The 57671-nt window shown below is 56.4% G+C and carries 53 protein-coding genes (2 of these 53 cut by a window edge); 22 read left to right on the forward strand and 31 right to left on the reverse strand.

From position 1 onward, the window contains the following. The 3 genes from radC to JO972_RS07570 form a co-directional block, all read right to left on the reverse strand. Positions 1-366 carry the 5' portion of a RadC family protein gene (gene radC, locus JO972_RS07560; RefSeq protein WP_309489420.1) on the reverse strand. It extends 327 nt beyond the left edge of the window, so the window shows 366 of its 693 coding nt (coding positions 1-366); its start codon is at positions 364-366; its stop codon lies off the left edge, out of view. A 14-nt stretch (positions 367-380) separates the two neighbouring features. Then, entirely contained in the window at positions 381-860 is a 480-nt protein-coding gene (gene ispF, locus JO972_RS07565; RefSeq protein ID WP_309489421.1) for a 2-C-methyl-D-erythritol 2,4-cyclodiphosphate synthase, read from the reverse strand. Between the two features lie 112 nt (positions 861-972). Further along, on the reverse strand, positions 973-1839 hold the full coding sequence (locus JO972_RS07570; protein ID WP_309489422.1) for an FKBP-type peptidyl-prolyl cis-trans isomerase N-terminal domain-containing protein: 867 nt from the start codon (positions 1837-1839) through the stop codon (positions 973-975). A 130-nt stretch (positions 1840-1969) separates the two neighbouring features. Between JO972_RS07570 and creB the strand changes: the two genes are divergently transcribed. Continuing rightward, positions 1970-2683, forward strand: a complete 714-nt coding sequence (creB, locus tag JO972_RS07575) for a two-component system response regulator CreB (protein ID WP_309489423.1) — start codon at positions 1970-1972, stop codon at positions 2681-2683. An 11-nt stretch (positions 2684-2694) separates the two neighbouring features. Then, positions 2695-4143 carry a two-component system sensor histidine kinase CreC gene (gene creC, locus JO972_RS07580; RefSeq protein WP_309489424.1) on the forward strand — a complete coding sequence of 483 codons (1449 nt, stop codon included), beginning with the start codon at positions 2695-2697 and terminating at the stop codon, positions 4141-4143. On the opposite strand, the gene JO972_RS07585 is transcribed toward creC, so the two are convergent. Further along, positions 4144-5550, reverse strand: coding sequence for a phospholipase D-like domain-containing protein (locus tag JO972_RS07585; protein WP_309489425.1), 1407 nt, complete (start codon positions 5548-5550; stop codon positions 4144-4146). Between the two features lie 140 nt (positions 5551-5690). Here JO972_RS07585 and JO972_RS07590 point away from each other — a divergent pair, with 140 nt between their 5' ends. The 3 genes from JO972_RS07590 to JO972_RS07600 are packed head-to-tail and all read left to right on the forward strand — an operon-like array spanning position 5691 to position 9067. Further along, complete coding sequence (locus JO972_RS07590; RefSeq protein ID WP_309489426.1) at positions 5691-7709, forward strand: VIT and vWA domain-containing protein; 2019 nt, start codon at positions 5691-5693, stop codon at positions 7707-7709. Positions 7710-7737: 28 nt separating this feature from the next. Beyond that, positions 7738-8535, forward strand: coding sequence for an archaeosortase/exosortase family protein (locus JO972_RS07595; RefSeq protein WP_309489427.1), 798 nt, complete (start codon positions 7738-7740; stop codon positions 8533-8535). Position 8536: 1 nt separating this feature from the next. Further along, on the forward strand, positions 8537-9067 hold the full coding sequence (locus tag JO972_RS07600; RefSeq protein WP_309489428.1) for a hypothetical protein: 531 nt from the start codon (positions 8537-8539) through the stop codon (positions 9065-9067). On the opposite strand, the gene JO972_RS07605 is transcribed toward JO972_RS07600, so the two are convergent. The 10 genes from JO972_RS07605 to rplM form a co-directional block, all read right to left on the reverse strand. Continuing rightward, a complete protein-coding gene (locus JO972_RS07605) occupies positions 9064-9510 on the reverse strand; it encodes a DUF2017 family protein (protein WP_309489429.1) in 447 nt (148 codons plus the stop codon). The two genes, JO972_RS07600 and JO972_RS07605, sit on opposite strands and share 4 nt — an antisense overlap. Positions 9511-9515: 5 nt before the next feature. Continuing rightward, positions 9516-9797 carry an ATP-dependent Clp protease adapter ClpS gene (gene clpS, locus JO972_RS07610; protein WP_309489430.1) on the reverse strand — a complete coding sequence of 94 codons (282 nt, stop codon included), beginning with the start codon at positions 9795-9797 and terminating at the stop codon, positions 9516-9518. Positions 9798-9845: 48 nt separating this feature from the next. Next, positions 9846-11297, reverse strand: coding sequence for an NAD(P)H-hydrate dehydratase (locus JO972_RS07615; RefSeq protein WP_309489431.1), 1452 nt, complete (start codon positions 11295-11297; stop codon positions 9846-9848). A gap of 93 nt (positions 11298-11390) precedes the next feature. After that, positions 11391-12281 carry a hypothetical protein gene (locus tag JO972_RS07620; protein ID WP_309489432.1) on the reverse strand — a complete coding sequence of 297 codons (891 nt, stop codon included), beginning with the start codon at positions 12279-12281 and terminating at the stop codon, positions 11391-11393. Between the two features lie 44 nt (positions 12282-12325). Beyond that, positions 12326-14278, reverse strand: a complete 1953-nt coding sequence (acs, locus tag JO972_RS07625; protein ID WP_309489433.1) for an acetate--CoA ligase — start codon at positions 14276-14278, stop codon at positions 12326-12328. 446 nt (positions 14279-14724) lie between these two features. Beyond that, a complete protein-coding gene (locus JO972_RS07630) occupies positions 14725-16011 on the reverse strand; it encodes an SHD1 domain-containing protein (protein ID WP_309489434.1) in 1287 nt (428 codons plus the stop codon). Positions 16012-16192: 181 nt separating this feature from the next. Next, positions 16193-17110: a pseudouridine synthase gene (locus JO972_RS07635; protein ID WP_309489435.1), complete on the reverse strand. Its 918-nt coding sequence runs from the start codon at positions 17108-17110 to the stop codon at positions 16193-16195. A 135-nt stretch (positions 17111-17245) separates the two neighbouring features. After that, a complete protein-coding gene (locus JO972_RS07640) occupies positions 17246-17401 on the reverse strand; it encodes a small basic protein (RefSeq protein WP_309489436.1) in 156 nt (51 codons plus the stop codon). A 36-nt stretch (positions 17402-17437) separates the two neighbouring features. Beyond that, positions 17438-17833: a 30S ribosomal protein S9 gene (rpsI, locus tag JO972_RS07645; protein ID WP_309489437.1), complete on the reverse strand. Its 396-nt coding sequence runs from the start codon at positions 17831-17833 to the stop codon at positions 17438-17440. Positions 17834-17870: 37 nt separating this feature from the next. Continuing rightward, a complete protein-coding gene (rplM, locus tag JO972_RS07650) occupies positions 17871-18302 on the reverse strand; it encodes a 50S ribosomal protein L13 (protein WP_309489438.1) in 432 nt (143 codons plus the stop codon). Between the two features lie 221 nt (positions 18303-18523). Between rplM and JO972_RS07655 the strand changes: the two genes are divergently transcribed. From JO972_RS07655 to JO972_RS07665, 3 genes are all read left to right on the forward strand, one after another. Beyond that, positions 18524-19402 carry an ion transporter gene (locus tag JO972_RS07655; protein WP_309489439.1) on the forward strand — a complete coding sequence of 293 codons (879 nt, stop codon included), beginning with the start codon at positions 18524-18526 and terminating at the stop codon, positions 19400-19402. Between the two features lie 41 nt (positions 19403-19443). Next, complete coding sequence (locus JO972_RS07660) at positions 19444-20292, forward strand: 50S ribosomal protein L11 methyltransferase (RefSeq protein ID WP_309489440.1); 849 nt, start codon at positions 19444-19446, stop codon at positions 20290-20292. A 155-nt stretch (positions 20293-20447) separates the two neighbouring features. Beyond that, complete coding sequence (locus JO972_RS07665; RefSeq protein ID WP_309489441.1) at positions 20448-21614, forward strand: pyridoxal phosphate-dependent aminotransferase; 1167 nt, start codon at positions 20448-20450, stop codon at positions 21612-21614. A 232-nt stretch (positions 21615-21846) separates the two neighbouring features. On the opposite strand, the gene truA is transcribed toward JO972_RS07665, so the two are convergent. Then, the gene (gene truA / locus JO972_RS07670) at positions 21847-22644 is read right to left on the reverse strand and encodes a tRNA pseudouridine(38-40) synthase TruA (RefSeq protein ID WP_309489442.1); all 798 of its coding nucleotides are present in this window, start codon (positions 22642-22644) and stop codon (positions 21847-21849) included. Between the two features lie 160 nt (positions 22645-22804). On the opposite strand from truA, the gene JO972_RS07675 reads away from it, so the two are divergent. Then, positions 22805-23242: a hypothetical protein gene (locus JO972_RS07675; protein ID WP_309489443.1), complete on the forward strand. Its 438-nt coding sequence runs from the start codon at positions 22805-22807 to the stop codon at positions 23240-23242. Here the strand turns inward: JO972_RS07675 and tsaE are convergent. Together tsaE and JO972_RS07685 are read right to left on the reverse strand one after the other, a co-directional pair. After that, on the reverse strand, positions 23205-23660 hold the full coding sequence (gene tsaE, locus JO972_RS07680; RefSeq protein ID WP_309489444.1) for a tRNA (adenosine(37)-N6)-threonylcarbamoyltransferase complex ATPase subunit type 1 TsaE: 456 nt from the start codon (positions 23658-23660) through the stop codon (positions 23205-23207). The genes JO972_RS07675 and tsaE overlap by 38 nt on opposite strands. Positions 23661-23680: 20 nt before the next feature. Further along, on the reverse strand, positions 23681-24355 hold the full coding sequence (locus tag JO972_RS07685) for a TetR/AcrR family transcriptional regulator (protein ID WP_309489445.1): 675 nt from the start codon (positions 24353-24355) through the stop codon (positions 23681-23683). Positions 24356-24509: 154 nt separating this feature from the next. Here JO972_RS07685 and JO972_RS07690 point away from each other — a divergent pair, with 154 nt between their 5' ends. After that, the gene (locus JO972_RS07690) at positions 24510-25307 is read left to right on the forward strand and encodes an amidohydrolase family protein (RefSeq protein ID WP_309489446.1); all 798 of its coding nucleotides are present in this window, start codon (positions 24510-24512) and stop codon (positions 25305-25307) included. Positions 25308-25324: 17 nt separating this feature from the next. Here JO972_RS07690 and JO972_RS07695 read toward each other — a convergent pair whose 3' ends face one another. After that, a complete protein-coding gene (locus JO972_RS07695) occupies positions 25325-27247 on the reverse strand; it encodes a RecQ family ATP-dependent DNA helicase (protein ID WP_309489447.1) in 1923 nt (640 codons plus the stop codon). Further along, on the reverse strand, positions 27244-28125 hold the full coding sequence (gene pdxA, locus JO972_RS07700; protein WP_309489448.1) for a 4-hydroxythreonine-4-phosphate dehydrogenase PdxA: 882 nt from the start codon (positions 28123-28125) through the stop codon (positions 27244-27246). Before pdxA ends, JO972_RS07695 begins: the two co-directional genes overlap by 4 nt. Before the next feature lie 129 nt (positions 28126-28254). On the opposite strand from pdxA, the gene JO972_RS07705 reads away from it, so the two are divergent. Together JO972_RS07705 and JO972_RS07710 are read left to right on the forward strand one after the other, a co-directional pair. Further along, positions 28255-29214: an MBL fold metallo-hydrolase gene (locus tag JO972_RS07705; protein ID WP_309489449.1), complete on the forward strand. Its 960-nt coding sequence runs from the start codon at positions 28255-28257 to the stop codon at positions 29212-29214. A gap of 40 nt (positions 29215-29254) precedes the next feature. Beyond that, positions 29255-30556, forward strand: a complete 1302-nt coding sequence (locus JO972_RS07710; protein ID WP_309489450.1) for a C39 family peptidase — start codon at positions 29255-29257, stop codon at positions 30554-30556. Between the two features lie 9 nt (positions 30557-30565). On the opposite strand, the gene JO972_RS07715 is transcribed toward JO972_RS07710, so the two are convergent. The 3 genes from JO972_RS07715 to JO972_RS07725 form a co-directional block, all read right to left on the reverse strand. Further along, positions 30566-32329 carry an MbnP family protein gene (locus JO972_RS07715; RefSeq protein ID WP_309489451.1) on the reverse strand — a complete coding sequence of 588 codons (1764 nt, stop codon included), beginning with the start codon at positions 32327-32329 and terminating at the stop codon, positions 30566-30568. A 69-nt stretch (positions 32330-32398) separates the two neighbouring features. Next, a complete protein-coding gene (locus JO972_RS07720) occupies positions 32399-34051 on the reverse strand; it encodes a YHYH protein (RefSeq protein ID WP_309489452.1) in 1653 nt (550 codons plus the stop codon). 144 nt (positions 34052-34195) lie between these two features. Continuing rightward, a complete protein-coding gene (locus tag JO972_RS07725; RefSeq protein ID WP_309489453.1) occupies positions 34196-35488 on the reverse strand; it encodes a DUF2851 family protein in 1293 nt (430 codons plus the stop codon). Positions 35489-35710: 222 nt separating this feature from the next. Here JO972_RS07725 and JO972_RS07730 point away from each other — a divergent pair, with 222 nt between their 5' ends. Then, complete coding sequence (locus tag JO972_RS07730) at positions 35711-36769, forward strand: NHL repeat-containing protein (RefSeq protein ID WP_309489454.1); 1059 nt, start codon at positions 35711-35713, stop codon at positions 36767-36769. 96 nt (positions 36770-36865) lie between these two features. Continuing rightward, positions 36866-37519: an FHA domain-containing protein gene (locus tag JO972_RS07735; RefSeq protein WP_309489455.1), complete on the forward strand. Its 654-nt coding sequence runs from the start codon at positions 36866-36868 to the stop codon at positions 37517-37519. Between the two features lie 31 nt (positions 37520-37550). On the opposite strand, the gene JO972_RS07740 is transcribed toward JO972_RS07735, so the two are convergent. The 4 genes from JO972_RS07740 to JO972_RS07755 all read right to left on the reverse strand — a co-directional run bounded on the left by JO972_RS07740 (position 37551) and on the right by JO972_RS07755 (position 41537). Continuing rightward, entirely contained in the window at positions 37551-38282 is a 732-nt protein-coding gene (locus JO972_RS07740; RefSeq protein ID WP_309489456.1) for a lipoate--protein ligase family protein, read from the reverse strand. Next, the gene (locus tag JO972_RS07745; protein WP_309489457.1) at positions 38266-39459 is read right to left on the reverse strand and encodes a glycine C-acetyltransferase; all 1194 of its coding nucleotides are present in this window, start codon (positions 39457-39459) and stop codon (positions 38266-38268) included. The genes JO972_RS07740 and JO972_RS07745 overlap by 17 nt, the downstream gene beginning before the upstream one ends. 116 nt (positions 39460-39575) lie before the next feature. Beyond that, positions 39576-40712 (reverse strand): hypothetical protein, encoded by a 1137-nt coding sequence (locus JO972_RS07750; RefSeq protein WP_309489458.1) that lies wholly within the window; start codon positions 40710-40712, stop codon positions 39576-39578. A 45-nt stretch (positions 40713-40757) separates the two neighbouring features. After that, positions 40758-41537: a ParA family protein gene (locus JO972_RS07755; protein ID WP_309489459.1), complete on the reverse strand. Its 780-nt coding sequence runs from the start codon at positions 41535-41537 to the stop codon at positions 40758-40760. Between the two features lie 168 nt (positions 41538-41705). On the opposite strand from JO972_RS07755, the gene JO972_RS07760 reads away from it, so the two are divergent. The 4 genes from JO972_RS07760 to hisH all read left to right on the forward strand — a co-directional run bounded on the left by JO972_RS07760 (position 41706) and on the right by hisH (position 46522). Further along, on the forward strand, positions 41706-43919 hold the full coding sequence (locus tag JO972_RS07760; protein WP_309489460.1) for a DUF255 domain-containing protein: 2214 nt from the start codon (positions 41706-41708) through the stop codon (positions 43917-43919). A 72-nt stretch (positions 43920-43991) separates the two neighbouring features. Next, positions 43992-45164 (forward strand): PTPDL family protein, encoded by a 1173-nt coding sequence (locus JO972_RS07765; RefSeq protein ID WP_309489461.1) that lies wholly within the window; start codon positions 43992-43994, stop codon positions 45162-45164. Positions 45165-45249: 85 nt separating this feature from the next. Continuing rightward, the gene (hisB, locus tag JO972_RS07770; RefSeq protein ID WP_309489462.1) at positions 45250-45846 is read left to right on the forward strand and encodes an imidazoleglycerol-phosphate dehydratase HisB; all 597 of its coding nucleotides are present in this window, start codon (positions 45250-45252) and stop codon (positions 45844-45846) included. Positions 45847-45907: 61 nt separating this feature from the next. Then, entirely contained in the window at positions 45908-46522 is a 615-nt protein-coding gene (hisH, locus tag JO972_RS07775; RefSeq protein ID WP_309489463.1) for an imidazole glycerol phosphate synthase subunit HisH, read from the forward strand. Between the two features lie 71 nt (positions 46523-46593). Here hisH and JO972_RS07780 read toward each other — a convergent pair whose 3' ends face one another. Both JO972_RS07780 and JO972_RS07785 read right to left on the reverse strand, forming a co-directional pair. Continuing rightward, positions 46594-47832, reverse strand: a complete 1239-nt coding sequence (locus JO972_RS07780) for a tetratricopeptide repeat protein (protein ID WP_309489464.1) — start codon at positions 47830-47832, stop codon at positions 46594-46596. Continuing rightward, on the reverse strand, positions 47829-49205 hold the full coding sequence (locus JO972_RS07785) for an AAA family ATPase (RefSeq protein WP_309489465.1): 1377 nt from the start codon (positions 49203-49205) through the stop codon (positions 47829-47831). Before JO972_RS07785 ends, JO972_RS07780 begins: the two co-directional genes overlap by 4 nt. 286 nt (positions 49206-49491) lie before the next feature. On the opposite strand from JO972_RS07785, the gene JO972_RS07790 reads away from it, so the two are divergent. Next, positions 49492-51276, forward strand: a complete 1785-nt coding sequence (locus tag JO972_RS07790) for a DUF6288 domain-containing protein (RefSeq protein WP_309489466.1) — start codon at positions 49492-49494, stop codon at positions 51274-51276. A 121-nt stretch (positions 51277-51397) separates the two neighbouring features. Here JO972_RS07790 and ilvC read toward each other — a convergent pair whose 3' ends face one another. Both ilvC and JO972_RS07800 read right to left on the reverse strand, forming a co-directional pair. After that, the gene (gene ilvC / locus JO972_RS07795; RefSeq protein ID WP_309489467.1) at positions 51398-52867 is read right to left on the reverse strand and encodes a ketol-acid reductoisomerase; all 1470 of its coding nucleotides are present in this window, start codon (positions 52865-52867) and stop codon (positions 51398-51400) included. A gap of 110 nt (positions 52868-52977) precedes the next feature. Then, positions 52978-53214, reverse strand: coding sequence for an RNA recognition motif domain-containing protein (locus JO972_RS07800; protein WP_309489468.1), 237 nt, complete (start codon positions 53212-53214; stop codon positions 52978-52980). A gap of 255 nt (positions 53215-53469) precedes the next feature. Here JO972_RS07800 and JO972_RS07805 point away from each other — a divergent pair, with 255 nt between their 5' ends. After that, the gene (locus JO972_RS07805) at positions 53470-53817 is read left to right on the forward strand and encodes a hypothetical protein (protein ID WP_309489469.1); all 348 of its coding nucleotides are present in this window, start codon (positions 53470-53472) and stop codon (positions 53815-53817) included. An 884-nt stretch (positions 53818-54701) separates the two neighbouring features. Beyond that, positions 54702-56114: a S41 family peptidase gene (locus JO972_RS07810; RefSeq protein ID WP_309489470.1), complete on the forward strand. Its 1413-nt coding sequence runs from the start codon at positions 54702-54704 to the stop codon at positions 56112-56114. 1 nt (position 56115) lies between these two features. On the opposite strand, the gene JO972_RS07815 is transcribed toward JO972_RS07810, so the two are convergent. Further along, positions 56116-56769, reverse strand: a complete 654-nt coding sequence (locus JO972_RS07815; RefSeq protein WP_309489471.1) for a PDZ domain-containing protein — start codon at positions 56767-56769, stop codon at positions 56116-56118. A gap of 245 nt (positions 56770-57014) precedes the next feature. Between JO972_RS07815 and JO972_RS07820 the strand changes: the two genes are divergently transcribed. Next, a protein-coding gene (locus tag JO972_RS07820) for a sialate O-acetylesterase (protein WP_309489472.1) crosses the window boundary here: on the forward strand, positions 57015-57671 show its beginning. 1719 nt of this gene lie beyond the right edge of the window; 657 of the gene's 2376 nt are visible here — the first part of the coding sequence; it begins with the start codon at positions 57015-57017; the stop codon falls past the right edge of the window.

The raw sequence follows: 57671 nt of genomic DNA on the forward strand, positions 1-57671 counted from the left end.
TTTCCGCTCGTGCGCCAATCGGGGAGCTACCGCCTCGTAGATAGCATCCGCGCTGTTCATCGGTGCGCGGCGCATCTTTTCATTGGCCGAGCGGGCACCGAGTTCAAAAGCGGCCAGCAGTTGCGCCGCCTTGGCAGGCCCCAGTCCGTGTTCTTTCGACAGCTCCTTGACACTCAGGCCGCCGAGATCGGTCAGGCTGCCGTGTTTCTTCAGCAGCTGCCGTCCCAGCTCGATCGCGCTGGTGCCCTTGACTCCGACTCGGAGAAAGATCGCCAGCAGCTCGGCATCACTGATCGAAGCCGCCCCCAGCCTCGCCAAGCGTTCACGCGGGCGTTCATTTTCTGGCAGGTCGGGGATTTTGGCCATCGTTCAGTCCTTGGTTAGTCCGGCACGTAGATCATGGCGGAGGCAAGAGCGGCGATGCCTTCGTGGCGACCCACAAAACCCATGGTCTCGTTAGTGGTCGCCTTGATGCCAATCTGGCCGGTGGTCACCCCCAGGGCTGCAGCAATTTTTTCCTTCATCGCCTCGGCATGGGGCAGCACCTTGGGTGCCTCGGCAATCATCGAGGAATCGACGTTCTGGATCACCGCCCCGCGCTCATCGGCGAGCTCGCGGCACTTCTCCAAGATTTTCAGCGAGGAAATCCCCTCGATGCTGTCATCGGTGGGTGGGAAATAATGACCGATGTCCGGCAGCCCCATGGCGCCTAACAAGGAGTCGGCAATGGCGTGGCTGAGCACGTCGGCATCCGAGTGACCGGCGAGGCCGTGGCTGTGTTCAATTTCCACACCACCCAGAATGAGCGGTCGGTTTTCTGCGAATTGGTGGACGTCATATCCTATGCCTGTGCGATACATGATGAGTTGAAATGATTGAGGTGCTCGGCAGCCACGGTTTCGTGACCATAAAAAAAGCTGCCGGATTGTCTCCGACAGCTTTGATAAATTTCAGTGAACTTGCAATGCAAGATTACTCGGCAGACGCCTTGTTGCTCTCTTTCTTAGGTGGTGCGGGGACTTCCACAGGTGGAGTCACAGCACTGGCAGCCGGACCGCGAGGTGCTGCTGGAGCCGCTGGAGCTTCTTGGATTTCGACAAGCTCAAGTTCGAAGATCAGCGTGCTGTTAGCACCGATCTTGGGACCGGCAGCGCGTGCACCGTAAGCGAGCTCGGAAGGAATAAAGAGCTTCCACTTGGCGCCGACTGGCATGGTGGTGAGTGCTTCTTTGAAACCGGGGATCACCTGCAGGGTCATTGGGTAAGGCTGACCTTCAGGAGACTTGTCGAACTCGGTGCCGTCGATGAGTGTGCCGCGATAGTTCACCAGGAACTTGGTGGCGGTGTCTTGGGCGTTGGCTGCACCTTGGTAGGTTTTCTCGCTGCCTTTGTTAATCACTTCATACTGGAGGCCACTGGCGGTGGTGGTGACACCTTCGCGCTTTTTGTTTTCCTCGAGGAATTTCTTGCCTGCTGCGAGGTTGGCCTCGGCTTTTTTCGCTTCGCGACCTTCCACGATTTGCTGCAGCTGAGTCATGGCAGCGCGGATTTTTGCTTCGTCGTAGCTTGGCTCGTCACCTTTGAGGCCAGCGAGAAAACCTTTGATCACTCCGTCGTTATCAACATCAGCTTCAGAAAGACCGGAACCGCCAAGACGTTGGCCGTGCTGGTATCCAAGGATGTAAGAGCTGATTGCTTTCACCTCAGCTTCAGGGAGAGTAGGAGCCGGGGCGGCTGGTGGTGTGGCTGGAGCACCGGCCTGGGCACTGAGAGAACTGATGCCAATGAGGCTGGACAGTCCTACCACTCCGAGAACGGAGACGATGTTTTTGTTTTTCATATCTTGGTATTTACTGGGTAATTCGCGGGCAAACTAGGGGTGAAATATGCCCCTGTCGAGCGGTTTATCAGGATTCTAGGATCTCCCGAGCATTGCATCTGCCGCTGGCAATGCTAGCATCCGCGCCACTATGCCCCACGTTTTACTCGTCGAAGATGAGACATCCATCGCCGATACTTTGATCTACGCCTTGGAAACCGAACACTTCCGCGTGACCCACTGTAGCACCGCCGGAGCCGCTCTCGACGTGTTGCAAAACGATCCCCCGGAGTTCGCCGTCCTCGACGTCGGACTGCCGGACATGTCAGGATTCGATCTCTGCATGGAAATCCGCAAACACTCCAGCCTGCCAGTGCTATTCCTCACCGCCAGAGACTCGGAGATCGATCGTATTCTCGGGCTGGAGCTTGGCGGGGACGATTACGTCACCAAGCCATTCAGCCCGCGGGAGGTGGTCGCCCGGGTGCGCGCCATCATGCGCCGTTCCTCCGCGGCGGTGACATCAGACCACGGGGCCGACCGCGACAAGCCGGCCACTGCCCCCGCAGGAAAACTGGTCCACGACTCGGATGCCATGATGATTTACTGCCACGGCGGCCAACTCAACCTGACTGCGCACGAATACAAACTGCTCGTCGCGCTGATGTCCCAGCCGGGGAGGATTTTCAGTCGAGAACAGCTGCTGAACAAAGCTTGGGAGGACCCCGGCTCGGCCATGGACCGCACCGTCGACGCCCATATCAAATCGCTGCGTGCGAAGCTGCGGGCACTGACACCGAATGGGGACGACCCGATTGAAACCCGCCGTGGGCTCGGCTACACCCTTGCGCCTGACTCCATCTAACACCCGGAACCATGCGTCTAACACGAGTCACCCTCTTCCTGCTGGTGCTGATCATCGGCTTTGGTTTTTATCGCTTGGCAGTCTATTTGTTAGACGACGTCGACGCCCAGACCTTTCAAGCCACCGAAGAAGTGATGGTGGACACCGCCCACGTGATGGCTGGCATGGTGGAACAAACCATCGCAGACAGCGACAGCCCACTGGATGCGGAAACGTTGCGCAGAGCCTTCGAGCACGCGCAGCGTCATTCCATCGAGGCTAAGATTTACAATCATACGAAAACCGAGCTCGGCCTGAATGTTTACCTCACCGATGCCAACGGAAAGGTCATTTTCGACTCCGATCGCAGCAGGCGTGTCGGTCAGGATTTACTCGAATACAACGATGTCCGACGCACTCTGAGCGGGCAGTATGGCGCGCGCTCCTCGAGGGAAGATGAAAACGACCCCAACAGCTCCGTTCTCTTTGTGGCCTCCCCCATCCACGCTGGGGAAGAAATCGTCGGTGTGCTCACAGTCTACAAAGCGCAGGCTGACGTGCGCACCTTTATTTCCGGACGGAGAAAGGATATCCTCACAGCCACCCTGTTCATCGGCGGTGGGATCACGCTGTTAGTCGTAGCCGTTTTCGTCTGGGTGTTTCAACCGCTGGGAAAACTCACCAACTACGCGCAGGCGATCAGTCGGGGCGAACGCCGACCACTTCCCAAGCTCGGCAAAGGCCGCGAGGTGAACACCTTGGGCAATGCCCTGCACGACATGCGCGAAACTCTGGAGGGGCGGGAGTATGTGAAAAACTACATCAGCACACTGACTCATGAGCTAAAAAGTCCGCTGGCAGCGATCGGCGGAGCATCTGAGTTGTTAGAAGAAGACATGCCCGCTGAAAAACGGCAACGCTTCCTCGAGAACATCCGGCGCGAAACCGTCCGCTGTGAGAACTTGGTGCGCGATCTGGTGCAGCTTTCTGAGCTCGAAGGGCAATCTTATCTACAGCACCACCGCCCGTTCAACCTCGCCGAACTGTGCCGGGAAATTGCGGACGAAGCTGGACCGCGAATGGCAGTCAAACAACTCACACTCAAATCCGAGCTCGACGACAGCCTCCAGCTCATCGGCGACAGCATGGTGATCAAGCTGGCCATCAAGAACTTGTTAGAAAATGCAATCGGCTTTTCCCCGGAAGGTGGAAGCGTGCTCCTGAAGCTCGGTCGGGAGCATGAATATGCCGTCCTGAGTATCGAGGACGAGGGGCCTGGAGCGCCGGATTACGCGCTGGAGCGGGCGTTCGAGCACTTCTACTCCCTGCCCCGCCCAGGCACCGAACGCAAAGGCACCGGACTGGGACTGCCCCTGGTCGCCGAGGCAGCGAAACTGCACGACGGCTGCGCACAGCTTGCCAACAAAGCCGGTGGCAGCGGCTGCGTAGCCAGCTTGAAGCTCCCTCTGTCGCGTCCGTGACTACAATTGGTCGGCAACCAGATCGATCGGTTTCGGCCCCCAAGTTTTAACATCGCCTCGCGTTAGAATCACCGATTTCCCAAAGTCTTTCACAAAGAGGTCGCGAACCAATTTCTGAACGGCAGCACGATCTGAAAAGGCGATGTTCAGCTCCTCATTGATTCTGAAACTCAGGGCATCGAAGTTGGCGGATCCGACGCAGGCCCAGTCGTCCACCACCACCGCCTTGACGTGGGTAAAGGGCTGATACATGTAAACTTTCACCCCTGCCTCGACGAGGTTTTTGGCCACGGTTTGGTTTTTCGACTTCAACAGTTTGGAATCGTTGTCCTCCGGAAAGACCATCCTAACATCGACACCGCGACGGCGGGCGGCGATCAGTTCGCGCTCGAGTTCCCGCGAGGTGAAGTAAGAGTTTTGCAAATAGACCCGTTTGCGGCTCATCCGAATGGCGGTGAGGATGGAGCGTTCGATATCGCGCCGACTCGCTGAGGTTTTCAACACCCGGATATCGATTTCCCCGGGCTGCTTTTCTTTTCGATACGCTTTTTTATAGTAGAAGGGGATCGACCAATCGCCCCAGACGCCTTGCAAGCGCCACGCGCGGTTGAAATCGTTCTGCAAGGCTTTCACCACAGGTCCAGTGACCTTGATCATCATGTCGTGCCACTCGTAGCGATACTCTCTGCCGATGTTCATGCCGCCGAGATAAGCTAATTTTTCATCGATGGTAATCAGTTTACTATGATCTGCCACGAGCCATGGGTTGAGCGATTTGCGCACCTGGATGCGGCTGTCTTGCTTCAAATACTTCACCATGTCCGACTGGAAATCTGCAGGTTTCAGATCTCCTGTGGCGGGCGCGGCCGACCATGCAGCGATCGACCCCATCTCATCTAACAAAATTCGACACCGCACCTTCTCCGCCTTTCTTTTCAGCACGTCAGCGAAGTCGACAGCGACGTCATCGTTATCGAAGATGAACACACGGGTATCGATACGGCGTTCGGCATCTTCGATCTCAGTCAGCACGTCACCGAAGAAGTCCTCGCCATCGATGAGATACTCCACCGTTCCTGGCACAGGAGCAGGCATGCCGATTCGGTCGAGAGCATCATCGATCGAGTGGGCGTAGCGGTAGACCGGGTCGAGATCGGGAATCAGGCTCAGCAAGGGATCGGCAATGATTTCCCCTCTGGCGCGGGTCATGGAAAACCCCTTGTGGGTGCTGGTGAACGGGTTTCGATAGATCGACACCGCACTACCGCGGATGATCACCCGGTCGATGATCTTGGCAGGCAGAGCCACGGTTTTCGCTCCTGGGTTCTCATGCCAAAAATTGGCCTCAGGAAAACTGCATGCCGGCAGCAGGGAACAGAGCATCAGCAGGATCAAAGGGCACTTCATGTCCTGACTCTAGGGCAAAGAGCTCTTGAATAAAAGCTCCACCTGATCGGCGACGGATTTCACATAAAATTCACAGAGCATTCATCATGGATTCACCGCCGCGGTGCAGCATTCCAATATCACGATAACCCAAGCCAACCATGATTAAGCACCTCAACCTTCTACTCATCCTTTGCCTGCTACCGATGGCAAGCCGGGCGGACGATGTCCGCGCACCGTATTTTGCCCTCAACTCCTCGGAAAGCTCGCTGGACACACTGCCGCTGAAGGCCAGCAAAGCGAAAGTATCGATTTCCGGCACCATCGCCCAGGTCGAAATCCGCCAGACCTATGCCAACACCGGGGCAGTTCCCATCGAGGCGACTTATGTCTTTCCCGGCTCCACCCGCAGTGCGATGCACGGCATGGAAATGAAGATCGGGGAAAAAGTCATCGTGGCCGAAATCAAGGAACGCGAAAAGGCGCGACGTGCCTATGAGCTCGCCAAGGTGGAAAAGAAAACGGCATCATTGTTAGAACAGCAGCGGCCGAATGTCTTCCAGATGCAGGTGGCCAACATCCTCCCCGGCGATGAGGTGGAGGTGCTGCTGCGCTACAGCGAGCACATTCAAGCAACCGACGGCCGTTATGCCTTTGTCATGCCCACGGTGGTCGGTCCGCGCTACAGCCATGGCAGCAGCGCCGGTTGTTCCTCGAACCAATGGGTAGCCAATCCCTATCTGGAACAAGGCAAAAACACCGCCACCGACTTCGAATTCACCTTGGACCTGAGGGCGGGGCTTCCTCTGAAGCAAGTCACCTGCACGAGTCACCGCAGCGAGGTCCAATACCTGGGAAAACAGCATGCCAGCCTGGTGATCAACTCGGAGCAAGATCCCAGCTGCATGAACCGCGACATCATCGTCCGCTATCGCCTGGCCGACGACCAAATCTCCAGCGGCGTGCTCCTGCATCAGGGACAGGGCGAGGGCGATGAGAACTTTTTCCTCGTCGATATCGAACCTCCCGCGCGGGTCAAGCCGGAGCACATCACAGCACGTGACTACCTGTTCGTGCTCGATATTTCCGGCTCGATGAATGGTTTCCCATTGCAAACCGCCCAAAAGCTTTTCAACCAACTCGCCAGCCAACTCAAGGCCGAGGACTCCTTCAATGTGCTACTTTTTGCAGGCGGCAGCGACACCCTATCCGACACGCCCTTGGCCGCAACCCAAGCGAACATCCGCCGGGCGAACCGCTACTTTTCCGCCCACAGCAGAAGATCCTCCGGGGGCACCAAGCTGGTGCGTGCACTGCAGCGTGCGGTGAACATGCCGACCGACGTGGAAAAATCTCGATCGATCGTGGTGGTCACCGACGGCTATGTGGACTTCGAAACGGACGCCTTCGATCTCATCCGCGACCATCGCGGGTCGGCGAACGTGTTCTGCTTCGGCATCGGCTCCGCGGTGAACCGACACATTGTCGAAGGCATCGCCCATGTCGGCGGCGGTGAGGCATTTGTCGTCACCAGCCCATCGGAAGCGGCCGCCACGGCGCAACGCTTCAAAACCTACCTCGAGGCACCCGTGCTGACTCAGGTGAAGCTTGAGGCACGTGGTTTTGACGCCCGTGAGATCCAGCCCAAAAACCTGCCCGACGTTTTCGCCAATCGGCCGATCACCATCTGCGGCAAGTGGCAGGGTCCTGCCATCGGAGAATTGGTCATCAGCGGTATCCGCGGAGGCGGTGAGCGCTACGAGCAAGTTATCTCCATCGATCAAAGCGCAGCCGAAGGCCGACACAATCCGGCGCTGCGCAGCCTCTGGGCTCGTGAGCGCGTGCGCGAACTGAGCGAATACACCAAACTCAAAGGTGACGAAGATCGGAAACGTGAAGCCGTCCAGGAAGTCACCAATCTCGGTCTCACCTACTCGCTACTGACACCCTACACCTCCTTTGTTGCGATCGACGATACCCCGCGCCCCATCGATGATCCCGCCACGGCGGTGCAACAAGCCAGCCCACTCCCCAAAGGAGTCTTAAGCAAGGCCGTGGTCTCGAGCCACTCCGCCCCGCTGGTCAAGGGTGGCAGCGTGCCGGAGCCTGGATCGGCCACCTTGCTGCTGCTCAGCCTGTGCACCCTGCTGATGATGCGCGTCCGCCGTTGCCAAGCCTGAATCGATCAATCTAACCGACGCTTTTCTTGTGTGTGAAACCCGCCTGAAAAAGGCTCTGTCAGTCGCTGCGACGACCATCGGTCTCAGTGCCGCCTTCTGGCCACTGATCCTCTGGTATCTCCGGCGGCTGACAGATGGCGGTGACGAGCCACTTGGCTTGGCGGTGTTAGGCCTTCTGGCACTCGTCATTTTCAAAGACCGGCATCTTCCGCGCCGACCGCACCTCGTGGCTGCGGCCGTCTGTTTCCTCCTCTATCTGATCAGCGGCTTCTACCTGCCGCCGATGCTGCGCTCGTTGCCGGCCATTGCCTGTCTCATGTTCTACTTTGGCTATCAGAACCGGCCCTCATGCTTGGCGCTGATGCTGCTCTCGCTGCCCCTGGTAGCCAGTTTACAATTCTATCTCGGCTACCCGATGCGGCTCTTCTCTGCCGAGGTGTCACGCTGGCTCGTGCTCCCCTTTGTGCAGGAAATCACGCGTGAGGGAACGAACCTCACCGCCTTTGGCAAGGTGGTCGGCGTGGACCCTCCCTGCAGTGGCGTTAGGATCCTGTGGATGGGGCTGGTGGTGACCAATGTCATCGCCTCACTGAAACGTATGCCGTGGCATAGCACAGTGCTCTTCAATCTTCTCGCCATGGTTCTGCTATTGCTCACGAACAGCCTGAGAGCCGCTCTCCTGTTCGCCCCCGAATGCGGTTTTCTCGAGATCTCCGACACCCTGCATGCCGCCACCGGGTTACTCTGTTATCTGGGAGCAGTGATCATCCTCATCAAGGTCGCCTCATGGCAATCTGCGGTATCGCGCACTCGCTTGGTTTCCTGATATGCATCGTTCAATCATCATCTTTTTGTTAGGTTTGAGCTGTGGCTTTTGGCAGTGGCTGCAACCGCCGGTGGCCAGTCGGCATGCTCCAACTCCCCAACAACACCTTACCGCCCCATGGCCGGAACACTTCGAGGAGCAACCGCTGGTGCCGATTCCCCTGACGGCCGCCGAGCGTGCTTTTTCCAAGGATTTCCCCGGCAGCATCGCCAGCTTTCGCTGCGGAGATCAACAGGTGATCCTGCGACAAGTCACACGCGCCACCCGCAAACTGCACCCCTCTGCCGATTGCTTACGCGCCTCCGGACATCGACTCGAATCGGTCAAACTCCACCGCGACGTGCATGGTCGTCACTGGGCAGGCTGTCATGCCCGCCGAGGCACTGAACGTTATTTCATTCGCGAGCGCATCATCGCGATGGAAAATCCTGATGAGGAATGGACCGATGTTTCCTCCTGGTTCTGGCATGCACAGATGGCTCCGGATACGGGCCCCTGGATGGCAATCACCTTGATTCGCCGGGAGCCCTAATCGGTCTCCATCACGTATTCTAACAACATACTCTGCAGCATGAGGTAAAACCGGTTACGGAAGTGCGCGCTGCGCAGCTCCGGGGCGGCGTCTTCAATCGCGTCTTCTGTGGCATCCAACTGATAGCGGGCTTCCAGTGCCAGGCGGGCTTGATTGATCGCCCCATACCACATCTCGGCCTGCTTGGGCTTGATGAACACCACGGGCTCATCATGTTCTCGGGCGTGTTCGATCGTTTTTTCGACCAACTTGCACTGACTGTTGAAGCTCGATGCCAGATCCGGCACCACGAACTCCTCCCAATCGCTGTCCTCATCCATCAGCCCTGCCAACGACTCCGCCAAATGCGCAGGCCGCCCGACGTCTTGGGTGATTTGCTCCAACACCACCCAATCGGTTTCCGAAGATGGCTCGATGGCCAAGCCTCCTTCCAGTGTGGGCATGATATTCATCCTGATTTCTCCATGGTGGTTTGAAGCTGCCAGCCATGAAGCTGCTGCACGTAAAACTCAGCCTTTTCCTTGGCTCCCGACCACACAATCGATCGGCCCACAGTGTGCACTTCCATCATCAGAGTTTCCGCTTTGGTCTGCGTATAACCAAAGACTTTTTTGAAGACCATGGTGACGTAAGCTTGTAGATTCACGGGATCATCTAACACAACCACATTCCATGGCACATCCTTCTGAGTCTTAGGTTTGGGTTTTTTCTTGATCGCAGGGATTGGCATAGGGCGCTGGGTTGAAGCTTATAAACACTTGTTTTGCAAATGTTTATATCACAGAATCTCACGAAACGCGAGACCTAGCGACACTAACACATCCGAGGCTGTGAGTGATGGTTGGGACTGGTCGCCATGACTAATCGCCAGCTCTGCAGCTCTCCCACAGAGCCACGCTCCTGCCCGAGCAGCATCCATGGGGGCGATCCCCTGCCCAGCCAAGCCAGCAATCACGCCGGTGAGGACATCACCTTGCCCTCCTGAGGCCATTCCCGAGTGACCACTGGCATTCACTTGGAGCGGCTGTCCGTCCTGTGCCACCAAGCTGTGAGTGCCCTTGAGCAACAAGGTGGTGGAAGGAAACTGCTGGGTAAAGGCGGAGACTACCGACTCACGGCTAACATCGCGACTATCTGGAAACAGCCGCCGCATCTCACCAGGGTGAGGAGTTAGAATCATATTTCCCCTCACATGTGTGCTCACACCATCAGCCGCTATGCGGTTCAAAGCATCTGCATCCACAACCATCGTGCGTGAAAAATCCTCGATCAGTCGAAAAAATTCCTCGTCTGACCACGCCGAACCCATCCCCGGTCCGATGGCCAAGACATCGAGGTCTTGTTCCATGACAGCAGTCAGAGATGTCACAGGTTTGACCATCACTTCGGGAGGCAGCATCGGCACCAAGAGCGAGTAGATATTTTCCTCTACAAACAAGGTCACCAGCCCGGCGCCCGACCGTAATACCCCAGTGGCACAGAGCACAGCTGCTCCCAACATCCCTCTGGAACCGGCAACGATTCCCACCCTGCCAGCGTTACCTTTGTGGAACTCGTGAGGGCGGCGTAGTGGCAGGGAGCGCAGGGAGAAGCGATCGCTCAAGCTCGGCGATCCGTCATCAGGTGCAGGAAGTTCATCCACTGGGATGGTTTCCATCGATCCGGTGTGACTGGCCGAACTGGACTGCAAGAGGCCACTTTTCGCAACGCCGATCGTCAAAGTCAGATCCGCGATCACGGCTCCGTCATAAACTTCACCGCTATCACCATTCACTCCCGAGGGGATGTCCATGGCGATCACATCAGCCGAGCAGCTTATTCGAAGGTCGTTCATCCAGGCGGCGGCGCTGGCCAAAGGTTCGCGCAATGCACCGCTGGCACCAATCCCTAACAAGCCATCCAAGACAATGACTTTCCCCCGGCCTGGTCGTGACATAATCGCCTCAGGGCTGGGCATGTCACCGAGTGCTCGCCATTTTTTCCATGGAAGCTCAGCGAGTTTGGCGCTGGCCACGGTTGGCTTCACCGCGATGTTCCAGCCAGCTTGTGCCAGGTGTTTCAACGCCACCAGAGCGTCGCCTCCATTGTTGCCGCTGCCGATGCAAGCAATGGCAACTCCGGGTCGTGGATAGCGGCGTAAAATCTCGCGGGCAATTCCTGCACCGGCCTGATCCATCAAGCCTTCCGGCGTAGCACCTTGGGCAAAAGCCCGGTGCTCGAGATCCCGCATTGCTTGACAACTTAAACTCCCCATCACGCTCTTAGCCAAGCATGGTTTAGTCTCTGCGACACGCCTATTTTTTGCACTTCACTGCCCCAGCGACTATGCATCAGCTATCGCGGCGAGCTTATGGTTCAGCGCGATTGAGGTATGCAGCGTCTGCATCTGGGCAATCAGATGCGCGTGCTCCTTGCAGATTTTTGTGCAAATTGGATCCGTGCCTGCGTGGTTACTAATGTAGCGTCCGATTTCTGAAAAATGTTGGGTCATCTCGGCTTCGAGCAATCCGACTTCAGCGGTTAACTTGGACTTGTCACGATTGGCTTTACCGATGTTTTGATACGCTCCAGACGCTTCCTCACGGTGACGTTTGCGGTCGGTTTCGATTTGGGTTTCCAGCTCACTGATTTTCGCCTCAAGTTCAGAGATCTGCACGCCGACTTCCTCCCGTCCTTTTTTCAGTTTATCAAAACTGGCCTTATACTCACTAAGCTTGGCGCGCTCCTCGCGGATCACTTCCTGATGATCGCTGCCACCCTCGTCCTCCTCTCCGGTCAGCACCATCACCTTCGTGCGTGATGCCTCAAAGTTACGTTTCACCAGTTGAGCACGGCTGACGATTTTATCACGCTTCGCATTCAATTGCTCCAGCTCTCTGACCAGCTCATCGCGTTCGGTCTCGATCACCTGGCAGACTTCGTTCGAGTGGTTGAGTATCGAATTTCGCTCGTCGTGCGACTGCTGTAAAATTGCATCCGCTTCTTCGATGGCTTTTTCCAACTTCCCCACGGACATCTGCAACTTGCGCAAATTCCAGTATTCCGAGTTAAGCGCCTCGATCCCCTCGGTCTGCTCCCAAGTGTCCTCACCGAGGATTTCCTCAGCTTGGCGGAGCAGGTGCATCTCATCGGCAGCCTCGGAGAGTCTCCGGTTTTTCCGGTGAATACCGAAGGCTGCAGCGATGCGAGCAAGGATGTAGCGTGAGCTATTCATAATGAATGATTACGATTAGCCCCGCACAAATGGTTTTGCGGAGGCTATTTCTTAGCCACCTGCTTCTGGAGGCTTTTAACGACGTTAGCGTCCTCCAAGGTGGTGGTGTTTCCTGTGACTTTCCCTGTGGCGACCAGTTCTTTCAGCAGGCGCCGCATAATCTTCCCGGATCTTGTTTTTGGCAAGACCGGAGTGAAATAGACATCGTCCGGTTTGGCGATGGCTCCAATGACCTTACCCACATGATTACGCACTTCCTTGAGTAGTTCGTCAGTGCCTTCAATGCCGCTCTTGAGAGTGACAAAAGCACAGACCGCCTGACCTTTGATCTCGTGAGGCCGCCCCACCACTGCCGCCTCAGCCACAGCATCATGAGAAACCAGCGCACTCTCCACCTCCGCGGTGCCGAGACGGTGACCGGAAACGTTGAGCACGTCATCGAGACGACCGACAATCCAGAAGTTCCCCTTGCGATCGCGGCGTGCGCCATCGCCGGCAGTGTACATCCCCGGGTAATCGCTCCAGTAGGTGTCGCGGTAGCGTTTTTTATCTTTGTAAATGGTGCGCAGCATTCCGGGCCATGGCTTGCGGATGACAAGTCGGCCGCCCTCGTTGGCTTTGCACTCGTTGCCTTCCTCATCGAGGATGGCAGCATCGATACCGAAGAACGGTTGGGTCGCGGTGCCGGGCTTGATCGGGGTGCAACCCGGCAGAGGGGAAATCATGATGGCTCCGGTCTCGGTCTGCCACCAGGTATCGACGATCGGGCAGCGCCCACCGCCGATTTTATTGTAATACCACATCCAAGCTTCCGGATTGATCGGCTCGCCGACGGTTCCCAACAGTCGGAGTGAGGAAAGGTCATGTTTGTCCACTAGCTCATCCCCCGCCTTGATGAAGGCACGGATGGCGGTGGGGGCGGTGTAGAAAATTGTGACGCTGTATTCCTCGACAATCTGCCAGAAGCGGGAGAAATCCGGATAGTTCGGCGCGCCTTCATACATCACCTGGGTGACGCCGTTCAGCATCGGTCCATAAGTGATGTACGAGTGCCCGGTGATCCAGCCGACATCGGCGGTGCACCAGTAGACGTCATCGTCTTTCATATCGAAGATGTATTTGCAGGTGGCGTAGGTGTTCACCATGTAGCCCCCGGTGGTGTGCAGGATCCCCTTGGGTTTCCCGGTGGAGCCGGAGGTGTAGAGAATGAAAAGCGGGTGCTCGCTATCGAAGGACTTCGCCTTGTGGGTGGCAGCTACTTTGGCGGTTTCCTCATGCCACCAGACATCGCGCCCCTTGGTCATCTTCACCTTGTTCTCGGTGCGCTTGAGCACGATGACTTTTTCGACCGACTTGTCCTTTTTCAGCGCTTCATCGATGTTGGCTTTGAGATCCACCACACCACCGCGGCGCCAGCCACCGTCGGCAGTGATCACCACCTTGGCTTCGGAGTCGTCGAGACGGTCTTTGATCGACTCCGCGGAGAATCCACCGAAGACAATCGAGTGCACCGCACCGATGCGGGCGCAGGCGAGCATCGCCACCGTGGCTTCCACCACCATCGGCATGTAGATCAGCACACGGTCCTTCGACTTGACGCCATTAGATTCTAACACATTGGCAAAGCGGCAGACCTCGCGCTGTAGTTGCTTGTAGGTGAGAGTGCGTTTGTCACCGGGCTCACCTTCCCAGATAATCGCAGCTTTATTGCCCCTGCCTTCGGTCACATGGCGATCGACACAGTTGACGCAGACGTTGGTTCTGCCACCGACAAACCACTTTGCGTAAGGAGCCTTCCACTCGAGCACCTTGCCCCACTTCTTATCCCAGTGCAGCTCTCTGGCCTCACGTGCCCAAAAGAGGTCGGGCCGTTCCACCGATTCTTTGTGCATGCGCTTGTATTGCGCCATACTGGAGACGCGTGCTTGTTTGGAAAACTCTTTGGAAGGTTTGAATTCGCGATCTTCGCTGAGATGACTTTCGATATTTTTACTCATGGCTAAACAGATGATCTAAAAGGTGAATATGATTCATAACAACTAACCACAAGGTCAGCTGGGGACAACACTCCTTTTGGAAAATGTCACATCACGAGTAGGCTGACACGTTATCTCCACCCCACGAGAACACACAAGAACCTCACTGACAGAATGAGTTAGGATTACTGTCTCGGATTACTCTTCTCTATTGAACTGTTAGTGATTGAGGCATGAAAGCGCACTTCTTTTTGTTTCTAACACTCCATTTTCACGAAATGCCAAAATCCTCTCAAGGCACAGTCAGAAAAGGCTGTGCTCCCGTGATTGCGGCTGACTTCACTCGCATGAAAAGGAACTGATAATTTCTGAACTCCACCAGCTGTGGCCTGTGTCCTTACTCTGAGACCCTGCCATTCGCCACATTCGGGAATGGAGGGTGCCGCCACCGCCGAGTTTTTTGCCAGCTACTTCTTAACGGTCACCTTTTTCATCGCCTCGAGAACCTCGTTGATCTCGGGAATATGACCGTAACTAAGCTGAAGTTTTTCAACGGCGGAAACCACACGTTTCGGTGGTTTATGCCCCATTTCAGAACCGGCATCTTCACCTAGCGGAGCGTAGTATTTTCCGGAGAATTTATCGATGGCCAGTAAGGCTTCGTGGTAGAGGACATTGTCTTTGTCTTCCGCGAGCTCTTTGATCAACTGCTCCAGTGCCCGGCCATTGCTGCCTTCCGGCTGATAAATTTCCTGGAACACGATGGCATTGGAATACGCGCGCTTGGGATTGTCTTGCTTGAGCGTGGCGAGCCACTCGAGGGTGCTGATTTCAAAGTCCTTGGCTTCCTCCTGGTGATCTTTCTTAGCATCACCGAGATACTTGCAGTGCATCCAGAACATGCCATCGCCGCGATGATCGGCCGGGGCGCGGTTATGGCTGAGCTTGGTCATCCGGTGAAATCCATCTTTCTTATAGCGCTCAGCGGCGTCTGCGGTGAGGTAGCGGTTGTAATCATAACCGCCACCGAGAGCGTAAACGACGGTGGTGCGCACCTTCACACTCTCAAGTGCGTAGCTGGTGTTCGGCAAGATCCCGTATGCCGCCATCGTCTCGGAGTTCAAAAAAGCCACAGCCCCACCGCCTGAGTTCCCCGTGTAGTGGATCCGCTCGTCGTCCACCGGCAGCGTGGCCATGATGTGTTCTAGCGCCAGTTTGCAGCTGGCTTTGCTTTTTTCATACCCTGCTTTGTTACAAGATTCCACAGAGATTGCGACCACCCAGCCAAAGAGCTCGGCATACTCGGTAAGTTCCTGAATCCACTTGCCATTGCCATTGATCGAATTGGTGTAGAACAGCAGCGGGGCCTTGCGACCCTGCTTGAGGCTCTTCGGCAGATAAACATAGTAGCTGGAGTTTGTGCCGGCCTGCACAGGTCCCGTGATTTCACCCACCGGGTGGGGCAGCCCCTCCGCAGCTTTGGCGCCACTACCGTCTGCCAGTGCGGGCTCGTCCGAAATTTCAAAATGCTTTTTCAGTCGCTCTTGGTCGGCGGCAACAAATTTCGCAAGCGGCACGCGAACGACTTTGCCGTCCTCTTTTTCCAAATGCACCGTGCCTTCGTCCACCTGCGTGGCCTTTGCCTGAACTTTGTGACCCGACGTGGCTTGCCAGGTTCTCAGTTCGGTCGGTTCAGCCGCGATGGCGAAACTGATCTGCAGCAGAAGACAGCAAAAGCTAACAAACATTTTCATGCCTGTTAGTTAGACAAAATGGAAGCCCCCATCCAATTCTTATCTCAGGCTTGATCCTTCGATTTTGTGCCGATTCTTTAGTGGATCGACCATGGATTGAGCGCCCACTCCTTCCAGTAGCCGGGCAGTCATCCGGCTAGGGGCGAGAACTTTAATCGGCCGAGCCACGGCCATGACGCCACTAACGGCGACCGCGAGGCTTGCGCTTTTGGCTGGTGCCGCGGCCGGTTTTTTTCGGAGCCCGCTTGGTGTTTTGGAAATTTTTGGTGCCCTTTTTCTTCATAGGCGTCCGGCGTTGCAGGCCTTTGGCTCCACGCGGGCTGGACTTGCGGGCCGGTTCGTCGCCAGATTGACCTCCATCGTCACTGACGCGAGGCTGGCGTTGACGTGGGTTCTGTTGCAGGGCTTGGATTTCCTCGGCATCGAGCGTGCGCCACTGGCCGGTTTCCAATCCTCCGCCGGTGAGGGTGCCGATGCGGATGCGGACGAGCTTGGTCACCTTGATGTGCACGGCATCAAACATGATGCGGATCTGGCGCTTGAGGCCGGTTTCCAAAACCACTCGGAGACGGCGCGGGGAGATACGCTTGATCGACTTCGCGGCGGCACGACCTTCGACCGTGTGCACGCCTTTAATGAGCTTATCGATGATCTCGTTATCAAAAGCTTGGTTGACCGTGACGAGGTATTCTTTCTCCACCTTCTGGCTAGGGTGGGTGAGCTTCAAGGCGAGGTCGCCATCGTTGGTGAGGACGAGCATGCCCTCGGATTCCTTATCGAGTCGGCCCACATTCTTCAAGTGATGCAGCTGCGGTGGCAGGGCGGCGTAGATCGTCTCGCGACCCAGCTCATCGCTGGCGGAGCTGACGAGGCCACGGGGTTTGTTGAAAAGGATGACCTCGGTGCTCTTTGGGGTGACGGTTTTCTTACCGACCCGCACCACATCGTCCGGCCCGACGCGCAGGGCGGGGTTATCGACGCGGGAGTTATTGATGAAGACGTCGCCTTCCTTGATGATGGTATCGCATGCCCGGCGGGAGCCGACGCCGCAAGAGGCGAGGTATTTATTCAGTCGAGTGCCAGTGGTGTTATCGGACATGGTGGTGTTTTTTAGGTTTTAAGATTTAAAATTCAAATACCAAGTGCTTGCAGAATGAAACACGTGGCGATGAAAAAACCCGCCCGGATGTGGTGGTCCAAGGGCGGGTTTGAAAAGATGGATTTGAGCCGTGGCTTACGCCTCTGGCTTGGTTTTAGGAAGGCCGATTGGGCTCTTACCTTTTTTCCATTGGCCGCGTTCCTTGAGGAGCTTAATGCGTTCGAAACGCTTAAGAACCGAACGCTTGCCGCCGGCTCCACCGGATACTTTGAGAGATGCGTGTTTAGACATAATTCGTTAGTGTATAAGGTTGGATATTGGCTGGGATTAGCGTTTGGAGAACTGGAACTTCTTACGTGCACCAGGCTGACCGTATTTCTTACGCTCTTTCTGGCGGGGGTCACGACGCATCAGGCCGACTTCCTTGAGGGCGGGACGAAGTTCTTCGTCGTGCTCGCAGAGGGCGCGGGAGATGCCGAGGCGGATGGCTCCAACTTGACCGGAAATGCCGCCACCTTTGGCCACGACTTTGACGTCAAATTTCTTGAGGAGATTGGATTTTTCGAATGGTTCGAGCACTGAGTTCTGGAGAGTCAGGGTAGGAACGTATTCTTCGAAAGGTTTGTTGTTGATCGTGATCTCGCCGGTTCCGGCGGTGACCCAGACGCGGGCGACGGATGTCTTGCGACGACCAGTGGCGCAGTATGTAGTTGCTTCGCTCATGAGAATGTAAAATTTAAAGTGTTAGGTAAGTGGATAATTAGGCGACTTCAACAACTTCAGGCTGCTGGGCCTCGTGTTTGTGATCGGAGCCGACGACGACTTTGAGCTTCTTGTAGATGGCATCACCCAGTTTGTTGTGGGGAACCATGCCGCGGACGGCGCGCTCGAGGAGGAGTTCCGGACGACGCTCACGGACCTTGCGAGGGGTCTCGATTTTCTGGTTACCGACGTAACCGGTGTAGCGTGTGTAGATCTTATCGTGCTCCTTGGTGCCGCTGAGGACAACTTTTTCAGCGTTGATGATGATGACGTAGTCACCGGTGTCAACGTGAGGAGTGAAGATGGTTTTGTTTTTACCACGGAGGAGGTTGGCGGCCTTGACGGCGACCTGACCGAGAATTTGGTTCTCGGCATCGATGACGTACCACTTGCGCTCGACGTCCTGTGCTTTAGCTGAAAAAGTTTTCATTGGCTTAGTTGTTTTTAGTATGAGTTGACCTGTTACAGTCGGCTTCCCAGGGAGAGCGCTCCATCACGGTTGACTCACCCACCTCAAATCGAGGGGCGCGCAAACTAGGAGGACACCCGTCACATGTCAATGCAAATCTAGGGGAGTTTTTTAAAATTCCCTCCGCAACCATCACAGCGAGAGGCTGCGGCTAGGATTTGACATCCAGCGCATCGGCCGACATGTTTTCTGCCGTGCATCCACCTGACGACCCCCACCTTGCAGCATCCGATCCGGAACCGTCACGCTCCGAATTCAAAGAACGGCTGTGGGCGATTATCTTCGAAGCAGAAACGCCGAGTGGCAAATTCTTCGATGTCGCGCTGCTCTGGGTGATTGGCATCAGCGTGTTGGCTGTGATGTTGGAGAGTGTGGAAAGCATCCACCGCCAATATCATCAGCCACTGCTCGTGGTGGAATGGATTTGCACCGTGGTCTTCACCGTGGAATACATTCTGCGGATCTGGCTGGTGCGGCGTCCGAGACGTTACATCTTCAGTTTCTATGGCATCGTCGACTTACTTTCCTGCCTCCCCAGCTACCTCGCGTTGATTTTCACCGGCGGCAGTCACTTCATCGTCATCCGCCTGCTCCGGCTTCTCAGAATGTTCCGGGTCTTGAAAATGGTGGGCCATGTCCGCGGGGCGAACACCATTCTCAGAGGCCTGGCGGCATCGCGAGCGAAGATCACGGTATTCTTTTTCTCCATGCTCATTTTTGCCATGCTGGCCGGCACCTTGATCTACATCGTGGAATCCGGAGAGCCCGGCACCGCCTTCACCAGCATCCCGGTGAGTATCTACTACGCGATCGTGTCCATCACTACCGTGGGATACGGTGACTTGGCAGCGCAGACGGTTTTGGGTCGACTCATCACCGCCCTGATGGTGCTCGCCGGTTATGCCATCATTGCGGTGCCGACAGGGATCGTTGCCAGTGACATGGTGCGCGAAGCCCTGCATCCGGATGAAAGCACTGATGCCTGCCCAGGCTGTGGCGCACACGGCCACCTCAACGATGCGGTTTACTGCCGAAAATGCGGTGAACTTTTAGATGACTGATTTTTGTTACATCTCCTCGGTATTTGTGATTAGTTAGAGCCATGTGGGTATGGTCCAAGTTATCCGGCGCCAAATGGATGGACGCCTGGGAAGATCGATTTTACGGTAATCCGAATGCCGTGATCTCGAAGTTGAAGTCGCAGAAAACCGTGCGAGTGGAGGTTTACACCGAGACCGAGGAGGAAGCGGAAAAAATCAAAGCTCAGTTCGGCGGCAGCACCCGTAAGCTGGTGCACCAGAACTGGGCAGCCATGTCCGAGCCTGAGCGCCCGCCCATTCGAATCCGCAGCTCCGTCATCATTTCCGGCTCACGGGACGACGACGCCCGCGAGTCCCTGCAGCAGCAGTTTCCGGGTCGGCACATCATCCAGATTCCTGCGGACATGGCCTTCGGCACCGGCGATCATGCTACCACATCCACCTGCCTGCGTCTGGTCACCGACATCGCGGCAGAACGCAAGCGCGCTGGTCACGACTGGAAACTTCTGGATCTCGGCAGTGGCAGCGGAGTGATCGCCATCGCCGCACGAATGCTCGGCGCAGGATACTGTCACGGCATGGATTTCGACCCACAAGCGGTGAAAGTCGCCAAGCGCAATGTCGAGCGCAATGGAGTCGATCAGGTGAAGATGACCGAAAACGACGTCCTGAAATGGCAACCCGATGGCCAGTGGCCGGTGGTGGTGGCCAATATGTTTTCCACTATCCTCCAGCAGGCCTTCCCTATCATTGTAAAAGCGATGGAAAAAGACGCCGATCTGGTGGTCTCCGGAATCCTCAACGACCAGTGGCAGGAAACGCTCGAAGTAGCACAAGAAAACGGTCTCGATTTCCAACAAGTAATCCACAAAGGTAAATGGACCACGGCCCGGGGCAGACTGCGCCAATAGGCCGTCATACTGGCAAAAAATCCACCCGCGCTGACGGCAATAAACTTGCATCAGCGGCCTCATCGGTTAACAAATCCCTCACCGCTCCGGAGGAGGGTGCTCATGGAAACCGCCATCGCCCCGTTCCGGACGATTGCAACCAACCATTTCATTCCATGGACTCCATTTCATCACGCGTTGATAAGGTCGCCCCTTCGCTCACACTTTCTGTCACGAACCAAGCCAAGGCCATGAAGGCGCGCGGCGAAGAAGTTTACGGACTGGCCGGTGGCGAACCGGATCAGGACACCCCCGATTTTATCAAACAAGCCGCCATCGACGCGCTCAACGAGGGAAAGACCAAATACACCCCTGCCGCCGGCATCCCCGAGCTGCGTGAGGCCATCGCTGAAAAACTGAAGACCGACAACGGCATCGACTACGACCCGCGCCAGATCGTGGTCAACAGCGGCGCCAAGCAATCCTGCTTCAATGCCATCCTTGCCGTCGTGGAAGAAGGTGACGAGGTCATCATCCCCGCTCCTTACTGGGTCAGCTATCCGGAAATGGTCCGCCTTGCAGGTGGTATTCCCGTGATCGTGGAAACCACCGCGGAAAACGATTGGAAACTCACCCCCGAGCAGTTCGAGGAGAACATGACCGGCCTGACCAAGATGATCATCCTGAACACTCCTGGCAATCCCACCGGCTCCGTTTACAGCGCGGATGAGCTCAAGGCTCTGGGTGAAGTGGCCCTCTACGAGGACATCATCATCCTCTCCGATGAAATTTACGAGCACCTCGTCTACGGCGAGACCAAGCACACCAGCATCGCCTCGCTCAGCAAGGACCTCTACGATCTCACCATCACCGTCAACGGCTTCTCCAAAGCTTACTCGATGACCGGATGGCGCATCGGCTACACCGCTGCTCCCAAGCCGCTGGCTGATGCCATTTCCAAGATTCAGGGTCACACGACCTCGAACGCCACCACCTTCGCCCAGTATGGCGCCCTCGCCGCCCTGGCTGAAGGCAAGGACTTCATCAAGGACCTGAATGCTGAATACGATGTCCGCCGCCAGTTTGTGCACGGTCGCCTCAGCGCCATCAACAACATCAAAGTGGTCGAGCCCAAGGGTGCCTTCTACTGCCTGGTGGACACCACTGACCTCGGACTGAAATCCGTCAACCTCTGCGACAAGTTGCTCACTCGTTACCGCGTTGCCGCCGTTCCTGGTATCGCTTTCGGAAACGACAACAGCATCCGCATCAGCTACTGCACCACCCTCGACGTGCTCAACGAAGGCCTGAGCCGCTTCGAGGAATTCTGTAAGGCGCACTAAGCTGAAGATTTAAAGACTAAACTCTAAACACCAAATTTCAGCGCGGCATGCCCATCGGGTATGCCGCGTTTTTTTGTCCCTGTCAGAGTCAGCAATTGGCAAACAGAAAGCCAATTTAGACCTCGTTCCCACCCGTGTCCTGCGGGGCATCGGCGAAGAAGAGTCAAAAACTCACAAGCCAAGGAATCAGTAACCCAAGAAACAAAATTCGTCCAATTCGCCAGATTCGCGGTCAAGAATAGGTCACATGGTCCAGCGCCAAACCATCCGCCGGCGCGCAATACGGCGACCTTCCATGAGGCAGGTCAGCAGGCTGATCCAAGAGCCCTTCCAGATCGTCCAGTCGCAGCCTCCCCTGAGCCGTGTAAATCGCCGCTCCGGTGAGTAGCCTTGCCATTTTATAAAGGAAACCATTGCCAGTGTAGGTGATGCGATACCCGTTCGGCAGTGTCTGCAACTCACAGCGACTCAGCGAACGCCGGTAGGACGTGTCCTCCGTCTCATTGCCACGCTTGGCGGCAAATGCCCGGAAACAATGCTCACCCTGGAGGATTTCCAACGCTTGCTCCAGCGATGCCGGATCGAGCTGTCGCGGCAAATGCCAGGCGAGCCCAGCCTGCAGCGGCGGTAGCACCGGAGCCAGGCAGAGATCGTAGGTATACGTTTTCGCGACGGCGGAAAAGCGGGCGTGAAAGTCGTCGGCCACCTGTTCGCAGTCGATCACTCGAATGGTGGCAGGCAGTTTACTGTTCGCGGCGGGCACCCAATTGTAGGGATTCATGCTCAGGCCTTCCGGAGCATCGAAATGCGCCACCTGCCCATGCGCGTGCACCCCGGTATCGGTGCGACCCGACCCTTGGATTTTAATCTCCTGCTTGGCCACTGTGGACAGCGCCTTCTGGAGAAGATCTTGCACCGTGTTGCCTCCCGGCTGGGTGGCCCAGCCTTCGAATGGGCGGCCGTCATACGCTATGGTCAGTTTCAATCGCACAGAGACCCAGTAGATCCAATCCACTGAAATTGCACGCACATCTATCGTCACTGAGCAGTTTTTAAACCGCTGCCAATAGACCCATAGGCTGATCGATGAAGTAAATCTTTACAAATTTACGATTGTCCAAGGGTGGATCTGGACTCAGTCTGCTAAGGCGTCGATTCAGTTCGTCGTTTCACACACACATTTCCATACCATGTCACACACACGACATCGGGTGCTGAACAGGAGAGTGCTTTTCCTGCTATCGGTCACCCTGATCTTCCGTATCATCATGCTGGCGACCGCACTGGGCGCCATTATCTACGCCCTCAATCAGCACGCCATGGAGCCCCTCTATCTGGCAGGTGGCTGCCTCGCATTCGTGCTCATTTTACAAATGATCCACAGCATCGAGTCGAGCAAAGTTGTCTGCCCGGTCTGCCGATCTCACATCTTAAAGAACAAACGATGTTCCAAACACAAGAATGCAAAAACAACCTTGGGAAGTCACGTTCTGCGAGTGGGCTTACAAGTGGTCTTTACCAAGCATTTCCTCTGCCAGTATTGCAACGAACGCTACCAATGGCGTGGAAAGAGACAGCCTAAAACTGATCTCACTCAGAGCGTAGATCCTCGCCTGCCACGCGCCTGACTAGACGGCATTGGTCCTCATCAGGTGATAACTCAAACTGCAGCCAGACTGTAGCGGGCGGCAGGAGGTCTGGAAATTTGTTGGGCCACTCAACGACGATAATGCCCGCTTCGTCAAGATACTCATCCCAGCCGATCCGGAGGACTTCGTTCACCGAATCCATGCGATAAAAATCAAAATGGAACACGGGCAGTCGACCGCCCGTGTATTCGTGAGCGAGTGAAAAAGTAGGGCTGGTCACCTCACCCACGCAGCCCATTCCGGCCGCAATGCCTTTGGTGAAATGTGTTTTCCCCGCACCCAGACCACCGCACAGTGCCAGCACAGCTCCAGCGTGCAACTCACCAGCCAGCCGCTCTCCCAGAGCAACCATTTCCTCCGGACTGGTTACCCGGAATACTTCTCCATGTTCCGCCACCTGACTGCGTGAGGTTCGAGCTACTCCGGCTGACCGCCAAATCCGTAGATGGAGAAATCAATGACCTCGGCAAGCATTGCTTCGCGGTCGATTTCCTGAGGATCACCGTGACCGCCAGCACTGAGCTGCATCGCCAGCTTGCCCACACCGTGGTAGTAGATCACTGCACCAGAGGCAAAAACGATCCGTTTCACCAGCTGCGGCCCGGTTAATTTGGGAAAGTGGGCCTTCAGAGCCATCGCAAAAGTTTGGAACACATCGGTGTAGAGATTCCGGCTCACCGATGGGATATTGTAGTCGGACTCGATCAGGTAACGCGCCACTAAACGTAGCATCAAGCCTGAGCGAACTCCGCATTCTTCGGGCATGACGGCCGGACGCATCAGAGCGTTCATGATGGTCTCAAGTGGCACGTTTTCAGCTGAGCCATGTTCTTCGATGGCTTTTTTCAGAAGGTTGATCCGGTATTCGTTGATGGGGTTCATGCAGAGCTTCACGGTCTCTTGAATCAGACCTTCTTTACCACCGAAATGGTAGCTTACACTCGCCAGGTTTACCCCTGCTGCATTGGTGACATCGCGCACCGAAACATCTTCAAATCCACGCTCCGCGAAAAGGTCCCATGCCGCCTTCAGTATTTGCTCTCTCGTTTCCACTTGGACTGGACGATATGCCTGGGCAGGGGTGACGGTCAAGGTTAAACGGGTGTATCAAGTAAATGTTTAACACACTTGAGGTAAACAGGTTATATTTACACTCCTCACATTCAATTTACAAATTTCAATTAGCGCTCAAAGCAAGCCCAAAGGAGCTTGCCAAAACCACGCGCATCCCTGAATTTCGTCGTCAATGATTGATGCACACGTTGAAGTCTCCTCAGAGAATCTATCTCAGGCCCTGGAGGAATTGGAAAATGACATCGAGTTCAGTGGCGTGGACCAAGTGATTGCCATCCAGCGACACCCGGATGCCGCACTGAATGCCCCCTTGCTTGAGCTCGCTAAAGCCTCGGACGATCTCATTGCCGGCTGTGTCACGTGGATTCCGCTGCATTCCCCCAAAATTAAAGCTTATCTGGACGAAGACACGCACCGCCCTAACGTGGTGGCTTACCAAGAAAGTATCGCATCCGCAGAAGACTTGCAGGATGCCGACTTCAGCCGCGGCGTGCAGCAAGTCACCCTTTCCGGCAAACCGCTGGAGCTGTTCATGAGCTTTGACGAGCTCGGCGCGATGATTCAGTTTGCCGATCAGCACCCGGGGCAAGCCATGATTGCCGACTTCGGAGCATCAATTGACCCTGCCTCCACCCTGCCGAAATCCGGCAACTGGGCACGACTAATCAGAGAGCTGGCGCGCCGTCCGCACATCTACATCCGTCTTTCCAGCCTTACACCGCTGCTGCAAGGAGAGACTGCCGTAGCGCAGTCAGAGTCCCTGCTGCCCTATTTCGATACCCTGCTGAGCGCCTTCGGTCCGCAGCGTATCCTCTTCGGCTCGGGCTGGCCTCACGCGCTCGGCCCAACCAACTACCCCACCTGGCTGAGCACGGTGGATAATTTAATCCATGCTCTGAGCGATGCCGAGAAACGCGCCGTCTATCATCACAACGCCGCAACCTTCTACCAGCTCAACCCGCCGGAATAGCACTACTCGCCAAGATCTCACAAAGGCAGACGATGAGCCAGCTGCCGCACCTCCTCGAAGGGGAATCGCTCCAGCATGCCCCAATGGTCGTGCTGATAGAGGCGGTAGCGCATCATCGCCGGGCTGTAGATGCCACAGAGGAAACGAGCCAAGCGCTCGGGGCTGGACAAGGGAGCTCGCTTCTCGGCCACCAGCTGCTGGATGCTCTCCAGCTCATCCAAACTAACCTCCGCGGCAGGCGATGCGGGTAATTTCCGTGGCCGCTTTTTCCCCAGGCAGGAGGCGCAGTGGCCACAGGGTGCTGCTAACTTTTCTCCGAAATAACCGACCAATGAGACCGCCAGGCAGCGTCTCGATTGAGCCATTTTGAAGACACTGTCGATCCGCTGCAGGTCGTATTCCGTGTGCTGCTGGAACACCGCCAGCATCTCCTCCACCAGCTCTTCCAGGTTCTCGGGTTCTTTTTTGATACGGAAATGTGTCAGGCTGTGACTCATCTTCAGTCGCACCTCGCCGCCGGCTTCCAGCTCGCGCAGTTGACCGACGATTTTGTTCATCTTCACCACCTGGTTCTCGGCCAGCTCGAGGAGGGAAATGCGGCGCTTCGAATCCAACATTTCCAAAAACATCGCCTGCTGACTCTTGGGAAAACCGCGCAGCATCCGCTGGCGTGCCGCCTGATCCCAGCGCAGCGGCACCAAATGGCACCACATCCAAGAAGCTCCATCCTGCACCATCCACCCCGCTGTTTCTAATCGCGCGAGAAGAATATCCAAGAGCTCCACCGGCACATCGTTGAGGGTGCTGAGATTGTATCTGGAAACGATCGCCCTAGAACCTTGGGAAAAGACGTGCTGCAGGATAGCCCGCACGGCAGCAGCTCCAGGTTGTTTGGCTTGCACCAGTCCTTCTAACATCGTGCGGTCGTCAGCATTGATCAGCAGCTCGCAATGGCTCGGCAGCCCGTCACGCCCTGCCCGACCACTCTCCTGAATCCAGCCTTCTGGCGACTTCGGCGGGTGGTAGTGAATCACCGCCCTGACATCGGGCATGTCCACTCCCATGCCAAAGGCGATGGTGGCGCAGATGACCGGGAAACGGTGGGCGACAAAACCGTCTTGCACCTCGGCACGGACATCGGCGGGCATGCCAGCATGGTAGGATTTTGCCACCACACCATGCCGATTGAGAAAGGCCGTCACCTCCTCGACGTCGCCCCGCTTGGTGGCGTAAACGATCGCGGGGGTCATCCCTGCCGACTGCAGCACCTCTAACAACCTACCCTTTTTCGCTTCCTCATTCCCAGCCGTCACATCGAACTGCAGGTTCTCACGGTAAAACGAAGTCTGCACCTGGTCCTTTTTCAGGATCCGAAATGCCTTGCGAATCCCCTGCGCAGTCTGGGGACTGGCGGTGGCGGTGAGTGCGAGAATGGCCTTCGGTTTCAGCGACTTCACAAGCCGCGGCATGCGGATGTAAGATGGCCGAAAACTGTGACCCCACTCCGAGATACAGTGCGCCTCGTCCACGGCCACCAAGGCGATGTTCGATTTCTTGAGCAAGGCGAGCAGCGCCGGATCGGTCAGTCGTTCCGGGGATAAATAGAGCAGCTTCAAACCCCCTGCCGCGATCTCCTGCATAATCTCCTCCCGCGCCTCATCATCGGCGGACGAATCCATACGCGCCGCCGCGATGCCTTGCTGCAACAAGGTATTCACCTGATCGCGCATCAGCGCAATGAGTGGCGAGACCACCACAGTGAGCCCATCGGAAACCACCGCTGGAAATTGGTAACAGAGCGATTTCCCACCCCCGGTGGGCAAGATGGCGAGCGTGTTGACGCCCGCGAGCACCCGATCGATGATCTCCGCTTGGCCCGGCCTCAGTGAGGCGTGACCGAAGTGCCGCTGGAGCAGCTCATGTTGCTCGGACGTGTTCACACCGGACAATTTCCACTCATCTCACAGGCTAACTGGATGGCGTGAACCATCGAGCTGGCACTCGCCTTGCCGGTGCCGGCAATGTCGTAGGCCGTGCCGTGATCCGGGCTGGTGCGAGGGTAGGGCAGGCCGAGGGTGACGTTGACTCCGGTATCGAAGTCTAACAATTTCAACGGAATCAAACCCTGATCGTGATACATGCAGAGCACCGCATCATAGTCGCCATCGGCAGCGGGACGGAAGATGGTATCCGGCGGATGCGGACCACTGAACTCGACTCCTGCCACACTCTGCTCCAGCTCTCGCACAGCGGGCTCGACCAATTCCAGGTCCTCCTTGCCAAAGGCACCATTCTCGCCGGCGTGGGGGTTGAGTCCGCAGACAGCCACTCTCGGCTGGCGAATCCCACGCTGTTGGCAGAACTCGGCGATGAGTTTCCCGATGCGGACGATTTCATCTTTTTCCAACAGCTCCGGCACATCGGCCAGGGCGACGTGGATCGTGACCAGCGCGACGGTCAGGTTTTTCCCCGTGAGGCACATCGCATGGTTCTGACATTGCAATCGATCGGCAAAGAACTCGGTCTGGCCGGGGAAATGGAAACCGACCTCGTGCAGTCCCTCTTTCCCCACCGGGGCAGTGACCACGGCGTCGATTTCTCCATTTTTCAGCAGCTGCACGGATTCCTCCAGAGCATCGAAAGCGGCCTGGGCGCTGGCCTTGGTCGGCTGACCGGGCTGGACGTCGATTTTATCGCCGATGATGCGGTAATCACAGTCGGTCGGCACCTGACCGGATGTCAGTGCCGCCGCCACCACTTCCGGGCCAATGCCCGCCTGATCCCCGAGTGTGATCCCAATAATCGCTTTTTTCTTCATGTGCCTGCCCCATCATCCTCATGGAAAGGGTGGAGATCAACGAGAATCAGATGTAGGGTTGCAAGGAAATGCGATGGGCCCATACTTAGGCTAAACAATCGTCCCCATTTAAGCCGATAGACCGTCAACATGGCAAAGCCCGACAAAGCAGAAACAAGTAAACGCCGCTCCGAAACCAAGCGTGACTACGCTGGCATCCTCCCGAAAAAAGGATGGCCGCGTAGAAACTATCACTTCTTGCGCAGGCGACTGCTGCCCCAGATGTTCAAAAAAAGCGACGGCACCGTGCGGGAGCCGATCCCCCATCCGCCGGAGGAGGGAAAAATCCGCGTCACCTGGATCGGCCATGCTTCCTTTCTCGTCCAGTTTGCCGATCACTCGGTGATCATCGATCCCAACTGGGCGAACTGGCATGGCGTGGTCAAGCGACAGCGCGTGCCGGGGCTCGACCTCAGCCTGATGCCCCTGGTCGATCTGGTGATGGTCACCCACGCCCACTTCGACCACCTGCACAAACGCAGCCTGAAAATCCTCGAGTCCCACGAGGGCATCGTGGTCCCCCAAGGCAGCGGCTCACTGGTGAAACGCCTCGGTTTCAAGACCGTGCACGAAATGTCCGTCTGGGATGAATTAAAGTTTGGCGATCTCAATGTCACCCACACCCCCAGCCACCACTGGGGTGCCCGCTACCTGCACGATACTCACCGCGATTACGGCGGTTACATGATTTCCTCCGGTGTGAGTAAGGTATTCCACTGTGGCGACAGCGCCTACTTCGAGGGCTTCAAGGAAATTGGCAAACATCACACGCCAGACGTCGCGCTGATGCCGATCGGTGCCTACGATGCGCCCAGCGGCCGCGACGTGCACATGAACCCGGAGGAAGCGGTGCGCTCATTCATCGAGATGAAAGCCGGCATCCTAATCCCCATGCACTACGGCACCTTCCCCCTGGGCAATGAGCCTGATCACGAACCGGTAGAACGCCTGGTGGCCGAGGCAGAGCGTCTCGGTGTGGCCGATCGCGTGCTCGTGCTGGAGGAAGGCATCGGTATCGAGGTTGAGTGCTTGGCGGAAACAAAATCTTAATTTTCAGAGAAAAGCTGCATCCTCGAACGCTCTTTATATCATGATCAAAGCCGCCGTTTTCAGCCTCACTCTCAGCGCCCTCAGTCTGGGCTCCGTGCTCTCGGCCACTCCGGCGCGCGATCTCGATATCCTGTTCATGGATGCCAAGATGTGGGATCAACCGATCGCTGAAGTGCTGAACAAGCGCAGCCACCTGGCGTTCCGCTGGCTGTCCAAGGAGAAACGTGACGCCCGTTCCAATGTCAAAGGCCTGCAGCTGTGGTCGCTCCCCGTCGGCGAGACCATCCTCCGCAGCCAGGAGGGAAAGCTGCACTCGTTCGAGGTCTCGATCTACAACCGTGGCGACATGGGCGTGATGAAAAACGAAGATTTCAAGCAGCTCACCGAGAAGTGGCACGGGCTGATTGCCGCCAAGACCGGCATTGATGGCGAAAAAATGAACCGCACTCAAAAAGGCAGCGTTGTCTCGGCGAACCGTTGGCTGTGGGAGTGCCCCGGCGCCTACATCGCCCTGACATCCAGCGCCTCAGGATACGGCACTGGCAAACGGCCTGAGTTCCTCAAACTCACTCTAGTGTCGGTGAAGTTTGGCCGCGAGATGTTCTCCGGACGAGGCGGCATCACCAAGAGCATGAGCCGCCGCTCCGAGCTGAAAGATTCCGTGGAGGAAAAAGACAATGGCGACCGAGTCATCGCCGGCGTGCCAATGGTCGATCAAGGTCGCAAAGGTTACTGCGCGGTGGCCAGCGCCGAGCGTGTGTTCCGCTATTACGGACTGCAGGTGGATCAGCATGCCATGGCTCAAATTGCCCAAAGTTCCGCCCAGGGAGGCACCAATCCGGATAGAATGGTGGCATCGTTAAAACGCGTCGCCGGTCGCACCAAGACCCGACTGCACGTGCTCTATGAAATTGACCACCGCGAGGCTGAGTCCGACATCAAGGATTACAACCGAGTGGTCAAAAAAACTCGCCTAGCCCCCGAGTTCCCGATGAGCAGCGGCTACTTTTCTTTCCAACAGTTCCTCTCCGTTTGTCACCCGGCTACGCTGAAAGCCGTCCGTTCAAAAGGCACGAACTACGATCGATTCAAAAAAGCAATTCACGATAAAATCGACGAAGGAATCCCTCTCCTCTGGGCACTCCAAGTCGGGGTGATCAAAGAAAAAGGCATCCCCCAAGCCGGTGGCGGGCACATGCGCCTGATCATCGGCTACAATGAAAAAACCGATGAGATCATCTACACCGATTCCTGGGGCCCCGGTCACGAATACAAACGGATGAAAACTCCCGATGCCTTCGCTCCGAGCATGCACTTGATCACCATCAAGCCATCATCTTAGCGCCAGTCTTCACTCACCTGCCTGCCCCTTGGGTAACATGTTAGAGTCGCTGAGTGTTTTCAGAAAAGCGACCAATGCCCGCTGATCCTCCTCGGAAAGCCCCAGCCCCTGAGGGTGTTTGGCTAAGTTAGGATCGAGGGTTTCCGAGAGCTCGGGTGCGGCATTGTAGTGATCGATCACCTGCTCGAGCGTGGCGAAGCGGCCGTCGTGCATGTAGGGTTCTGTTAGGGCGATGTTGCGCAGGCTCGGGGTGGCGAACTTGTGGCGATCGCTTGTTTTCCCAGTGGTCTCCTCGAGGCCGAGGTCATCGCCGGAGGCAAGGCCGTTGTTGTGGAAGGCATGATCGGTGAACAGGGCACCGCCGTGGCAGTGGAAGCAGTCGGCCCCACGTTTGCCGAGGCGAGGTTCGGACTCGGTGAAGAACAGTTCAAAGCCGCGCTTTTCCTGATCTGTTAGTGTGGCTTGCCCCTTGTGGGCACGATCCAGTTTTGAATCAAAACTGAGACGTGTGAGCAGGAAATTTTCAATCGCGAGGCCGATATTCTCCGGGGTGATTTTTCCAGAGCCAAAGGCGGCGGCAAAGAGCGGCGGGTAGCTGGGGTCGGCCTTGAGCTTGGCGGCGACCCGATCCAGCGATTCATCCATCTCGAGATGGTCCTCGATTGGGATCAATGCCTGGGCACGCAGTGTGGGAGCTCGGCCGTCCCAGAAGAAGCTGGATTTCCAAGCGAGATTGAACAGTGGCATGGAGTGGCGCCGGCCAAGTTCACCATCGACTCCCGGACTCAAGCGGCGGGGATCGCTGAGGGTTTCACCCTGGTGGCAGGAGGCGCAGGAAATGCTGTTGCTGCGCGAGAGCTTGGGCTCGCGGAACAGCTTTTCACCGAGGGCGACGCGCGTTGTTAGAACCGGGTTATCACTCGGCAGCGCAGGTAGTGGTATGTGTTTCGGCAGGGTCAGCGGGTAGCCCTTGGGATGGGCTGGCAGGTCGATGGGGGCGGGCGGGTTAGGCTTCGTGGGGATGCCGCCACGGTGAATGCCGGTGATGCGAAATGCCGATGGCAGATTGGACTTCAGCCGGGCGGCGACCGGATCACCGTCGCTGGAGTGGGTGGTGCTGCCGTCTTGGGCAAAGGACAGACCTGTTAGAACCTTGTTGGCATCCAGAGCGATGCCGACCCGGGATTCATCGCGCAGGTTCAGATGGACCGGTAGCGTGATCTTGCAGCGATTGGCATCGCGCGCGAAGTGGTAGGCAAAACCACCGGGAAGCTTCTGCCCGGCTGCGCGCCAGTGGCCTTCGAGTGCCAGAAAGATATACCCGCCCTGCCAGTCCCAGTGCAAGCGGTTGACGTTCGGGTTGAGCGGATGACTGGCCGCGTAGCTGGCGGGATCCGAGTGGTTGCTTTTCCGATCAGGGCCGACGTGAAAGCTGATCGCCGTGATCGTTTCCGAAGGGAGATTGGGGAGGGTGAGCGTAGTGCCGCGTGTCGGGATGAAGGCGCTGGCGGACGGCAGGGTGATGGTTTTTCCGGCGCTCGTGGTCAGGGAAAAATCGGAGGCTAACCAATCGATGCGGGTCAGCGAGAAGGTTTCGCTCCGCGAGTTCTGGTAACGCAAGGAGTCGATCCGCAGTGGCCGGCCATCGATTTCATGAGAGAAGTCCAGGTGCAGCGAGCCCCCCAACACCGACGGTGCTACCAGCATCGCGAACAGCAGCATGCCGCCTGGGCGGGCGGCAAACTGATGGCAGGATGGAAGGAAACGGGGCATGGAAGTCTAGGAGTCGGTAGGGCTGAAAACTGACAAGCTCCCACCCAAGTCCTCCTTTCGCGGTTGATCTTACGGCCCCAGAGGCGGACCTCCCGGACCACCCGGATCGCCACCACCGGCAGCGGCGGCAGAGCTGAACTCGGTGTCATCGTAGGTCGAGAGGCCGATTTGGTAAAGCCGGTAGAAACGCTGGGTGGTGAGGGCATCGGTCGCCTCGATGTAATTGGAGGTGGCGGTGAAACTGGCTGCGGTTTGATCGAAGCTGCTGAGATCGTCCGAGGTTTCAACCCGGTAGACTCCGCCTTCGACCCCCTTCCAGGTGATGGTGACGTTGCCATTGTCTACCTGGGTGGCGGCGTTGCTGGGGCTGGTGTTGGCAGCGCCGTCAAATTCCACAGTGACTCCGCTCGTCTCCACTTCCGAACTGGCGATGCCGGCGGCGAGCGTGGCATCACCAAAGTACTGGTAGGCAAGATTGTAGGGATAAGCGGGGGTTCCGTCCTCCTCAACACTGGTGAAGTATGCCCAGGTTCCGTTGGGAAATTCAGGGGTGACACACCAGCGCACGTTGTAGGCATTCAAATCATAGTGACGGGTGGCATCAAAGTTGCCTTGGTTGGTGGGGTCCGTGTAGGATTCAAAAGTGGCGCCCGAGCTGTCTGAAACAAGATCCCCCTTGAAGGCATAGTCTTCCATGTAGTGACCCAGGATGAAGCTGCTGCTGACATTGGGGCCGTATTGCGAGGATGATAGAGCGGTGCTGCTGCGTTGCCCTTGGGTCACCGTCCACTGGGGCAGGGAGTGACGCCCTGTGCTGCTGAGGTCTGTGCTGCCGTTGCTGCCGTCGCGTTTTTGATATCCGGAAATCATCCGACGCACGGTGCTGTTAGGATCGAGAGGATCGCTGTAACCGTAGGGGCCATACATCGGCAGTCCATCGTTGACCCACGCGATGATCGGCGAGTGCTTGCCGTTGAAATTTTCCGTGTAGGGGCTGGCTTGACCGATGCCTTGGTAGACCACCGTGGAATCGTAATCCACCGAATCGCCAAGCCTGGATCGGAGTGCCGTGGGGCTGGCGTGGTAGTGAAATGCCTCCATCGCCTGGTGGGCATTTCCGGCATCGAAGCTGACGCCCTCGTTGACAAAGGCATCACGATTCCAGTAACCATCGCCGACGTTGCTATTGGTCGGTTCCTGATCGCCGCCGGCGGAGGTATCGTAGGAAAAGGTATCGCTGGTGTTGAAAAGCGGCACGCCATCGACGAAGAGGCCGCAGGTGCCGATGTTAGTTTCTGTGCGCGAAGCGGGGGCGTAGCTTTGCGGGTAGTTAGTGCTGCGAGGGAAGCGATAGAGGATGGCGGCATTTCCTGGAAATGAGGGAAAGGCGGTGGTGCGGGCGGCATTGAGAAACCAGGGTCCCATGGTGTTGGTCGCCAGGCCGGTGGATTTGATGTAGACGTAGCTATTGGAATAAGAAATCCCCTGCACCCCGGCGTAGACGGGTTCCGTCTGATCTCCGACGGTCACGCCATCGTAATCGGTATAATCCCAGGTGGTCAGTGAGCTTTCCCCACCACCACCTCGCTCGGTGATTTCTTGTTCTTGGGTCGCCCAGATCCGGGCATATCGTCCGGAGTCCGCCGTGTGCCACGAAGTGATGATCGGCTCGGCCGCCGCAGCGCCAGCCAAGGCAAAAAAGATGATAGTAATGGATTTCATGATGATCGTGTGAATTTCACGATCATCAAAGCTCAGTTCTGTAAACGGAGTGTGGGGAAGCTCCGCTAATTTGTTAAGTTTGTGTTAAGGTCTGCAACTTATGATGATCACTTAGCTTCAGCAGGCACTGACACAAAGAGCCAATCACCCGCGCCACTGGGCGAGCTGCTCCGGGAATGGGCAGCTTTGGCAGTCGGTGACATCACGCAGGCAGAAGTCTTGGTAAATCTGCAAGAGGGCTTGGTGCTGCCAGGCTTTTTTCAGGTAATTCTTCCTCCGGTCAGTCTCGCCAAAGAGCCGGAGCGATGCCTTGTCCACTTTCTCACTGACAGCCGGGGCTGGGATTTTCTGATAGAATTCCCAAGCCGCTGGCCGGTCTGCGGCCAACTGTACGGGAAGAAGGTGGTTGATCTGAAAATCGCGGATGCGGTCGGCTCCTACCAGCGCCATTTCCTTAGCCGCACGTTTTGATTTTAAGGTGTAGTGGACGCTCCAGTAGGGATGCTTCAGCCCGCTCATCCAATCGACCAATTCCACGGCATTGAATTCCCTCAGGCAGCGCCGCGAAAACTCCGACCACTGCCTAACAATGGTCGCCAGGCAAGCCAACCTCCGCTGGGGATGGTTCACCGGCCTGATACCGGAAAGTTTCCATGGAATCGCCCGTTCCGGCACCGGCTCGAAGTCATCACGCACCTGCCACCAGCTTTGCCATAGGCCACGGAGGTAGTCGCGACTTTCGGGCGCGGCTTGCTGGTAGGATTCCGCGGATAAAAAACCGGCCGCACCGAATAAGATCGACTCCGCCTCAGCGGGCTTCTTTTGCAACATCTGCACCGGCAGCCGCTGGGCGAGTAGGGTCATTGCCAGCTTGTTGGGTCGGTAGCCCATGGTTTCCGCGATCATCTGCCAGAGCCATTCATCCTCACCGAGCACATCCACGGTTCGTTTGCGCCGGCGCGCCTTTACCATCGCCCGGTGTCGCGCCGCCCCTAACATCAAGGCATCGACGTGCCTAGTTTCCATGGAACCCAGAGGATTGAAACAGCGGCCCGGATGAGCATCGGCCACTTCTAACAACGGCAAACCCATCGCCTCTCTGAGCACCTCCGCAGGCACACACACTCTCGGCACTTCGCGGTGTTCCGAGGTGCGTGTATAGTGGCTGCTGTGATCGGCTGCGAACACGACGTGGAGCACCACCTCGTTGAATGCGGGATTGACCGCGTGACCATGCGCCTCCCAATCGGACGCGCGGTGATCCAGTTCCAATGGCCCTGAATGTAGTTCGCCATCGATTTCCACCGCGGTGTGGAGAAAATCCGGTCCAGCACTATGGTTCCAGTGGCCGAACTGCACCACCCTCACCGCTCGGCCATCGGTGCTGACGAAATCCCGACCTAACTGCCCGGCAAACCAAAGTGCCTGCAAATGCATCTCATCCGGCAGCGTCGCTGATCCAGGCGGTAGCTCTTCGCACAGCCGCACTCCCCCTGATCTCACAGATTCCAGCAACTCACGATAATCAGACACCCTATCAATCTAGCAAACATCCCACTGCCTCACCAAGTGTAGATTACGAAAAATGACGCCATGTTGACACTTGCCTCAGTACACCGAAAGACCATGGTTCTCCTTTCTTTCCCATCATCATTGATTATGCGCGCCCTCATCCACCCCATCATCTCCTGCTCCTTGGCAACCCTCGCCAGCCTCCCTCTCAGTCATGCCCACGAGGGCCACGATCATCCACCGAAGGGTGAGGCGCTGACCGAGGTGCTACACACCGGCTCGGGAGCGTTTACCTATCGGACAGTGCCAGGCTTCGGCCAGCTCCCAGATGGCGCCAAACTCGGCCCGACACACGGAGGTGTGGCGGTCGATGCCAAGGGCCTGATCTATGTGAGCACCGACGGTGAAAAGTCGCTCTGTGTGTTCAAACCCGACGGTAGCTTCGTCCGCGCCATCGCCTCGCCAGCCCAAGGAATCCACGGCATGCAGATGATCACCGAGGGGGAGCAACAATTCATCTACGGGGCGCAGCTCAATAGCTACGGTAAGAAAAACAAGCACAAGCGTGCCGTGAAGCTCGATCTCTACGGTAACATCGTGATGCAAATCCCTAACGAGAACACCGGCGACATCCCCGGAGGGACGAAGGGAATCACTGGCATTGCCGTGGCGCCAAACGGACACATCTACGTCAGCATGGGCTACGGCTCCAACCTCATCCACCAGTTTGACCAGACGGGAAAACGCATCAAGTCCTTCGGTGGCCGCGGCAAGGAGAAGGAAAAATTCAAGACCTGCCACGGGTTGGGAATCGACACCCGCTTCGGCGCCCCCCGCCTGCTGGTGTGCGACCGTGAAAAGCGCCGCCTGATCCACCTCGACCTCGATGGCAATTGGATCGGCGAATACGCCACCGGCCTGCGCCGCCCTTGTGCAGTCAGTTTCCACGGCGACCACGTGGCAGTGGCTGAACTCGAAGCGCGGGTGGTCATTTTAGACAAACAGGGCAAGCAAGTCTCCGTGCTCGGCGATAACCCGAACAAGAAGCAGTGGGCGAATTTCCGCGTCGCTCCCAAGGACCAGAAAGTGGGTATCTTCACCGCTCCTCACGGGCTGAGCTTTGATCAGGCGGGCAATCTCTACGTCCAGGATTGGAACACCTCAGGACGCGTCAGTAAGTTGCTGTTAGTTCCAGCCACCGACTGAGGAAAAATCCAATATGTCACTCGGGTCATGAATCACATTGCAATTCACGATCAATTGGTCAAACTGCCTCGAGTTTTCTAACTTACATTCACGATCATGCCGAGAGTCACCATTTCCGAACCGGGAAAAACCCCGCAACCTTACCGATTTAAACTTGAGCGCAAGACCATCGATATTGGTCGAGGCAGCGATAATGACATCGTCGTCGAATGTGGCTCCGTTTCCACCAAACACAGCGTGATGGAGCGCATTGAGGGTGGATATATCCTGCGTGATAACGGCTCAACCAATGGGATCAAGCTGGATGACACCCTGATGGACATCATCGATCTGTTCGACGGCATGGAAGTGCTCGTCGGTGACATCCCCCTGAAATTCGAGCTCTCCAAGGAGGAAATCAGCGTGCTCAGTGACGAGGAATTCACCAGTCACCAACGCCGCAAACTGCCTAAAATCAATGACGATGCGCAGGAAGCACCTCATCGCGAAACCAGACCGGCAACCACCTCATCACCACGCGCAAACCATCGCCCGCATCAGCCGGTCGTCGTGCAGCAGAGCGGTGGTGGGTTCAAAACCTTGATGACTTTCATCCTCATGATTGTCGCCGTTTTTGCCGGCATGAGCCTGCGCCACTACAAGGAAACCAACGAGTTCCTGCTGCCGAAACTCATGGGAGGGGCTGAAAAATCATCTACTCAGGAATCGGAAACTCCCGAGGAGGAGGCTGAGCCCGCCGCAGAAGAGTAGTCGGCGAGCTGGTGCTAAATGCCCGACTGAATTATTTTTTGTGCAGCCAGGCGGAGGTGTCGTAACGCTCCTCGGCGAGCCTAGCAGCATCGGCTAACAGCGCGGAGTCAGCATTGAGCTCGCGCTCTTCCTGCGCCAGCATCGCTCCGAGCCGCTGGTGCAATTGATCGCGAAAAATATCAGGAGTCATGCGCGGAATGACGCTTCCCTGGTGCAGCAAGCCGTATTTGCTGCGGCGCTGCCCTGCTCCCGCCACTTTGTGCCCCTCGAGATCCGTCAGGTCGTAGGCCACCGGATTGGTGAAACACTGCACGCCACCATCACCTTCACAGCAGGAGGTTAATCGCACGGACTCCCCCACATCTGTGAGCAAATCGGCCAAGGCTTGATGAATCACCTGGTAACTCACCGCGCCGCGGGTGTTCGCCAATTTTTGGCTGCGAGGAATAGCGAGGGTGTAGGTAACATCGCAGCGATGATCCACCACGCCGCCGCCCGTCCAGCGGCGCACGTAGGTGATTTCCTCCGCTTCTGATTCTGGGAATGCGGCACGGGCATCGGCCAGTGCATTGAAGTAGCCAAAGCTCACCGTCGGCTCGCTCCATCGATAGATTCGCAGCACAGGCAGGTCCTGGCTGCGCTCCATCAGCAGCTGATCCACCGCCATGTTCTCAGCGCCGGTGCGTGGCACTTCGTCATGCCAGACACGGATGGCTGAAAACTCCTTAGCCACAGCGGACATCGCCTTAGATTCCGAGTTCACCCTTCACAGCGACAAATGCCTCGATGGCTTTATCCAGCTGCTCACGGGTATGACCGGCAGAAATCTGGGTGCGAATCCGTGCCGTCCCCTTAGGCACCACGGGGAAGAAGAATCCCACAGCGTAGACACCGTGATCGAGGAGCTTGTTGGCGAATTGTTGCGACAGGGCGGCATCGCCTAACATCACAGGTGTGATCGGGTGATCTTTACCCGCGATGTCGAAGCCTGTTTGCGCCATGGCATTGCGGAAATACTTGGTGTTGTCCTCAAGTCGGTCACGCAGCTCGGTGGAGGCCTCGAGCATATCGAGCACCTTGAGAGTCGCCGCCACAATCGCGGGAGCAACGCTGTTGGAGAAGAGATAAGGACGGCTGCGCTGACGCAGCAGATCGATGATTTCCTTCTTCCCGGAAGTGAATCCGCCGGAAGCACCGCCGAGGGCCTTGCCGAAGGTGGAGGTCACGATATCGACGCGCTCCATGACATCGTGATACTCAGGTGTGCCCCGACCCGTTTTACCGAGGAATCCAGAGGCATGGGAATCGTCCACCATCACCAGTGCGTTGTATTTTTCCGCCAGATCACAGACTCCTTTGAGGTCGGCAATCACGCCGTCCATGGAGAAGACACCGTCAGTGGCAATCAGCTTCTGGCCTTTGCCATCGGCGTCCGCCTGCTTCAGCTGAGCTTCCAAATCGGCCATGTCGTTGTTGGAGTAACGATAGCGGCGCGCTTTACAGAGTCTCACTCCGTCGATGATGGAGGCGTGGTTCAACTGATCAGAGATGATGGCATCGTCTGGTCCTAACAAGACTTCAAACAATCCCCCGTTGGCATCGAAGCAAGAGGTGTATAGAATGGTGTCCTCAGTGCCCAGGAAGCCGGCGATGCGTTCTTCCAACTCACGGTGCAGCGTCTGGGTGCCGCAGATGAAACGGACCGATGCCATGCCAAACCCCCAACGCTTGATCGCATCTTCCGCCGCTTCCATGACCTCGGGGTTATCGGCCAGGCCGAGGTAGTTATTTGCGCACATGATGATCACATCGCGACCGTCCTTGAGGGTCACGGATGCGTTCTGGGTCGAGGCCAGTTGACGTTCGTGTTTGTAAAGACCGGCGTCGTCGATTTCCTGAAGAACTCCCTGGAGTTTCTGCTGGTAAGATTCTGAATACATAATGGTGTAATTGGGATAGCGGCTGAGCAATTGCTGTGCCGACATGAAAATCATATCCCCTGCCACTTGGCGAGAGAGAAGATGCGCCAAGAGAAATCAGATACCGCTCGCCGTGATCACACCCCACCGGACGGGTCCACCGTCTTCGCCAAATGCTCGGCCACCTGCCGAACGCGCTCAGCCCCTAACGGAGCGGGGCAAATCACCCCGAGGATGAGCAAGCCATACAAGCTGCGGCATGGAATCACCTCGAGTGTGGCACTGGCGCCAATTTTCACATGAAGATTCCCTACATCAGCTGCTCCTTCGGTCTGGCGCGAGGCCGTGCGGGAGGCGTTGGCCAAGGTCCGCGCGACCTGAATGAGCTTACTATTTCCCACTTCATCAATCAGGATCTGCCCTTCGTTATCGATCAGGAACATCGCCTTGGTGCCAAGCCGCTCACGCAGCTGGCCACTGAATTTTTTCAATCGAGTCAGGAAGGGGCCACGAGCCACTCCGGTGCTTGGGCGCGCTGCAGGTGGCGGCGAACCGGATGGCAAGGTGACTTTTTCATTCGACTCAGGCTGCGACTCAGGCTGCGGATCGGCTGGGGCAATTTGCTTTTCGGCGGCAACGGCTGGATCGATTTCGGCATCAGGCTGAACCTCCTGCTGAACTTCTGGCGCCCAGCTATCTTCGCCCTCATTCACCTGCCTCGCCATGGGCACTTCTTCATCCATCGATTGGTCCTCGCACATCTGGAAGGGTGACGCCACTTGCGGTGCAAGGGCGGACGTGGGGACGGGAGGCTGATTGACCGTGATTTCCGCAGCGGCCTGGGTTTCAGACGCGAGCATGCCACTACCTTCGGCAAGACGTTTGGCATCGGCGAGTGCGTGGCTCACCACGATGCGGGCTGTGGTGCCCAGACTTTCGTCCGCCTGTTCAGGCTCCACCAATGGAGCTGAAGGAGTGGGCATCGGCGCTTCCACCGGAGGGAAAACCTCCGGATCCAACCCTTGAGGGACGTGAGCCGATTGGGAAACTTGAGAAAACCGCGGCCTGACCGGAATTTCAACCGCTGCCTTCATCCCCGGCAGATCGGGTTGATTGCCATTGCTCACCTCACCCTTGGCGTTGGCAAAACCTTCAAAATCGTCTCCATAGCCGGCATCTACGGCGGCTGGCTCCACTTCCGGAGCCGGCGCCATCAGGCTTTCCGCCATCCTTCGGACTTCCTTGGCATCCAACCATGACTGTAAACGGTCCATTAAGAGTGATTGAGCATGAGGTTTGTAATGAGGGGGCAGCAGGTGTTAGGGCAACACCGAATCGGCTTCGAGTTTGCCCTCCGTTTCCTGACGAAGTTTCTCAAACACGGCCAGCACACCGGCTCCTTCTTCCATCACCCCCACCGGCAGCCCCTTGGCGCTGGCACGGATGAATAAATCTTCGCGAGGCACCACGGTGCGCATGACCATGTTCTGAGGCAGTAGGCTGCGCAGTGCCTGCACAGCTTCGAGACTTTCCGGAAGGCGGTTCTGCACCATGGTCATCACCACGCCGAGCACCTTCAGCTGCGGGTTCACCACGCGCATGCGCGTCAGCGATTCCAACATCTTCGGCACCGATCGGATCCCCAAGGGCTCAGCCTGCTGGGGGATGATCACAGCACTACAGGTGGAAAGGATGTCTGCGGTGACGCCAAACAGGCCCGCCGCGGTGTCGACGATGCAGACTTCATAGCCTTGCTCTTCCGCCATTTTGAAAAATTTCCTCACGCGATGCAGGGCAACACCGGTGGAACCTCCATCAAGATCATAATCGCTACACTGCCCAGCAGGCACCAGACTCAGAGTTTCCAGACGCGTCGGCACGATCAGCTGCTCCAGCGGAAATTGGGGATCAGCGATGGCATCGTAGAAGCCATTCAATGAGCGCGACTGGCGGGTCAGCGACAGCCCCACCGACCCTTGGGGATCGGCATCCACAAGCAGAGTGCGTTTGCCGCTCCGAGCGAAGGCATGGGCAAGGTTAATGGAGACAGTGGTTTTCCCCACCCCCCCTTTTTGACTAGAAATAGCTATGGTAATCACGACAATATGAAACTCGGCGATAGACTAAACCGACAGCTCGCCGGTGGAAGTTTTTTCTACAGCCAAGCTATCTTACGCACTATTTACCGACAACAACTAATCGTTTTTTTTGGTGCATCCTAGGCAGATCAAATTAAGCTGCTTGGGAACCGTCCGCCCATCCATCCTATGGCATTACACACTCCGCCCCCTTTCCTTCTCCGGCCAGCCACACTCGCGATGGCTATCTGCCTACTGGTCAACGCCTGCAAATCAAATAAATCCGAAAGCTCCAATGGCGAAACGGCACCTGTTCGGGTCGAATCACTGCACCGCAACAACCTTAGTCAGAGCAACGATACCAGCAGCTTTGTCCAGAGCCAGGTGCATTCGCCGGTGCATTGGCAGGCGTGGAGTCCGCAGGTCTTTACCGATGCCGAGAGTGAGAAAACGACTGTGTTCGCCGTGATTGGTAGCGGCACCGACAGCCATAGCCGGGAGATCTTGAAGAAAATCAACAGCTCCCAGAGCTTGTGCAACACCCTGAACAAGGTGCACACCAATATTCTGGTCGATGCCAACCAGCACCCCGACCTCGCTTTCCTCGTGGCCGCGCTAAACATCAACACCGGCAATACGGTGACCGGCACCATGCTCGTCTGGCTTTCCTACGAAGGCGTGCCGATCTCTTGGGCCAGCGTCAGCAACCACGAATCGATCAACCTCCAAGAAGTGATCACCCGCATGAGCACCACAGTGGACCACCTGTGGCAGGACGATCCCAACTACGTGTTAAAGAACAGCCGAGAAGACCTCGCTCGCCGACTGGAAATGTTCACTCCCAAGCTACCGGAAACAGAGCCCAATCCACTACTCAATCTCCGAGCCTCACGCCAAGCAGGCTCCATGTTTGACCCCGTTTCGAATACCGTGGACTACCTCGCCGGCCTCTCCGTCAGTCGATACATCCATTTCATGACCATGGCCTCGACCCACCCTGACGTATCCGAGCAGCAGCGTAAGAATTTCATGAAAATTGCCACCCGCTCGGCAGACAACATCCTGCTCGGCGGTCTGGTCGACCCCCTGGACGGTGGCGTCTTTTCCGGCGTTCAGCAATCGACCGAGGGCCTACCCGTGTTCACCAAAACCCTGGAGGCTCAAAGCTCTGCCATGCAGGCTCTTTACGCGCTCTATCAGCAGACGAAGAACCCTGTTTATCGCAAAGCAGCAGACGCCGCAACGGCCTATCTGGAAACCAATCTGACACTGCCTGACGGTGGTTATGCCTTGGGAAAAACCTACGCCAGCCACGGCATTCAAGACAACCCATGTATTTGGACCTTGGAAGAAATCGAAGCCGCACTCACCGAGGAGGAGACCAAGCTCTGTGTGCAAGCCTTCGAGATCAGCGGCCTGGGCAACATCCCCCTGATCGACGATCGCAACCGTAGCTATTTCAGGAAAAACATCCTTAGCTGGAGAGTCCCCATCGACCGCCTCGCCACCTTGACCGGCCGCCCTGTCGGTGAGCTCGAGACGAAGATGGAGTCGATCACCAAAAAGCTCGCCAAACTCCGCACCGAAAAGACCGGTGAGAAGATCTCCGAGACACTATCCACCGCAACAGACAGCGCGGCGGTGGCCAGCGCCTACGTCACCGCTTACCGCGCCACCGGTGATCCGGCACATCTGGAAAAAGCCCGCCACTGCCTCGGCATCATCCAGGAACAGTTCGTCACCGCTGACGGTGAGCTGAAACGTGCTCGCTACAATGGCCAGCTGCTCAACGCCCCGGCCTTGGCCATCGATTACGCCAGCATCTGCCAGGCCGCACTAGACCTTCACGAAGCCACGCTCGACGCCAGATGGCTCGAGTGGGCCACTGAACTCCACCGCCAGATGAACCGCCAATTTGCCAACGCCGATTTCACCGATCTCGTGGAAACGCAGGAAGGCAAGAACCCTCGCACACTGACCATCCGTAACTACATCACGCTGAATCCACTGAACAATCGAAGCACTTGGGCTATTGCCTATTCAAATGCCCGTCGGCTCGCACTGCGTCTGCCGGGAAGCAACTACAGCAACCAAGCCGACCAGATCGAACAACGCATCCAAGCCATTAGCGCCAAAGCCCCACTGGCAAATATCGATTATCTCACTGCCGATGCCCGGCTTCAGCAGAAAAGCATCTACCTGAAATCCCCAGTCTCCCCCGCCCTGCTCAGCGCCGCGATCTCGCAGCCAGCCCAAGTCATCGCCGTCACAGCCAAGGGAAGCTACCCGGAACTTGAAAAAACCTCAACCACACTGAAACCCGGCCAAGCCGTAGTCATCCAAAGGGGTCAAAATCTTAGGGTTGTTAGCAATCCTCAAGACCTTGACAATTTTTCCCAGTAAATCACATTAATGAGCACACACGTCACTTAATTCCCCTTCATGTCAGCCCCCCATGGCCGAAATTAACATATCATGAAATTACATCGAACACTGCTTCTGCTTACCGGAATCTGCACCAGCTCACTGACCGCCGACACGATCATCCTCAAGACGGGAGATCAATACGAAGGGAAAGTCCTCTCCGAGGATGCCTCCAGCTACCTGGTTGAGATTAACGTCACCAAGTCCATCCGCGACGAACGCCGCATCCCTAAGGACAAAGTAAAGGAAATTGTCAAAACAAGCGCTGCAGAGAAAAATTTCAAAGCCCTCGGCCAACTCACCCCAACACCCGACGGACTTTCCATCGAGCACTACAACGAGCGCATCAAAGCAGCTAAAGATTTCCTCCGCCTCCACCCACGGGAAAAGCAGAGCGAAGCAGTGAAAGCCTCACTCGCCACTTTGGAAAAAGAAGCCGAAGTGATCACCGACGGCGGCCTCAAGCTGGACGGCAAGTTGATCCCCGCCTCCGACATCGAATCCGATGCCTACGAGATCGATGCTCGCCTGCTCGCCGCCGATTTTGTCGCCCTCGCCAAGCAGGGCCAACACCAGCAGTCGCTGCGCAAGTGGGAGACCTTGGAAAATGATTACGGTGCCTCGGAAGCATACGCCAAATACCTGCCTCTCGCCGCCCGCATCATGAGCGCCTACCAGAAGTATCTGGACACCCAGCTGAAGACCTTGGACGCACGTCTGGAAAAACGCCAGAGCGTGCTCACCAGCCTCTCCGACAACGATCGCAGCCGCGCCGAGCGCACCATCTCCCTGAAAAAGGCCAAGTATGAGGCCTTGATCGAGAAGGAGGAAAAAGAACTCAGAACTCGCTGGCTGACCCTCGATCCTTACGATGAGGACGCACTGAAATACAACCACCGCAGCACCGAGACCGAGCTGAAAGCACTTTCCAAAGTCGACACCTCCAGCATCAAAATGGCGGGCCCAACTTACCGCAAAGCTTACACCGCCATCAACGACGGCGAAGTCGAAGAGGCCAGCAAGCTGATCCGCGAGCTCAGCTCCAGCTACCGCCTGCCGGAAAAATACACCTCCAAGCTGACCACTCAGCTCGAGGAAAAAGAGGCCGAAATCGCCGCCGCCGAGAAAAAGGCGGAGGAGGAAAAGGCCGCCAAAGAACTCGAAGCACTGGAAGCCGCAAAGAAAGCCGAAGAGGACGCGAAGAAAAAACCGGCCAAACCCTAGGCCCCGCAAGTCGCAATTAAGCCTTGTTGAAGTTAGCGGGGCTGGATAAACGCAGCTGCGCAGCCGCCAATTAAATCACCATCTCATGAAATCCAGCTCACGCACCGCTTCCCAAGATCGCAAGACCGCGGAGACATCCATCAGCATCGCCATCGACCTCGATGGCACAGGCAGCTCGGACATCTCCACCGGCATCCCCTTTTTCGATCACATGCTCACTCTGCTGAGCAAACACAGCTTGATCGATCTCACGGTCAAAGCGGATGGCGATATTGAGGTCGATGGTCACCACACCATCGAGGACACCGGCATCGTGTTAGGCGACTGCATTCGCGAGGCTCTCGGCGATAAAAAAGGCATCCGCCGCTACGGCATGTCTTATCTGCCGATGGACGAAACCCTGAGCCGCTGCGTGGTTGATCTCAGCAACCGCCCGCACCTCGAATTCCGCGCCCCGGTTTCCACACCGGATGCGCCTAACATGGCCTTCACTCTGGTCGAAGAATTCTTCCGCGCGGTCACGAACAACCTGCGCGCCAACATCCACGTTGAGCTGCTTTACGGTCGCGACGGCCACCACATCGCTGAGTCGATGTTCAAAGCTCTTGCCCGCTCGCTGCGTCAGGCGGTGGAAATTGATCCCCGCGAGACGGGCATCCCCAGCACCAAGGAAGCCCTCTAACTGGCTGGGCGGATTGACCTCAATCCGCCGCACTGGCACCCGCCATTTACCTAACAAAATCATGAAAGTTGGTATCGTCGATTACGGCCGCGGCAACATCCGCAGCGTTGAGAATGCCTTCCTCGCCATCGGCGCGGATGTCTGCCTGATCACCACTCCGGAGGAGCTCGAAGGCATCACCCACCTCGTCGTCCCCGGCCAAGGTGAGTTCGGCGATTGCGCTGCCAACTTGAAAAAGCAAGGCATGTTCGGTCCTATCCAGGAGTGGGCGGCGGCGGACAAACCTTACCTTGGCATCTGCGTCGGCTATCAGCTGATATTCGACAGCGGTGAGGAATCGCCGGATGCCGAAGGCCTTGGCATCATGCGCGGCGCGGTCAAACGCTTCCCTGACGTCGGCCTGAAAATCCCGCATATGGGCTGGAATTCGGTCAAACTCACGGACCCCGGCAACCCACTCTGGAAGGACCTGCCAGACGAGCCATTTTTCTACTTTGTCCACTCCTACTACCCAGAGCCGGAGAACCAGGAACACACCGCCGCCATCTGCGACTACGCCCTACCCTTCGCCGCAGCGGTCACCCGTGGCAAACTTATCGCCACCCAGTTCCACCCGGAGAAAAGCCAGCACAACGGCCTCCAGCTGCTGAAAAACTTCTGCGCCATCGAGGCGTAAAGAACGACAGCCCTTCCCTCAAAAAACCTCCCATGCCAGCCGGACAGGTGAGGTTGGAAAAGATCAGCGCATCAATCGCTCCCCTTGTTCAAACTCGGCACAAGGCCCAGCCAGGTGCTGAGGAAACAGACGATCACTGCGATATTGAGATAACTCGACGATCCGGTGACGATGGCACCGATTGCACAGCCGTAAGCCACCGCGGCAGCGCCGCCAAAAATGATCCGTCCAGGCACCGAGTCGTTGAGGAAAACTCTGGATGCCGGAATAGCGGAAAGCATGAGGGCAGCTCCTCCCATGGCCAGGCCGAGCGGGGCAATAGTCACGCCGGCAATCACTAGCAGCAGTCCCACACTCATCACCCCACCCACAGCGAGGGCATCGCGTTTTTCCGCAGGTTTCAGCGCCATCCTCGCCTTGCGATCCTTGAGGATGATGAAGTGGCCGAGACCATTGGCAATCCAGCTACCGAAGACGAAAAAGATAAACAGCAGCCCCACCGCCGCCCCCAGAACAGGATGCACCGAACTGAGGAATCCGCGCAGGAAACGGAAGGCCACGTAGATCGCGATGATGATGATCCACTGGCTCTTCTCCGAGTATTTCTGGATGAAAAAGACCCACTTGAGATAAAGCCGATAAAAGAGCGAGCGCGCCTTGTAGGATTCTAACAAACCTGCCCGACCGTATTCCAGCTCCGGGTCGATGCGCAGCGATTCCATGCAGTGCTCCTCCGCCTTTTTGTAATCGCCACGCTGCAATGCCACCCATCCGGCGTTGGCGTGGGTGAAGGGGTCTTCGGCATCTTTGGCGAGACGTTGGCCGATGGAGTCCTGCGAGGAATCCAATTTCCCCTGCAACCGCAAAAACAGGCTCAGTAAGTTCTCGGCGGAGGTATCATCAGGATCTAACTCCAGCGCGGTGCGGGCCGCTTCTTCCCCCTTGGCCCACTGGTTCAGCCCCATGTAGGCGCTGGCCTTGGCTAGCCAGGCTACGCTGAGGTCGGGGTCTTGGGTAGTGGCAGCCTGCGCCACGGCAAGAGCCTCGGTATCGCGATCCAGTTTGGTGAGGATGATCGCCTTGACCGCGGTGTAGTAAGCGAACTCGGGGGCCAGAGCGATGGCGGCATTGATCGATGTCAGGGCCTCCTTTTTCCGACCCGGAATTTCTAACAAATTCCACGCCCGTTGGTAATGCGCCTCGTCGTTGTCAGGGTCATCGCTGAGAACTTCATCGAGTAAAGCAAGTGCTTCCTCGTAGCGATGATGATCGTGCAGCAGGTCCGCGCGCTGAAGTCTGCCGTCACTCATTTCTTCAATCCCATGAACTCCAACACATCGTCATAAAACCCGCTCTGATTGGCGTAGAGCGCGTAGTTTTTAGCACTCTCGAACCATTTGCGCGTGGAGGGCTTCACCTTCTTGGCCGCCTTCACCAGATCCTTGCCAGTGATCGGCACGATCTTCCCCTGCTTCATCGCCTCTTCGAGCTTGGACTCGGTGGCGTGATCAAAAACGGCGGTGATGTCGGCGCCGGAAAAGCCATCGGTTTTCTTCGCCAAAGCGGTCTCATCCAGCGAGACCACAGGTTTGTCTTTGGAGTGGATTTTGACGATCTCCTCACGTGCCACCTGATCCGGCGGCGGCACGAAGATGAGTCGGTCAAAGCGTCCGGGACGCAGGAAGGCGCTATCGAGATGCCACGGTGCATTGGTGGCACCGAGCACGAGCACACCTTCGTTGTTCGCCTCGGCCCCATCGAGCTCGGCGAGGAATTGGTTGATCAAGGTTCTGCCGGCCGAGCCCTTGAGGTCACGTCGGTCAGCCGCCAGGGCATCGATTTCATCGAAGAACAAAACCGACGGCGCATACTTGCGCGCCAACTCAAAAATCTTGTGCAGCTTGTGCTCGCTCTCACCGATGTACATGTCCAGCACCTGGTGCAGACCGATGGAGAAAAAGTTCGCCTTGATCTCTCCGGCCGTCGCGCGGCTGAGCAAGGTTTTGCCACAGCCGGGAGGGCCATACATCAGCACGCCACCGCCGGCTTTTTTACCATAGGCCTTGAACAGATCCGGGTTCTTCAGCGGGTGGATGATCTTCATGCGGATATCCTCCTTCACCTGCTCCATGCCGCCGACGTCTTTGAACGCGACATCGGTGTTGATTTTGAATTCAAGCTCCAGCTCGCGAGCGGCCACACCATCGAGCCCTTCCAGGCCGCCGGAGTCCTGCCAGTTTTCCTCGTGCAGCTGACCATCGCTGGTCATGGCCGTGCGCTTGCCAGTGCCACCTGAGCGGATGATTTTTTCTAACAAATTATCATTTTCCAGACTGGCATCCAGCGACACCGCACGGTCGTAACTCGCACGCGCATCCTTGCCGTCGCCCTCCTTGAGTTGCAGTCGGGCTAACAAAATCCAAGCCGCCGCGCAGTCGGGCGCTTGCTGGGTCACGGTTTCCACTCTCAGCACCGCCTCAGACGTCCGGCCTTCCAGATCGATCAAATGCGCAATCCGCACCATCGCATCGGTATTCCCCGGCTCCAGACTAAGCACGTGATCGTAAGCTGCGCGGGCGTCGGCGAGCTCGAACTCATCTTCGTAGGCCTTGGCCACCAGAAGAAGGAGCGGCACATTATCCGGCGATGCCGCCAGCGCTGCCTTGAGAGATTCTAAATCCATGAACGTAAGAAAAGCGGAACGCTGCGGCGAAGCAAAGAGTAAAAACAACCGATCCGTCACCCGTCACCAAAAAGAGAAAGTGAGGTCGCAGGGAGCCTGTCATCATTCCGGCAGCGGAAAAACTCGGCCCCATTGCGTGGCATATCGTTCCTTTGCTTAACAAAAAGTTAGAAATCGGCACAGCCTCAGGATTTTTGCCATTTCCCACGGCTCCCGTTTCAAGTAGTTATACTAGGGTAAAGTCTCAGTTTATGACGACTGATATCTAACAACACCCTGTGTTCCCATGCTTCACTCACTCCACTTTTCGCCCGGCCGATTCCTCACCTGCCTCTCGCTGAGTCTCTCCTTGGCCAGCCCCGCATTGGCGGTCAAAGACGAGACAAACCAAGGCCGCTGGGAAACACCCGCGAAGGAAGGACCGGACGCCGAAGTCCCCGGCTTTCTCATCAACATGGGCCCCACCGGCGCGCGCGGCATTCTCAAGGAGAGTTCCTACATCGTAAAATACATCTTCAAGAAATCACCAGCCGCCGGGGTGCTGGAAATCGAGGACGAGGTCTACGGCGCCGATGGTAAAAAGTTTGGCTCGCACGTCTTTGGCGGCACCAACATCAATCGCGGCCTCGAGGGACCTCTGCAGGACCTCGGACTGGCAATCGAGGACAGCGAGGGCGAGGACGGCGTGCTGGAACTGATGGTGAAACGTGGCGGCGAGAAACTCAAGGTGCAGGTGCAGCTGGAACAGCTCGGGCGCTTTGCCGATAGCTTTCCGGTCGATTGCCCGAAAACCAAAATCCTGCAAGAGCGCGCGCTGAAGTATCTGGTCGATCACCCTGGCGGGCTCGATTCCCAAGGCCGCTGCGTGGCCACCCTCGCCATGATTGCCTCGGACGATTCCAAAATCTCCCGCGTTGGCAAGAAGATGGCCCTCGATTGGAACAAACCTTACGACGACGGCACCTGGTCCTGGCACCTCGGCTTCCAGGGCATCGCACTGAGTGAATATCATCTGCTCACTGGCGACCGTAAAGTGCTCAGCACCCTGGACAAAACCCTGGACCTCCTGGAAGGCGCCCAGTGGAAAAGCCCGATCAATCACGTCAACCGCGAGAAAATGAAGAACCCGGCGTCCAAGGAAGAAGTCGACCGCGCCCAGAACCTCTACTCCGGTGGCTTTGGCCACGCCCCCTACAACGTCATCGTCAAACGTGGTGGTGGTGGCTACGGCCCGATGCAGTGGCCCACCTGCCTGGCGCTGATGACCTGGCAACTGGCTGAAGACTGCGGACTGGAATACGATCCCACCAGCCGCGAGCGCAGCTACCAATTTCTCGAAAACGGAACCACCGATGGAGGAAAAGTCGCCTACGGTGGCGAGTTCACCCTCAACAATGGTGTGGTCGATCCGAAGCAATGGAAAAAAAACACCGCCCACAAGTTCTCCCACAAATCTGGCCTGGCTTACCAAGTGCACCAGCTGTCACCCGAGCGCAAAGGCTCGAAGAAGGCGATGAAGCTGCACCTTTCCAACATCGATGCCGCGTACAGAGACATGGCCGATGGCCACGCCTGCGGACTGATGGGCTTCACCTGGGGTCTCGCCGGTGTCTACGCCTCGGATGATCGTAAGCTGAAAGAGAAAATCACCGATTACTACAAGGCCTACTGGAACATGGCGCGTTGTCACGGCAGCGATTCCTACGTAGTGCTGCCTAATCGCGACTATGCCGATGGCTCCTACTACCGAAAGAACATCCGCACCCACACCACCGCCGCCATGGCATTCATCTACAGCTTTTCCTCGCCGAAACTCCGCGTGCACGGTGTCGATGGATCGGAAGCTCCCAAGGTGGTAGAGAAAGCCAAAACACCCGATAACCCATACCGCACCTTCACCAATGCGGAAGGCACCGGCAGCTTCGTCGGCAGCCTAATGATCTTCGATCACCGCGGTGGCATCGTCCGCATCCGCAAGCGCAATGGCAGTGTGGTGGATGTCGATTTCAACGATCTCAGCGAAAAAGACCAGGAATACCTGAGAGCCTACTACTACGCCAACCGCGACTGATCCGCCGGGAGCCTAGTGGAAAATCAGCTGGACGCACCGGTCAGCTATCATGCGGCGGCACAAAAAAAGGGAGCCCGTTTCCGGACTCCCTTTTGATATTCAGTGAGGCGAAGCCTGATCGTTAGATGGCTTTCATTCCGTCCATGGCGGAGCGGAGTTCTTCGCCGACGACTTCCACCCAGTGGGTGCGGATTTCTTCGTTGACGGCCACCAGCAGGCGGTTGTCCACGGCGTTGTCGTCCATGTCGAGGCCTTTGCCAATGACGCTGGTGTCGATGTCCTTCATGAAGTCTTCAAGAAGTGGCACCGCAGCGTGGGCGAAGAGGTAGCAGCCGTATTCGGCGGTGTCGGAAATGATGCTGTTCATTTCGTAGAGCTTCTTACGGGCGATGGTGTTGGCGATGAGTGGAGTCTCGTGCAGGGACTCGTAGTAGGCGGACTCAGGCTCGATGCCGGCTTCCACCATGCACTCGAAGGCGAGTTCCACACCGGCGCGCACCATGGCGACCATGAGGATGCCTTTATCGAAGTATTCCTGCTCCGAGATGTCGCCGGCGCCTTCGGTTTTTTCAAATTCGGTCTGGCCGGTCTGCTCACGCCAGGTGAGGAGGTTTTTGTCGTCGTTGGCCCAGTCTTCCATCATGGTGCTGGAGAAGGTGCCGTCGATGATGTCGTCCATGTGTTTTTCAAACAACGGACGCATGATGTCCTTGAGGTCCTCGGAGAGTTCGAAAGCCTTGATCTTGGCAGGGTTGGAAAGACGGTCCATCATGTTGGTGATACCACCGTGCTTGAGAGCCTCGGTGATGGTTTCCCAACCGTATTGGATGAATTTCACGGCGTAGGCAGGATCGATGCCTTCGCTCTTCATCTTGTCGTAGCAAAGCAGTGCACCAGCCTGGAGAAGGCCGCAGAGGATGGTCTGCTCGCCCATGAGGTCGGACTTCACTTCAGCAACGAAGGATGACTCGAGCACGCCGGCACGGTGACCGCCTTGAGCGACACAGAGAGCCTTGGCAATTTCCAGTCCGTCACCGTTAGGATCGTTCTCGCCGTGGCAGGCGATCAGTGTTGGGACACCGAAGCCGCGCTTGTATTCCTCGCGCACCTCGGAGCCGGGAGACTTGGGAGCCACCATGATCACGGTGAGGTCCTTACGGATTTCAACACCTTCTTCCACGATGTTGAAACCGTGGGCGTAGGAAAAGACAGCACCTTCCTTCATGTGGGGGATCACCGAGGCGACCACAGCGGTGTGCTGCTTGTCCGGGGTGAGGTTCATCACGATGTCGGCGGTAGGAAGCATTTCCTCGTAGGTGCCGACGGCAAAGCCATTCTCGCTGGCGTTCAGGAACGACTGGCGTTTTTCCTCAATCGCCGCACCGCGCAGAGTGTAGGAAACGTCGAGACCGCTGTCGCGCATGTTCAGGCCTTGGTTCAAACCCTGGGCGCCGCAACCGACGATGACGATCTTCTTGCCTTTGGCAGCTTCCACGCCGTCGGCGAATTCGGAGGCGTCCATGAAGCGGCAGGTGCCAAGCTCATCGAGCTGGCGGCGGAGTGGCAGAGTGTTGAAGTAGTTCTGGCTCATTGTATTAGTTGTTGATGATAAAAATTAGGGGGTGCGGGCGCAGTGCATAGCCTCTGGAGACGGACATTCAAGCCTAGATCGTGTCTTTGTAGGTCATTCCTGACTCCTGACTACTCAGCCACCTTCACGCGGATACGGCTACCGGCGATGGTCTTGTCGTTCAGATTTTTAATCGCAAAGCGTGCATGCTTCACATTGTCCATCTCTACAAAACCAAAGCCCTTGGAGCCTCCGCTTTGTTTATCCATCACCAGGTCACACGATTTCACTTCACCAAACGGGGTAAATAGATCTTTGATTTCAGATTCCGTGGTGCTGCGCGATAGGTTTCTAATGATGATTTTCATAGACCGATAAGCTAGCAGGGCACGGCGAAGTCAATCCGATTATGATCGAGGCCCAATCTCCAATTTTTAAAATCGAACAAGCGATTTTTATTCACCAATGCCAAAAACTCAAAGCGTCACCTTTTGCTTCCCGCATCCAGGTGATCCAGGCAAGGTGATAGGGTGATGAAACATTTGATATTCTCAGGATCGTTTGCAACCGCAATCCTCATGCTGACCTCCTCGGGTTCGGTTTCCCTGTCATGGCCAAAATCGATGAAACCCGTCACCTACACCGGCCGGGTGATCAACGAACGAACCGGCAAGGGTGTCGCCGGCGCGGAAGTCCAGCTCATGAGGTCTCATGCCAAGTATGCTAAAAGTATGATAGGGGACTGGGCGGTGATGGGATATCCAGAACGTCTCGGTAAGTTCCGGACGGATAAGAACGGCCATTTCATCGCAACCACGAAGTCTGGCTACGCCACCACCGCACGAGCGACTTCAGGTGACCTCAGCGGCCATATCGGAACCGCCGACCAAAATCACTCCGATTTAAAACGGTTACCCAATCATTTCGACATCCAGATCCAGCCGCAGAAATACACCGTGATCAAACCCTGATGTGCACTGGCAGGGAGCTTTTCATCATTGATCCACTGAACGACGACCTGCCCCTTATTCCATCGGGTCAACTGACACCGCAGCGCTGTCATCAACTACTCAGCGAGAAATAGCGAATTGACAGGCTCCGTGCGATTAAACTAACAACGTATGTTATGCTGCGTGTCAGAATTTTTCTCCTCCTACTTGTTCTCACCAATCTAAGCCACGCGGCATTTCCGGACGGCAAATGGAATGGTAAGCCGTGGGACAAAAAACAGCTTACGGAGGGAGTTGCCCGTGGAGATAAAGACGCATTGGCAGAGTGGGCTTATTGCTCGATGTATACGTATTTGGGAATCCAATACCAACCCAAGCTTATCTATCAGCGCTCGAAATTGGCCTCCCAAAAGGGCTCGGTCATGGGGACCTATTTAACGGGGGTCTGCCAGCTCGAATTTCTGGGAACAGAAAAACAACTGGAAAGCGGGTTCAAACTCATTATCCAAGCCAAGGATGCCGGACACCCACTAGCCCTTTTGCTATATAGTCGTTTTATGCGTCTCGGCGATTTTGGGATAAAGAAGAACGTGCCACACGCCCTACAGATCATCACACAGTGCGCCAAGGATGGTGCGTGGGAGGCACACCGAATGCTTGGGTATGCAGCTGAAAAGGGTCTGATTGGCGTTGTCGATTTAGAAAAAGCCGCCGAACACTATCGAATCTGTCTTGAACAACATCGCGAGCCTCGCACTGCCAATAGAATTTATTATCTCTTAGAAGAGGGTGCTAAACGTGACGGCCTGATTCATCATTTTTCCCAACAAACCCTCGATCTGGCAGTTGCGCGTATCAAAGATGGAGCCAGGCTCGGGCATCCTGTGAGTAATTACAGAATGGCTATGCACGAACTCCAGAATGGCAATATCAACATCGCCGTTCCTTGGATGGTGAACATCTACAACGATCGGCACAAGACCTCCTTCGATTCCAAGCGCGGGAACATCTTGCGCGTCATCTGCTGGCATTGGTACCACGGACGATACTCGTCTGAAGAAAAATGCCAGATGGTGGGAGGCGATTACATCTCTACGTTCGCTGCTGCGAAAACGGCCTACAAATCAGGCCAACGCACCCAGTTCATCAAGGAATCCTTCGCGGATGGCGTCCTCTATGACATTCGAAAAAAACTCATCGCCCCGGAGGATGAGAAGATCGCCGTGGATATGATGCGCGCCCTGATCACCCAAGGCATTAATGGTCACGACCCCCATCACATCCTCGGAGAATACTTCACCATCAAATACAACTACCACGATGTGGATAAAAAAGAATTTGATCGCGGCATGGCGCACCTGATCTATCACTCGAAGTGCAATTTAGCCGCTTACTGGGTGACCTACAATTACCTGGATGCCAAGAAATCAAACGACCTGGTCAAAGGCGTGGCCGCCGCGCAGTGGGCACTCCCGATGAACGATGGCTTGCACGAAAAGTGGATGAAAAAGTGGCTCGCTCGATCGCTGAAAAAGCTCAGCCCGGAGGAAAAGAAAGAAGCCCAAAAGCTGGTCGACGAAGGTTTCCCCCACGCGGACAAATTCCGCAAGCAAGCCTTCGAATACCTGCAAAGGGTCGGTGATATCCCCGCCGATCGCCCCTTCAAAAAGAAGCAAGAAGAGGAAGAAGAGTTGGAGGAAATTTCCATCCCGGCGAAGCCCCAAGACCTGATCTCGGCCCTCACCCTCTTACTCATGCTGCCGGAGTCCACGCCACAGCCGCTTTTTACCGAGGACGATCAGCGCTTATTCACCGAATACCTCGCAGGAAAACAGCTCGGTTTCAACAAGGCCAAACGTCTCGTCATCCTGCTGACCAAAAACGACAAGAAACTGCAGGCCCTCCTCAAGCACCACGAGCAAGGCAAACACGCTGCTCGCGTCAAAGAACTCAGGAGCATCATCGGTCACGAGCATGAGCTCCACATCGGCAACACTCCCCTGGCAGCCTCCGTCGGCTGGTATCTGACTTACCGGGGAGACAAGGTCATGTGCAATCCCTACGTCACGCGCCTCGGCAACAATGGCCCATCATCCAAAGCCGGCCTACAGGTGGGCGACATGATCGATCGGGTGAACGGGGTCGACATCCGCCATCTTCAGGCGCGAAATCTGTTCGTCCGACTGGTCAGCTGTTGGCCGAAAGGGCTGCCGATGCATTTGCAAATCAAACGCGGCAAATTCCCCCATCGGTCCGCGGGCGACAGCAACCCTAAGACCGTGACCAAGAAGTTTCAGCTCGTGCTCCCTAAGAAATAACTTACCGAGCTGAGTTTTGGGACTCCAACCACTCGGCAAATTGTTCCTCTTTCTCGCGCCGTGCTTCATCGGAATCATCCACCGGTGCTCCTTCGATTCGCACAAGAAGAGCCAGGGCTTTCCCCTCACGTAAAATATGAAAAGGCACCTTCTTGCCTACTTGAAGCGATGCAACGGCTTGCTTGACCACGTAAGGCTTGCCGTCTGATTTCGCATCCTGTGACCCGATGCGCACAATTCGATCGCCGACCATCAAGCCGGCTTTCTGTGCCGACTTGCCACGACTCAGGCGCCTAACAAACATCGCGATGACGTGGGTGCCATCCTTCAGTTTTAGCTCCTCTTCCTTGAATGATAGACCAAGCACAGGCTTGGCTCGCGCCTGCCGACACACTTTGAGGATGGCGTAAAGGCGGCTTTGGAGCTCGGGATCATTGCTTGCAAAGTAAGTATGCGCCAGTTCAGAGAGGCGCTTCTGGCCATAAAGCTTCGCCAAACTCAGAAGCTCCGCGTGAGCGCGCTCTCTAACAGCGTAGTCATCGGAGCCCAACGCAAGCAGCAGCTCTGGTTCACCCCCGGCCACGTAATTTTCTGGCGCAGCCAAGCCATCGGCAGAAATCACCACCCCTAAGATCACGGCTAAAGTTGATCTCACAAACGCGATCATGTTTTTTCTCAACCGGGATGGCGGGAATGGCGTGCTACATTTCACACCCACCATCCTAACGCCTGCAACAGCTTTGGAAAGCATAAGCCTCCATGATTGAGACATGGTTTCGCCAGTGCTCTGATGATGACCGCGGCTTATACCCAGCATCGATCTTAGAAAAAAATTGCCTCCTGATATTATCAGGTTCAATATCCACAGCCCTTCAAACCCTCTCTAATCATCTTACACGTATGAATTTACGACCCCTCGCGCTCTCTCTTTTTACCTTTTGTTTGAGCCAAGCATTGTTGGCAGACTACACCTATGTCGACGCCACCTTGAATAATACCACCCTCGAGGGGCAAGCTCTGACTCAGGCCCCGCCAGCAAACTACGCCACCGCATCAAATAGTACTGATGACCTCTGGAGCCTAAGGACTGTCGCCGGATTTGAAGGTATAGGCACTTTTTTTGAAAGTGACACTGGGAACTCCGCAGGCGATAGCGAAGACACAGATGATCTAATCACCTCAGTGACTTTTCCGACGGCAGGAACTTACCGCATTGTCGCTATCTTTGATAAGGGGAATAACCGCGACATCGCCGCTCGCATAGGCAGTAGCCCTACCCAAGATGACATCTTCGACGCCTCCAACTACCTCAGTGTCGATCAAACATCCGCCCCGGCCATTGTCTTCGACGCGAGCTATACCAATGGGCGAGGAGATAATGCAGGAGCAGCAGACCTTGGAACAGTCACTACGACAACGGACAATGAAGTCGTGCAAATTCACATCAACGGATACGCCTCCACCGAAGCAAACGATAGTGAGCGGACCCGTTATGACGGTATAGGCTACGAGTTGGTCGTCCCTGTTTTCCCTCCAGGCTCAACACATCGCGATGTG

The organism is Oceaniferula flava (genome assembly GCF_016811075.1).
Classification (GTDB): Bacteria; Verrucomicrobiota; Verrucomicrobiia; order Verrucomicrobiales; family Akkermansiaceae; genus Oceaniferula; species Oceaniferula flava.

Bases quoted from the DNA above. Each gene is read 5' to 3' on its own strand.
- ispF (WP_309489421.1), bottom strand. From the start codon at position 860: ATGTATCGCACAGGCATAGGATATGACGTCCACCAATTCGCAGAAAAC.
- JO972_RS07570 (WP_309489422.1), bottom strand. From the start codon at position 1,839: ATGAAAAACAAAAACATCGTCTCCGTTCTCGGAGTGGTAGGACTGTCC.
- creB (WP_309489423.1), top strand. From the start codon at position 1,970: ATGCCCCACGTTTTACTCGTCGAAGATGAGACATCCATCGCCGATACT.
- creC (WP_309489424.1), top strand. From the start codon at position 2,695: ATGCGTCTAACACGAGTCACCCTCTTCCTGCTGGTGCTGATCATCGGC.
- JO972_RS07585 (WP_309489425.1), bottom strand. From the start codon at position 5,550: ATGAAGTGCCCTTTGATCCTGCTGATGCTCTGTTCCCTGCTGCCGGCA.
- JO972_RS07590 (WP_309489426.1), top strand. From the start codon at position 5,691: ATGATTAAGCACCTCAACCTTCTACTCATCCTTTGCCTGCTACCGATG.
- JO972_RS07600 (WP_309489428.1), top strand. From the start codon at position 8,537: ATGCATCGTTCAATCATCATCTTTTTGTTAGGTTTGAGCTGTGGCTTT.
- JO972_RS07605 (WP_309489429.1), bottom strand. From the start codon at position 9,510: ATGCCCACACTGGAAGGAGGCTTGGCCATCGAGCCATCTTCGGAAACC.
- clpS (WP_309489430.1), bottom strand. From the start codon at position 9,797: ATGCCAATCCCTGCGATCAAGAAAAAACCCAAACCTAAGACTCAGAAG.
- JO972_RS07615 (WP_309489431.1), bottom strand. From the start codon at position 11,297: ATGCGGGATCTCGAGCACCGGGCTTTTGCCCAAGGTGCTACGCCGGAA.
- JO972_RS07620 (WP_309489432.1), bottom strand. From the start codon at position 12,281: ATGAATAGCTCACGCTACATCCTTGCTCGCATCGCTGCAGCCTTCGGT.
- acs (WP_309489433.1), bottom strand. From the start codon at position 14,278: ATGAGTAAAAATATCGAAAGTCATCTCAGCGAAGATCGCGAATTCAAA.
- JO972_RS07630 (WP_309489434.1), bottom strand. From the start codon at position 16,011: ATGAAAATGTTTGTTAGCTTTTGCTGTCTTCTGCTGCAGATCAGTTTC.
- JO972_RS07635 (WP_309489435.1), bottom strand. From the start codon at position 17,110: ATGTCCGATAACACCACTGGCACTCGACTGAATAAATACCTCGCCTCT.
- JO972_RS07640 (WP_309489436.1), bottom strand. From the start codon at position 17,401: ATGTCTAAACACGCATCTCTCAAAGTATCCGGTGGAGCCGGCGGCAAG.
- rpsI (WP_309489437.1), bottom strand. From the start codon at position 17,833: ATGAGCGAAGCAACTACATACTGCGCCACTGGTCGTCGCAAGACATCC.
- rplM (WP_309489438.1), bottom strand. From the start codon at position 18,302: ATGAAAACTTTTTCAGCTAAAGCACAGGACGTCGAGCGCAAGTGGTAC.
- JO972_RS07655 (WP_309489439.1), top strand. From the start codon at position 18,524: ATGTTTTCTGCCGTGCATCCACCTGACGACCCCCACCTTGCAGCATCC.
- JO972_RS07660 (WP_309489440.1), top strand. From the start codon at position 19,444: ATGTGGGTATGGTCCAAGTTATCCGGCGCCAAATGGATGGACGCCTGG.
- JO972_RS07665 (WP_309489441.1), top strand. From the start codon at position 20,448: ATGGACTCCATTTCATCACGCGTTGATAAGGTCGCCCCTTCGCTCACA.
- JO972_RS07675 (WP_309489443.1), top strand. From the start codon at position 22,805: ATGTCACACACACGACATCGGGTGCTGAACAGGAGAGTGCTTTTCCTG.
- JO972_RS07690 (WP_309489446.1), top strand. From the start codon at position 24,510: ATGATTGATGCACACGTTGAAGTCTCCTCAGAGAATCTATCTCAGGCC.
- pdxA (WP_309489448.1), bottom strand. From the start codon at position 28,125: ATGAAGAAAAAAGCGATTATTGGGATCACACTCGGGGATCAGGCGGGC.
- JO972_RS07705 (WP_309489449.1), top strand. From the start codon at position 28,255: ATGGCAAAGCCCGACAAAGCAGAAACAAGTAAACGCCGCTCCGAAACC.
- JO972_RS07710 (WP_309489450.1), top strand. From the start codon at position 29,255: ATGATCAAAGCCGCCGTTTTCAGCCTCACTCTCAGCGCCCTCAGTCTG.
- JO972_RS07715 (WP_309489451.1), bottom strand. From the start codon at position 32,329: ATGCCCCGTTTCCTTCCATCCTGCCATCAGTTTGCCGCCCGCCCAGGC.
- JO972_RS07720 (WP_309489452.1), bottom strand. From the start codon at position 34,051: ATGAAATCCATTACTATCATCTTTTTTGCCTTGGCTGGCGCTGCGGCG.
- JO972_RS07725 (WP_309489453.1), bottom strand. From the start codon at position 35,488: ATGCATTTGCAGGCACTTTGGTTTGCCGGGCAGTTAGGTCGGGATTTC.
- JO972_RS07730 (WP_309489454.1), top strand. From the start codon at position 35,711: ATGCGCGCCCTCATCCACCCCATCATCTCCTGCTCCTTGGCAACCCTC.
- JO972_RS07735 (WP_309489455.1), top strand. From the start codon at position 36,866: ATGCCGAGAGTCACCATTTCCGAACCGGGAAAAACCCCGCAACCTTAC.
- JO972_RS07745 (WP_309489457.1), bottom strand. From the start codon at position 39,459: ATGTATTCAGAATCTTACCAGCAGAAACTCCAGGGAGTTCTTCAGGAA.
- JO972_RS07750 (WP_309489458.1), bottom strand. From the start codon at position 40,712: ATGGACCGTTTACAGTCATGGTTGGATGCCAAGGAAGTCCGAAGGATG.
- JO972_RS07760 (WP_309489460.1), top strand. From the start codon at position 41,706: ATGGCATTACACACTCCGCCCCCTTTCCTTCTCCGGCCAGCCACACTC.
- JO972_RS07765 (WP_309489461.1), top strand. From the start codon at position 43,992: ATGAAATTACATCGAACACTGCTTCTGCTTACCGGAATCTGCACCAGC.
- hisB (WP_309489462.1), top strand. From the start codon at position 45,250: ATGAAATCCAGCTCACGCACCGCTTCCCAAGATCGCAAGACCGCGGAG.
- hisH (WP_309489463.1), top strand. From the start codon at position 45,908: ATGAAAGTTGGTATCGTCGATTACGGCCGCGGCAACATCCGCAGCGTT.
- JO972_RS07780 (WP_309489464.1), bottom strand. From the start codon at position 47,832: ATGAGTGACGGCAGACTTCAGCGCGCGGACCTGCTGCACGATCATCAT.
- JO972_RS07785 (WP_309489465.1), bottom strand. From the start codon at position 49,205: ATGGATTTAGAATCTCTCAAGGCAGCGCTGGCGGCATCGCCGGATAAT.
- JO972_RS07790 (WP_309489466.1), top strand. From the start codon at position 49,492: ATGCTTCACTCACTCCACTTTTCGCCCGGCCGATTCCTCACCTGCCTC.
- ilvC (WP_309489467.1), bottom strand. From the start codon at position 52,867: ATGAGCCAGAACTACTTCAACACTCTGCCACTCCGCCGCCAGCTCGAT.
- JO972_RS07800 (WP_309489468.1), bottom strand. From the start codon at position 53,214: ATGAAAATCATCATTAGAAACCTATCGCGCAGCACCACGGAATCTGAA.
- JO972_RS07805 (WP_309489469.1), top strand. From the start codon at position 53,470: ATGAAACCCGTCACCTACACCGGCCGGGTGATCAACGAACGAACCGGC.
- JO972_RS07810 (WP_309489470.1), top strand. From the start codon at position 54,702: ATGCACGAACTCCAGAATGGCAATATCAACATCGCCGTTCCTTGGATG.